The 57241-nt window shown below is 58.6% G+C and carries 56 protein-coding genes, 1 tRNA gene and 1 pseudogene (2 of these 58 only partly in view); 20 read left to right on the top strand and 38 right to left on the bottom strand.

Going from position 1 to position 57241, the window contains the following annotated elements:
- Window positions 1–335: the start of a site-specific integrase gene (locus tag EN808_RS13195; protein WP_245525065.1), read on the bottom strand. It extends 895 nt beyond the left edge of the window; only the first 335 of its 1230 coding nucleotides appear in the window; the start codon lies at window positions 333–335; its stop codon lies beyond the left edge, outside the window.
- 337 nt (window positions 336–672) lie between these two features.
- Between EN808_RS13195 and EN808_RS13190 the strand changes: the two genes are divergently transcribed.
- Window positions 673–906: a hypothetical protein gene (locus EN808_RS13190; RefSeq protein WP_127872417.1), complete on the top strand. Its 234-nt coding sequence runs from the start codon at window positions 673–675 to the stop codon at window positions 904–906.
- 99 nt (window positions 907–1005) lie between these two features.
- On the opposite strand, the gene EN808_RS13185 is transcribed toward EN808_RS13190, so the two are convergent.
- Entirely contained in the window at window positions 1006–1719 is a 714-nt protein-coding gene (locus EN808_RS13185; protein ID WP_135864829.1) for an SDR family NAD(P)-dependent oxidoreductase, read from the bottom strand.
- A 133-nt stretch (window positions 1720–1852) separates the two neighbouring features.
- Here EN808_RS13185 and EN808_RS13180 point away from each other — a divergent pair.
- A pseudogene (locus EN808_RS13180) lies at window positions 1853–2781 on the top strand (LysR family transcriptional regulator).
- A gap of 53 nt (window positions 2782–2834) precedes the next feature.
- Here EN808_RS13180 and EN808_RS13175 read toward each other — a convergent pair.
- Window positions 2835–3071 carry a hypothetical protein gene (locus EN808_RS13175; protein ID WP_127277298.1) on the bottom strand — a complete coding sequence of 79 codons (237 nt, stop codon included), beginning with the start codon at window positions 3069–3071 and terminating at the stop codon, window positions 2835–2837.
- A gap of 326 nt (window positions 3072–3397) precedes the next feature.
- Between EN808_RS13175 and EN808_RS13170 the strand changes: the two genes are divergently transcribed.
- The 6 genes from EN808_RS13170 (at window position 3398) to rimO (ending at window position 8794) form a co-directional block, all read left to right on the top strand.
- A complete protein-coding gene (locus EN808_RS13170) occupies window positions 3398–4264 on the top strand; it encodes a sterol desaturase family protein (RefSeq protein ID WP_127277296.1) in 867 nt (288 codons plus the stop codon).
- Between the two features lie 119 nt (window positions 4265–4383).
- Window positions 4384–5190 (top strand): alpha/beta hydrolase, encoded by an 807-nt coding sequence (locus tag EN808_RS13165; protein WP_127277294.1) that lies wholly within the window; start codon window positions 4384–4386, stop codon window positions 5188–5190.
- A gap of 101 nt (window positions 5191–5291) precedes the next feature.
- Complete coding sequence (locus tag EN808_RS13160; RefSeq protein WP_135915999.1) at window positions 5292–5990, top strand: DUF2161 family putative PD-(D/E)XK-type phosphodiesterase; 699 nt, start codon at window positions 5292–5294, stop codon at window positions 5988–5990.
- A 56-nt stretch (window positions 5991–6046) separates the two neighbouring features.
- Complete coding sequence (locus tag EN808_RS13155) at window positions 6047–6454, top strand: DUF930 domain-containing protein (RefSeq protein WP_167531434.1); 408 nt, start codon at window positions 6047–6049, stop codon at window positions 6452–6454.
- A gap of 181 nt (window positions 6455–6635) precedes the next feature.
- Window positions 6636–7322 carry a TerC family protein gene (locus tag EN808_RS13150; RefSeq protein WP_135880350.1) on the top strand — a complete coding sequence of 229 codons (687 nt, stop codon included), beginning with the start codon at window positions 6636–6638 and terminating at the stop codon, window positions 7320–7322.
- 158 nt (window positions 7323–7480) lie between these two features.
- Window positions 7481–8794, top strand: a complete 1314-nt coding sequence (gene rimO / locus EN808_RS13145; RefSeq protein ID WP_135915998.1) for a 30S ribosomal protein S12 methylthiotransferase RimO — start codon at window positions 7481–7483, stop codon at window positions 8792–8794.
- Between the two features lie 77 nt (window positions 8795–8871).
- Here rimO and EN808_RS13140 read toward each other — a convergent pair whose 3' ends face one another.
- The 8 genes from EN808_RS13140 to EN808_RS13105 all read right to left on the bottom strand — a co-directional run bounded on the left by EN808_RS13140 (window position 8872) and on the right by EN808_RS13105 (window position 17210).
- The gene (locus EN808_RS13140) at window positions 8872–9939 is read right to left on the bottom strand and encodes a BMP family ABC transporter substrate-binding protein (RefSeq protein ID WP_127277286.1); all 1068 of its coding nucleotides are present in this window, start codon (window positions 9937–9939) and stop codon (window positions 8872–8874) included.
- A 51-nt stretch (window positions 9940–9990) separates the two neighbouring features.
- The gene (locus EN808_RS13135; RefSeq protein ID WP_135880352.1) at window positions 9991–10911 is read right to left on the bottom strand and encodes an ABC transporter permease; all 921 of its coding nucleotides are present in this window, start codon (window positions 10909–10911) and stop codon (window positions 9991–9993) included.
- The gene (locus tag EN808_RS13130) at window positions 10911–12041 is read right to left on the bottom strand and encodes an ABC transporter permease (RefSeq protein WP_127872425.1); all 1131 of its coding nucleotides are present in this window, start codon (window positions 12039–12041) and stop codon (window positions 10911–10913) included. Before EN808_RS13130 ends, EN808_RS13135 begins: the two co-directional genes overlap by 1 nt.
- Window positions 12038–13615 (bottom strand): ABC transporter ATP-binding protein, encoded by a 1578-nt coding sequence (locus tag EN808_RS13125; protein WP_189524105.1) that lies wholly within the window; start codon window positions 13613–13615, stop codon window positions 12038–12040. The genes EN808_RS13130 and EN808_RS13125 overlap by 4 nt, the downstream gene beginning before the upstream one ends.
- A gap of 216 nt (window positions 13616–13831) precedes the next feature.
- Complete coding sequence (locus tag EN808_RS13120; RefSeq protein ID WP_135915996.1) at window positions 13832–14809, bottom strand: quinone oxidoreductase; 978 nt, start codon at window positions 14807–14809, stop codon at window positions 13832–13834.
- Between the two features lie 27 nt (window positions 14810–14836).
- Window positions 14837–15679 (bottom strand): phosphatidylcholine synthase, encoded by an 843-nt coding sequence (gene pcsA, locus EN808_RS13115; protein ID WP_127280773.1) that lies wholly within the window; start codon window positions 15677–15679, stop codon window positions 14837–14839.
- Window positions 15652–16266 (bottom strand): DUF1326 domain-containing protein, encoded by a 615-nt coding sequence (locus tag EN808_RS13110; protein ID WP_127872429.1) that lies wholly within the window; start codon window positions 16264–16266, stop codon window positions 15652–15654. Before EN808_RS13110 ends, pcsA begins: the two co-directional genes overlap by 28 nt.
- A gap of 14 nt (window positions 16267–16280) precedes the next feature.
- Window positions 16281–17210, bottom strand: a complete 930-nt coding sequence (locus tag EN808_RS13105) for a DUF2182 domain-containing protein (RefSeq protein WP_135915995.1) — start codon at window positions 17208–17210, stop codon at window positions 16281–16283.
- A 72-nt stretch (window positions 17211–17282) separates the two neighbouring features.
- Between EN808_RS13105 and EN808_RS13100 the strand changes: the two genes are divergently transcribed.
- The gene (locus EN808_RS13100) at window positions 17283–18497 is read left to right on the top strand and encodes a UbiH/UbiF family hydroxylase (protein ID WP_135915994.1); all 1215 of its coding nucleotides are present in this window, start codon (window positions 17283–17285) and stop codon (window positions 18495–18497) included.
- 148 nt (window positions 18498–18645) lie between these two features.
- On the top strand, window positions 18646–18969 hold the full coding sequence (gene hspQ / locus EN808_RS13095) for a heat shock protein HspQ (RefSeq protein WP_167531432.1): 324 nt from the start codon (window positions 18646–18648) through the stop codon (window positions 18967–18969).
- 85 nt (window positions 18970–19054) lie between these two features.
- Here hspQ and EN808_RS13090 read toward each other — a convergent pair whose 3' ends face one another.
- Window positions 19055–19684: an invasion associated locus B family protein gene (locus tag EN808_RS13090; protein ID WP_127278992.1), complete on the bottom strand. Its 630-nt coding sequence runs from the start codon at window positions 19682–19684 to the stop codon at window positions 19055–19057.
- Between the two features lie 232 nt (window positions 19685–19916).
- Between EN808_RS13090 and EN808_RS13085 the strand changes: the two genes are divergently transcribed.
- The 4 genes from EN808_RS13085 to mgtE all read left to right on the top strand — a co-directional run bounded on the left by EN808_RS13085 (window position 19917) and on the right by mgtE (window position 26453).
- A complete protein-coding gene (locus EN808_RS13085; RefSeq protein ID WP_127278993.1) occupies window positions 19917–21737 on the top strand; it encodes an extracellular solute-binding protein in 1821 nt (606 codons plus the stop codon).
- A gap of 16 nt (window positions 21738–21753) precedes the next feature.
- Window positions 21754–22434 (top strand): DsbA family protein, encoded by a 681-nt coding sequence (locus EN808_RS13080; RefSeq protein WP_135880360.1) that lies wholly within the window; start codon window positions 21754–21756, stop codon window positions 22432–22434.
- 491 nt (window positions 22435–22925) lie between these two features.
- Window positions 22926–24818: an ABC transporter ATP-binding protein/permease gene (locus tag EN808_RS13075; protein WP_167531431.1), complete on the top strand. Its 1893-nt coding sequence runs from the start codon at window positions 22926–22928 to the stop codon at window positions 24816–24818.
- Between the two features lie 270 nt (window positions 24819–25088).
- Complete coding sequence (gene mgtE / locus EN808_RS13070; RefSeq protein WP_135915993.1) at window positions 25089–26453, top strand: magnesium transporter; 1365 nt, start codon at window positions 25089–25091, stop codon at window positions 26451–26453.
- A gap of 56 nt (window positions 26454–26509) precedes the next feature.
- On the opposite strand, the gene gor is transcribed toward mgtE, so the two are convergent.
- The 3 genes from gor to rpiA form a co-directional block, all read right to left on the bottom strand.
- A complete protein-coding gene (gene gor, locus EN808_RS13065; RefSeq protein WP_135915992.1) occupies window positions 26510–27901 on the bottom strand; it encodes a glutathione-disulfide reductase in 1392 nt (463 codons plus the stop codon).
- 119 nt (window positions 27902–28020) lie between these two features.
- Window positions 28021–28647: a DUF2059 domain-containing protein gene (locus tag EN808_RS13060; protein WP_135864805.1), complete on the bottom strand. Its 627-nt coding sequence runs from the start codon at window positions 28645–28647 to the stop codon at window positions 28021–28023.
- Entirely contained in the window at window positions 28634–29365 is a 732-nt protein-coding gene (gene rpiA / locus EN808_RS13055; RefSeq protein WP_127280104.1) for a ribose-5-phosphate isomerase RpiA, read from the bottom strand. Before rpiA ends, EN808_RS13060 begins: the two co-directional genes overlap by 14 nt.
- 248 nt (window positions 29366–29613) lie before the next feature.
- On the opposite strand from rpiA, the gene EN808_RS13050 reads away from it, so the two are divergent.
- Window positions 29614–30297, top strand: a complete 684-nt coding sequence (locus EN808_RS13050) for a phosphoglycolate phosphatase (protein ID WP_127280103.1) — start codon at window positions 29614–29616, stop codon at window positions 30295–30297.
- 137 nt (window positions 30298–30434) lie between these two features.
- Window positions 30435–30509 (top strand) — tRNA-Val (locus tag EN808_RS13045).
- A 27-nt stretch (window positions 30510–30536) separates the two neighbouring features.
- On the opposite strand, the gene EN808_RS13040 is transcribed toward EN808_RS13045, so the two are convergent.
- The 3 genes from EN808_RS13040 to EN808_RS13025 form a co-directional block, all read right to left on the bottom strand.
- Window positions 30537–31724 carry a tyrosine-type recombinase/integrase gene (locus tag EN808_RS13040; protein ID WP_189524104.1) on the bottom strand — a complete coding sequence of 396 codons (1188 nt, stop codon included), beginning with the start codon at window positions 31722–31724 and terminating at the stop codon, window positions 30537–30539.
- A 219-nt stretch (window positions 31725–31943) separates the two neighbouring features.
- Window positions 31944–32276, bottom strand: coding sequence for a hypothetical protein (locus EN808_RS13030; protein ID WP_135915990.1), 333 nt, complete (start codon window positions 32274–32276; stop codon window positions 31944–31946).
- A complete protein-coding gene (locus EN808_RS13025; protein WP_135915989.1) occupies window positions 32269–32748 on the bottom strand; it encodes a hypothetical protein in 480 nt (159 codons plus the stop codon). Before EN808_RS13025 ends, EN808_RS13030 begins: the two co-directional genes overlap by 8 nt.
- 223 nt (window positions 32749–32971) lie before the next feature.
- Between EN808_RS13025 and EN808_RS13020 the strand changes: the two genes are divergently transcribed.
- Window positions 32972–33484, top strand: coding sequence for a hypothetical protein (locus tag EN808_RS13020; RefSeq protein ID WP_135915988.1), 513 nt, complete (start codon window positions 32972–32974; stop codon window positions 33482–33484).
- Between the two features lie 159 nt (window positions 33485–33643).
- Window positions 33644–35035, top strand: coding sequence for a MobA/MobL family protein (locus EN808_RS13015; protein WP_189524103.1), 1392 nt, complete (start codon window positions 33644–33646; stop codon window positions 35033–35035).
- On the opposite strand, the gene EN808_RS13010 is transcribed toward EN808_RS13015, so the two are convergent.
- Window positions 35032–36609, bottom strand: a complete 1578-nt coding sequence (locus EN808_RS13010; protein ID WP_189524102.1) for a type IV secretory system conjugative DNA transfer family protein — start codon at window positions 36607–36609, stop codon at window positions 35032–35034. The two genes, EN808_RS13015 and EN808_RS13010, sit on opposite strands and share 4 nt — an antisense overlap.
- Window positions 36610–36643: 34 nt before the next feature.
- On the opposite strand from EN808_RS13010, the gene EN808_RS13005 reads away from it, so the two are divergent.
- Window positions 36644–36910, top strand: a complete 267-nt coding sequence (locus EN808_RS13005) for a hypothetical protein (protein ID WP_135915985.1) — start codon at window positions 36644–36646, stop codon at window positions 36908–36910.
- Window positions 36911–37050: 140 nt separating this feature from the next.
- Window positions 37051–37929 (top strand): zincin-like metallopeptidase domain-containing protein, encoded by an 879-nt coding sequence (locus EN808_RS13000; protein WP_135915984.1) that lies wholly within the window; start codon window positions 37051–37053, stop codon window positions 37927–37929.
- 188 nt (window positions 37930–38117) lie between these two features.
- On the opposite strand, the gene EN808_RS12995 is transcribed toward EN808_RS13000, so the two are convergent.
- The 19 genes from EN808_RS12995 to EN808_RS12905 form a co-directional block, all read right to left on the bottom strand.
- Window positions 38118–38324 carry a hypothetical protein gene (locus EN808_RS12995; protein WP_135915983.1) on the bottom strand — a complete coding sequence of 69 codons (207 nt, stop codon included), beginning with the start codon at window positions 38322–38324 and terminating at the stop codon, window positions 38118–38120.
- Window positions 38325–38383: 59 nt separating this feature from the next.
- A complete protein-coding gene (locus EN808_RS12990; protein WP_135915982.1) occupies window positions 38384–38650 on the bottom strand; it encodes a hypothetical protein in 267 nt (88 codons plus the stop codon).
- Window positions 38651–39592, bottom strand: a complete 942-nt coding sequence (locus EN808_RS12985) for a hypothetical protein (protein WP_135915981.1) — start codon at window positions 39590–39592, stop codon at window positions 38651–38653.
- A gap of 77 nt (window positions 39593–39669) precedes the next feature.
- Window positions 39670–39873 carry a hypothetical protein gene (locus EN808_RS12980; RefSeq protein ID WP_135915980.1) on the bottom strand — a complete coding sequence of 68 codons (204 nt, stop codon included), beginning with the start codon at window positions 39871–39873 and terminating at the stop codon, window positions 39670–39672.
- A 177-nt stretch (window positions 39874–40050) separates the two neighbouring features.
- Window positions 40051–40470, bottom strand: a complete 420-nt coding sequence (locus EN808_RS12975; protein WP_135915979.1) for a DUF5675 family protein — start codon at window positions 40468–40470, stop codon at window positions 40051–40053.
- Window positions 40455–40646, bottom strand: coding sequence for a hypothetical protein (locus tag EN808_RS12970; RefSeq protein ID WP_135915978.1), 192 nt, complete (start codon window positions 40644–40646; stop codon window positions 40455–40457). The genes EN808_RS12975 and EN808_RS12970 overlap by 16 nt, the downstream gene beginning before the upstream one ends.
- Window positions 40646–43954, bottom strand: a complete 3309-nt coding sequence (locus EN808_RS12965) for a tail fiber domain-containing protein (protein WP_135915977.1) — start codon at window positions 43952–43954, stop codon at window positions 40646–40648. The genes EN808_RS12970 and EN808_RS12965 overlap by 1 nt, the downstream gene beginning before the upstream one ends.
- Window positions 43955–44180: 226 nt before the next feature.
- Window positions 44181–46412 (bottom strand): hypothetical protein, encoded by a 2232-nt coding sequence (locus EN808_RS12960; protein ID WP_135915976.1) that lies wholly within the window; start codon window positions 46410–46412, stop codon window positions 44181–44183.
- Entirely contained in the window at window positions 46412–47773 is a 1362-nt protein-coding gene (locus EN808_RS12955) for a hypothetical protein (protein ID WP_135915975.1), read from the bottom strand. Before EN808_RS12955 ends, EN808_RS12960 begins: the two co-directional genes overlap by 1 nt.
- Before the next feature lie 3 nt (window positions 47774–47776).
- A complete protein-coding gene (locus EN808_RS12950; RefSeq protein WP_135915974.1) occupies window positions 47777–48541 on the bottom strand; it encodes a hypothetical protein in 765 nt (254 codons plus the stop codon).
- 58 nt (window positions 48542–48599) lie between these two features.
- Window positions 48600–49034, bottom strand: a complete 435-nt coding sequence (locus tag EN808_RS12945; protein WP_135915973.1) for a GNAT family N-acetyltransferase — start codon at window positions 49032–49034, stop codon at window positions 48600–48602.
- Window positions 49034–49888 carry a tail fiber protein gene (locus EN808_RS12940; RefSeq protein WP_135915972.1) on the bottom strand — a complete coding sequence of 285 codons (855 nt, stop codon included), beginning with the start codon at window positions 49886–49888 and terminating at the stop codon, window positions 49034–49036. Before EN808_RS12940 ends, EN808_RS12945 begins: the two co-directional genes overlap by 1 nt.
- A 5-nt stretch (window positions 49889–49893) precedes the next feature.
- Complete coding sequence (locus tag EN808_RS12935) at window positions 49894–51729, bottom strand: hypothetical protein (RefSeq protein WP_135915971.1); 1836 nt, start codon at window positions 51727–51729, stop codon at window positions 49894–49896.
- Entirely contained in the window at window positions 51726–52349 is a 624-nt protein-coding gene (locus tag EN808_RS12930; RefSeq protein ID WP_135915970.1) for a hypothetical protein, read from the bottom strand. The genes EN808_RS12935 and EN808_RS12930 overlap by 4 nt, the downstream gene beginning before the upstream one ends.
- A 74-nt stretch (window positions 52350–52423) precedes the next feature.
- Window positions 52424–52777: a hypothetical protein gene (locus EN808_RS12925; protein ID WP_135915969.1), complete on the bottom strand. Its 354-nt coding sequence runs from the start codon at window positions 52775–52777 to the stop codon at window positions 52424–52426.
- A gap of 14 nt (window positions 52778–52791) precedes the next feature.
- On the bottom strand, window positions 52792–53889 hold the full coding sequence (locus tag EN808_RS12920; RefSeq protein WP_135915968.1) for a DUF4043 family protein: 1098 nt from the start codon (window positions 53887–53889) through the stop codon (window positions 52792–52794).
- A 20-nt stretch (window positions 53890–53909) separates the two neighbouring features.
- Window positions 53910–54734 carry a hypothetical protein gene (locus EN808_RS12915; protein WP_135915967.1) on the bottom strand — a complete coding sequence of 275 codons (825 nt, stop codon included), beginning with the start codon at window positions 54732–54734 and terminating at the stop codon, window positions 53910–53912.
- A gap of 4 nt (window positions 54735–54738) precedes the next feature.
- Complete coding sequence (locus tag EN808_RS12910; protein ID WP_135915966.1) at window positions 54739–56580, bottom strand: hypothetical protein; 1842 nt, start codon at window positions 56578–56580, stop codon at window positions 54739–54741.
- A 60-nt stretch (window positions 56581–56640) separates the two neighbouring features.
- A protein-coding gene (locus tag EN808_RS12905; RefSeq protein ID WP_189524101.1) for a terminase family protein crosses the window boundary here: on the bottom strand, window positions 56641–57241 show its end. It continues 668 nt past the right edge of the window; 601 of the gene's 1269 nt are visible here — the last part of the coding sequence; its start codon lies beyond the right edge, outside the window; its stop codon occupies window positions 56641–56643.

The raw sequence follows: 57241 nt of genomic DNA, 5'->3' as shown, positions 1-57241 counted from the left end.
CCGACCGCCGCTATCAAATCGTCGGCGCTCTTCCCGAAGGTCGGCTTTTCCGCTTTGACTTCTGTGTCGATCGGTTCGAGGCCACGGCGCAGACGGTCGCGGCAATTGGTGGCGGCGATGCGCGCGTCTTTCAGCGAGACGGAGGGATAGGAGCCTAAGCCGGCTTCCTTCCACTCACGACCTTTTCCAGAGCCTTTGAAGTGCACGAAGGTCCAGGACTTGGTGCCTCCCCTCTTCACCATCAGGTAAAGCCCGCCGCCGTCGCTGTAGCGGCCAGGTTTCATTTCCTTTGCCCGGATGGTCGTTTCAGCAAGAAGGTTGAGCGAGCGGACCAAATCAGCAACTCCGTTCCTAACTTCGGAGCATGATGTTAGCGGACTGGCACGGATAATGCCAAACAAAGAACCGCGAAAACCCTTATGATTCAACAGGTTTCTGGTGCGGCGGCAAACGTTAACGGACGTGGGTTTAAATGACACTCCCTCCGCCAGAACGACGGCAATGTACGCCTGTGACCCCTGCCCGGAAAATCGGTTTCGACCAGGTGACGTGGGGGAGCAAAATGCCCGAAATAACGTGGGACGCCGCCGCAAGATGGGCGGTTGAAGTAAGAAAGCCCCCAAAGCGGCCCGACTAACTGGAACGTTGTAGCAGGTAGGCGCGTTGTCGCGCATGCTCAAAAATATCGCCTTCGCCGCGCTTCTCATACAAGTCGCTGCCGTCTCGGCATTGACCACCCAAACGCTGCTTTTTTCATCAGCGTCCACGCAGGCATCGAGCGTTCCGCTGAATGAACCTGTCGCCACCGCGAAAGACTGCGCGAAGGCCACCCGGCCGGATTTTCCTGTTCACTGCGTAGAGTACGTCCAGGTCCGAAAGCTCATCGCCATGACGGCGGCTCAATAAGGGCCAGATGCAGAAGCCGCCAGCGGTCGCGGTACCACTTTATTTCGTGTGGCCGCGGACAAGCTGGCGCTCGTCGCCGCGCAGGCATCGCGATGGGATTTACCAGGGGACGGTGCGTCCGAGATAGTCGACATAGTGCAATCCCTGGCTTCCCTTCCTGGCAAGCAGAACGTTGACGAGGCTCGGCACGCTTTCCTCGATGCTCAGCCTTCCATCCGGCCCTCCCAGCTCCGTACGGACCCAGCCGGGCGCCATCAGCACCATGGCACGCGATGTTGCGGCATGGCGGGCGGCGAAGCTTCGCATGAACATGTTCAGCGCCGCCTTGCTGCCCCGGTAGACCTCACGTTGACCTGTCTCGTTGTTGGAGATGCTCCCCTGCCCGGACGACATCACGCCGATCAGGCCGGCAGCTGGAACAAATGGCGCCAGGCTCTCGAGAACACGCATCGGGCTGAGTGCATTTGTGATCATCACGCGCACGAACTCGTCGGTCGTCACATCGGCGATCGTCTCAGCGGGGTTGTTGCTCACGCCGGCATTGACGAACACCATGTCCAACACCCTGCCCGACAGCCGGTCGCGCAAGGCCGTGACCTGATCGGGTTCGCAGATGTCGACTGTCTCGATTTCGAGCCGGCCTTCGAACGCGTCCGCGAGGTCGTGCAGCTTGGTCCGGCCGCCTTCCCGGACCGTGCCGATGACGTTCCAGCCTTTCCCGAGGAACTCGGCCGCCATTGCATGGCCGAGGCCGCGCGACGCGCCGATGATGAGGACTGTACCTGACGGGGTGTTCAAAACGCTTGCGGGCATTGGGCGATCTCTTTCGTTGGTTGGTGACCGCAGATATGGGCAAGCGGAAGCCATGCGCCAGGCGCGCCAGATTCAAACTATGGTTGCATCCGACGCTATGTCTGGCAAAACACCTGCGATAAGGCTGTGTGCCATGGACAATGTGGACTTGAACCTTCTCGTAGCGCTCGACGTCTTGCTCGCCGAAGGCAGCGTGACGGGGGCGGCCCGCCGGCTCGGCTTGAGCACCTCGGCGATGAGCCGGACACTCGCACGACTTCGCGCTGCCACCGGCGACCCGCTGCTCGTGCGAGCCGGACGCGAACTTGTGCCCACGCCGCACGCTACGGAATTGCGCGATCGCGTCCATGAGTTACCCGGGATGTAAGATCAGTCCTGCGGCCGCAAAACATGCGCGTGGACCTGGCCGGGCTCGAATTGACGTTCACCATTCGCGCCAGCGAAGCGTTCCTGGAATTCCTTGCCGGCCCGGTCGTGAATGCGGTCACCCGTGCGGCGCCTCGTGTCCGCCTACGCTTCGCACCCAAGCCCGACAAGGACGCGCGCCCGCTTCGGGAAGGCCTCATCGATCTGGAGATCGGTTTGCTTGGAACGTCCGCGCCCGAGATACGCACCCAGTTCCTGTTCCACGACAAATATGTCGGCGTGGCCCGGGCTGGACATCCGCTTCTGACAGACGCCGGCGTTACGCCCGAACGCTATGCCGCCTGCAAGCATGTCGTGGCGTCACGGGAAGGCAATGTCGCCGAGCCGATCGATGGCGCCTTGCAGAAGCTCGGCCTTGGACGCACCGTCGTGGTTGTCGTGCCCGGCTACCCCGATGCGATACGGATTGTGCGACAGTCGGATCTGGTCGCGACCGTGCCGGGCTCGTGTTTCGGCAGCACAAGTGCAGGCGACCACGCCATCACGGCAGGTCTCGAGAGTTTCGAGCTCCCGCTTCCCATTCCTCAGTTCAAGATATCGGCGATGTGGCATCCTCGCATGGACGCCGACCCGGCCCATCGTTGGCTGCGCGATACCGTGATGTCGGCCTGCCGGGCGGCATATGCGCGGCGATGAAGGCGTGATCACGCAACGACGGCAAGCCCACGCCATGCCAAGCGGCGACCTGCTCAGTCCGACTGCTGTGTGCGCTCCGCGATGGCAAATGCCTGCAGGTTCCTGGCCTTGCCGATGTCCTGATCCGCGTTTGCGATGATCGAGAAGAAGGCTGCTCTGGCAATATCCTTCTTCGAGGCCTTGGGGTGGGCCTTCCGGGCGGCTTTGACAAGCTGCTTGGGAGACATGCCGGGCGTGACGATCCTCATGAGGGTGTCGCCGATCGCACTCATTTCACTCGCGTCCGTCATGGGCGTCCCTGTGCTGACCGTAATGCCATAATAGCAAGGACAACTCGCGACCGACAATATGGTTCTGGAAATGAAAAACCCCGCCGGCAGGGACCGGAGGGGTTAGTCCTGGGAGGACGCGCGTTGCGCTGCGTTCGACAAGCGCGCGCCGACCAGGTAGCGCCAGCTTGCGACACGGATGTGACACCCGGCGAGCGCGTTTGTCACATGACAAGCGAGGAACGATGCAAGCGGTCGGCATCAAGCCTTTGGAAAGGAGAAATGTGGTTCTGTTCGGGAGCTGAAGCGCCGGGTGCGCTGACCAAAGGCAAGGCGATAGCGGTCGAATGGATATCTTTGGCATCAAGGGGCTGTTGATCTGCGCGCTGATCTTCATTCCGTTCGAGCATCTGTTTGCCGAGCGACCGCAGAAGATCCTGCGCAAGGGCCTGGGTGTCGACCTGATCTACGTGCTGTTCAACGGCCTCGTGGTAAAGGCAGTAATAATTCTGATAGCGGCCAACGCACTCGAAGCCGCTGCGATGCTGATCCCGCGATCGGTAACGCTTGCGGTCGGCGGCCAGCCCATCTGGCTGCAGGTCGCCGAAATCATCGTGATTTCCGATATAGGCGTCTATTGGGCACACCGTGCGTTTCACGAAATCCCCGCGCTGTGGAAGTTCCATGCGGTTCATCACGGCATTGAGGAACTGGATTGGCTCGGCGCATTCCACTCTCATCCCGTCGACGCCATCGTCACGAAGGCAATTTCGCTGACACCGATCTTTTTTCTCGGATTCTCCGAAGCCTCGATCGCTGTCTTTTCCATCATCTACTTCTGGCACACGCTGCTTGTTCATTCGAACTTGCGGATTCCGTTCGGCCCCTTGAAGTGGCTCATCGCCAGCCCGCAGTTCCATCGCTGGCACCATGCCAACCAGCGCGAAGCCTACGACAAGAACTTCGCCGGACAGTTGCCCTTCCTCGACGTGGTGTTCGGCACGTACAATGCGACTGGCAACAAAGTGCCTGAGAAATATGGCGTCGACGATCCAGTCCCCTCCAGCTACTTCGGACAGATCGGCTATCCGCTGCGGCGCCGCAGGACACGATCGGATCGGGCAGTGCGTGACGGCGAAGCCCTCCACGAAAATCAGCCGGCGCGAAACAAGCAGGATCGAACGGCAACAGGTGCGGTCAATATCGGCCCTTAGGCAATGCAATCTCCCCTGTCGTGTCGCCTGATGGCAGCAGAAATTGCCTTGCGGGTTGGTCTCGGTGGGGGCCGGCGATAAACATAAGCCCTGCGCATTTGCCAAGAGGCTGTTTCGGCATGGACTATCGCGATGACGACCTCACCAAATTCGAAGCGCATGGTGCCGCTCCTTTGCCGGCCGCGGCGGACGAAGGCCATGTGGAGCATGAGGGTGCGAGAATCTGGTACGCCACCTTTGGGGCGGGGTTTCCCGTGATCTTGTTGCATGGCGGCCTTGGCCATAGCGGCAATTGGGGATTTCAGGTCCCATCATTGGTCGAGCGCGGCTATCAGGTCGTCACCATCGACAGCCGTGGCCATGGACGCAGCACCCGCGACGAACGGCCATGCAAATACGAGCTGATGGCCTCGGATGTCCTGGCCGTGATGGATCGCCTGCAATTGAACAAGGCCATCGCTGTAGGTTGGAGCGATGGCGCCTGCGTTGCGCTGATCCTTGGCATGAAGGCCGCCGATCGCATCGCCGGTGTGTTCTTCTTCGGCTGCAATATGGATCCCAGCGGCACGAAGGACTTCGAGGCCAGTCCGGTCATCGAGCGGTGTTTCAGCCGGCACAAAAAGGACTATGCCGAGCTGTCGGCCACGCCAGATCAATTCGATGCATTTGTCAAAGCTGTCGGCCTGATGATGAAGAGCGAACCCAATTATGGCGCCACCGAGCTGGGAGAGATCCGCGTGCCCGTTGCGGTCGTCCAAAGCGAGCACGACGAGTTTATCAAGGACGAGCACGCCACCTATCTGGCCAGCAGCATACCGGGATCGGAATTGGTGATGCTGCCCGAGGTCAGTCACTTCGCGCCCTTGCAGCGTCCCGACCAGTTCAACCGCGTGCTGTTGGCTTTCCTCGCAGAACTTCATTCCTGAGCCCTGCCTCGCCGCTTCCGGAATCCCCGCTCTGGCCCAGGCACGCGACACACCATTTCGCCTGCGAGGCTTTTCATGTCGAATCGGCTAGACCTTGCGGTATGAACGAGACCTCACTCTATGCGCCGGTGAAGCGTTTCCTGGAAAATCTCGACTTCGTCGTGAAAGGGGAAATCGGCGGCTGCGATATCGTCGCGTTGCGCGAGGGGGAGCCGCCGATTGTCGTCATCTGCGAGTTGAAGCTGCAGTTCAATCTCGAACTGGTTCTGCAGGGCGTCGACCGTGCGGCTGCTTGCGATGAAGTGTGGCTGGCGGCGCGCATGTCGGCGCGGGGCAAGGGGCGCGAAAGCGACGCCAGGTTCCGCAACCTTTGCCGCCGGCTCGGCTTCGGCCTGATTGGCGTAACCGCCCATGATCGGGTCGAACTGCTTCTCAGTCCGATCGCCGTGGCGCCACGCAAGAATGCGCGACGGCGTTCTCGCCTTGTCGACGAGCACCAGCGCCGCCGCGGCGATCCTGTCGCCGGCGGCGGATCGCGCACCCCGATCATGACCGCCTACCGGCAGAGCGCCCTCGCCTGCGCCGCCGCGCTTGCGGACGGCCCCAAGCGGCCGCGCGATCTGAAAGGCCTGACGCCGATCGCGCCGAAGATTCTGCTGCACAATGTCTATGGCTGGTTCGCAAGGGTCGAGCGTGGTCTTTACGATCTCACGGATGCCGGCCGCGCCTCGCTGGTTCGTTGGCCGCAGGTCCCGCATGATGAAGCCCGACACGAGATTTTGATTGCGCCGGGCCTCTGAATACCGGGGTTTGCCGAGCATGAACCGCCCCTGTTGGTTGATTTTTCAGACAAAACATGCTGCTTGTCCCGCCCATGAAGACACTATGCATGATGGCCATTGCGTCCCTGACGCTGGCTTTTCCGGCCAGTGCGATGGACAACGCCTTGCGCTCCGGACTGATGAAACTTGATCCGCAGACCCGCCTCGAGCAGCGTTGCGATGCCGAAGTCCTGGACCGGATCACCCATGATGATCGCAAGTTCAAGGCCGACCGCGTCGTCGCCTACGCCTTCGCGACGCCAGAGATGAGCGCCGACGCCATCCGGAGCCCCGGTGCGGCGTTCCGCAGCAAGGGACAGTGGTATCGGCTGAAGTTCAAATGCCAGACGGGGCCGGATCATATGGAAGTTCTCCAGCTCCGCTATCGGATCGGGGATGAGATCCCTGAAGCCGACTGGCCGAAGTACAATCTCTACGATTAGTTCTCGCGGGCTTGCCCGCATTGGCTTGCCGCCGGCGCATGTTGAGAATCTTCCGTAATTCCACCACCACGAAAATGGTTTTCCAGCGTTGTCCGGTGCTGCGGCTTGACGCCAGCAGACCATGCCTTTAGGCCCGTTCGGACGATCGACGACGAACACTCGACGAAGGGCTTCCAGGTCGATGGAAATATTTACCGCCGCCGGCTTTTCGGCTCTCCTTCAGGTCATCGCCATCGACCTTGCGCTCGCGGGCGACAATGCCATCGTCATCGGCCTCGCCGCTGCAGGCTTGCCGGCCAGCCAACGCCAGCGAGCCATTCTGGTCGGCATCGCGGCGGCCACCGTTCTTCGCATTTTCTTCGCCCTGATCACGCAATGGCTGCTGACCATTGGTCCCATGCTGCTTATCGGTGGCGGCCTGCTTTTGCTGTGGGTTTGCTGGAAGATGTGGCGCGAATTGCGGGTCACCCACGACGAGGAGCGCGACGCCACCGAAGCGCTGTCGAACGGCGACTTCAACAAGGATGGCGTCATTGGCGGCAAGGGGCCGAGCAAAACCTTCTCGCAGGCCGCCTGGCAGATCGTCATCGCCGACGTCTCTATGTCGCTCGACAATGTCCTGGCCGTGGCGGGCGCGGCCATGAACCATCCGACGGTGCTGATTGTCGGGCTGGCGCTGTCGATCGCTTTGATGGGCTTTGCTGCGTCGTTCGTCGCGCGCCTGCTGCACAAATACCGCTGGATTGCCTATATCGGCCTGGTCATCATCCTCTATGTCGCGGTCAAGATGCTGCTTGATGGGGCTGTGCAGCAATTCCCCGATCATTTCGCCTTCCTGTCACCCTGGTTCGGGTCAAGCGGGCACTGACGCCCAGGCGGAGCCGCAGGGCTCCGTTTGCCTGATTGAGGAAGCCGTGCTATTGCGCCGCCCGAATTGAGCTCCTGCTAGGAGCCATGCAAACCGTTATATGTCGAGACTGCGGGCCGGATCGATGTTTCCGGTTCGCGTCCATTGGAAAATTGCCCATGTCCGCCCCACGCGTCAGCTTCGTCAGTCTCGGCTGTCCCAAAGCCCTTGTCGATTCCGAGCGCATCATCACGCGTCTGCGGGCCGAGGGCTACGAGATCGCCCGCAAGCATGACGGCGCCGATCTCGTTGTCGTCAACACCTGTGGTTTCCTGGATTCCGCCCGCGACGAGTCACTCAACGCCATCGGCTCCGCGCTTTCGGAAAACGGCAGGGTCATCGTCACCGGCTGTCTGGGCGCCGAGCCGGACGTGATCCGCGAGAAGCACCCCAACGTGCTGGCGATCACCGGACCGCAGGCCTATGAGAGCGTGATGGCCGCCGTCCATGAGGCGGCCCCTCCCTCGCACGATCCCTACATCGACCTCCTGCCGCCGCAGGGCGTCAAGCTAACGCCGCGCCACTACGCCTATTTGAAGATCTCGGAAGGCTGCAACAACCGTTGCACCTTCTGCATCATTCCAGCCCTTCGCGGCGATCTCGTCTCGCGGCCGGCGGCCGATGTGCTGCGTGAAGCCGAAAAACTGGCCAAGGCCGGCGTCAAGGAACTGCTCGTCATCTCGCAGGATACCAGCGCCTACGGCATCGACATCAAATACCGGACGTCCATGTTCGGCGATCGCGAAGTGCGGGCGAAGTTCCTCGATCTCTCGGAGGAACTGGGCAAGCTCGGCATCTGGGTGCGCATGCATTATGTCTACCCCTACCCGCATGTCGCCGACGTCATCCCGCTGATGGCCGATGGAAAAATCCTCCCCTATCTGGATATCCCCTTCCAGCACGCCTCGCCGCAGGTGCTGAAGAACATGCGCCGGCCCGCCCACGGCGAGAAGACGCTCGAGCGCATTCGCGGCTGGCGCGATGTGTGCCCGGATCTCGCCATCCGCTCGACCTTCATCGTCGGCTTTCCCGGCGAAACGGACGATGATTTCGAGATGCTGCTCGATTGGCTGGATGAAGCGAAAATCGATCGCGCCGGCTGCTTCAAATACGAGCCGGTCAGAGGCGCCCGTTCCAACGATCTCGGCCTCGAGCAGGTACCGCAGGAGGTCAAGGAAGCGCGCTGGCATCGCTTCATGCAGCGCCAGCAGAAGATCTCGGCGACGCAGCTGGCCAGGAAGGTCGGCAAGCGTCTGCCGGTGCTGATCGACGAGGCGCACGGCACCTCTGCGAAGGGCCGCACCAAATATGACGCGCCCGAGATCGATGGTTCGGTCCACATCCAGTCGCGCCGCCCGATGCGTGCCGGCGACATCGTCACCGTCAAGATCGAGCGCGCCGATGCTTACGACCTCTACGGCTCGGCCGTCTGAGCCTCCCGTCAGCTTCTCCATCCAAATGAAAAGGGCGCCTCGCGGCGCCCTCTCCATATCGAAATATGTTCTGCCGTCTATTGCGGCAGCTTGTCGTCGACGCCCTTGACGTAGAAATTCATGCCGAGCAGCGTGCCGTCGTCGGCGACCTCGCCGTCCTTGAGCCACGCCGAGCCGTCCTGCTTGGCGATCGGTCCGGTGAAGGGGTTCCAGCCGCCGGCGATCTTCTTTTCGCTCGCTTCGGCCATCGCCTTCACGTCGTCGGGCATGTTGGTGTAGGGCGCGAGCTTGACCGCGCCGTCCTTGATGCCGAGCCAGACATTGTCCGGCTTCCAGCTGCCGTCGATGGCTGCCTGTACGCGGCTGATATAATACGGGCCCCATTCGTCGGTCAGCGACGTCAACTGCGCGTTCGGCGCGAACTTGATCATGTCGGACGACTGGCCGAAGCCGTGCAGCTTGCGCTCTTCGGCCACCTGCAGGGCAGCGGTCGAGTCGGTGTGCTGGACGATGATGTCGGCGCCCTGGTCGAACAGTGCCTTGGCGGCGTCGGCTTCCTTGCCCGGATCGAACCACGAGTTCACCCAGACGATCTTGGCCTTGAAGTTCGGGTTGATCGATTGTGCGCCGAGCATGAAGGAGTTGATGCCCATCACCACTTCCGGGATCGGGAAGGAGACGATGTAACCGGCGACGCCGGACTTCGATTCCTTGGCGGCGATCTGGCCGAGCACGTAGCGGCCTTCATAGAAGCGCGCATTGTAGATGCCGAGATTATCCCCGGTCTTGTAGCCGGTGGCGTGCTCGAACATCACCTTGGGAAACTTCTTGGCGACCTTCACTTCGGCGTCCATGAAACCGAACGAGGTGCCGAAGATGATCTTGCAGCCTTCGCGCGCCAGACGCTCGAAAGCACGGTCGGCGTCTGGGCCTTCGGAGACGTTCTCCAGATAGGCGGTCTCGACCTTGTCGCCGAGCGCCTTCTCGACCTCGAGGCGGCCCTGGTCGTGCTGGTAGGAATAGCCGAAATCGCCGATCGGGCCGGTGTAGACCCAGCACGCCTTCAACTTGTCGGCGGCCTGCGCGGACGCCGCCAGCGACATTGCGGCGGTCGTGGTCATCAGGGCAATAAGCAGTTTTTTCATTGTGTTACCTCTCTGAGTTAAGCCTTGGAGCTTCCCGTCTTGTTCTTGTTGTCAACGATCCGGAACGAATGGCTGCCCCAGGGATGCCGGCGTGTTCATCATCGTCAGACGCTTGTTGCGCGAGATTAGAACGAGAACCACGACGGTTGCCAGATAGGGCAGAGAAGAAAGCATCTGCGAGGGCACCGGAATGCCAAAAGCCTGTGCATGAAGCTGGCCGATCCACACCGCGCCGAAGATGTAGGCGCCGGCCAGCACCCGCCACGGCCGCCAGGATGCGAACACCACCAGTGCGAGCGCGATCCAGCCGCGGCCCGCGGACATGTTCTCGACCCACTGCGGCGTATAGACGAGCGACAGATGCCCGCCAGCAAGACCGGCGCAGGCGCCGCCGAAGATGACCGCGAGGTAGCGGTAGCGGATGACCTTGATGCCAAGCGCATGCGCTGACGTGTGGCTGTCGCCGATCGAGCGCAGCGTCAGCCCGGTACGCGTCTTGAACAGGAACCACATCACCGCGGCCGTCAGCGCGATCGAAATATAGAACACAGGGTCCTGGCCAAACAGCAGTTTGCCCACGATCGGAAGCGAACTGAGGCCGGGAATATCAAGGTTGGGGAGCCGGACTCCAGGCTGGCCGACGAAGCGCGTTCCGATCATGCCGGAGAGGCCGAGGCCGAGCAGCGTCAGTGACAATCCGGTCGCCACCTGGTTGGTGGCCAGCGACAGCGTCATGACGGCGAACAGCAGCGAGAAAAGCGCTCCCATGATGATTGCCGCCAGGAGGCCGATCCAGGGCGAGCCGGTCAGGTAGCCGGCCCCGAAGCCGCCGACGGCACCCATGATCATCATGCCTTCGACGCCGAGATTGAGCACGCCGGAACGTTCGACCACCAGTTCGCCGATCGCAGCGATCAAGAGCGGCGTCGCCGCCGTGGCAATGGTCAGGAGGATGTTGACGGTAATGTCCATCAGCGGGCTTCCTTCAACTTTGGCGCGGCCTCGAGCTTAGCGGGGACTTCCTGTTTGGTCAGCGCCAGGCCGATCAATCGGATGCGGTAATGAATGAGCGTGTCGCAGCCGAGCACGAAGAACAGCAACATGCCCTGGAACACCCTCGCCACCTTGTCGGAAATGCCGAGCGCGCTTTGCACCGCCTCGCCGCCGAGATAGGTCAGCGCCAGCACCAGGCCTGCGGCGACGATGCCGAGCGGATTGAGGCGACCGAGGAAGGCCACGATGATAGCGGTGAAGCCATAGCCGGGCGAAATCACGGGCTGCAATTGCCCGATGGCGCCTGAGACTTCCGAGATGCCGGCAAGGCCGGCCAGTGCTCCCGACAGCAGGAAGGCAAAGAACACCATGCGGTTGAGGCCAAAGCCGGCGAAACGCCCTGCCCTCGGGCTGGAGCCCAGCACGCGGACCTCGAAACCCTTGAGCATGCGGCCCATCAGGATCCAGATCAGCACCGCGGCAACCAGCGCGAAGATGAAGCCCCAATTGGCGCGCCCGGCATCGGGCATCAGTTCCGGCAGCACCGCCGAGTCGCCGAACTGGATCGTTTGTGGAAAGCCGTGTCCCTGCGGATCGCGCCACGGCCCGCGCACCAGCCAGTCGAGGAAGAGTTGCGCGACATAGACCAGCATCAGGCTGGTGAGGATTTCGTTGGTGGAGAACCGGGTCTTCAGCAAGGCCGGGATCGCAGCATAGGCCGCACCGCCGACCATGCCGAGTAGAAGCATCAGCGGCAGCACCAGCGGGCCTTCGAATTGCGGAAACAGCACCGGAATGATGGAGCCGAAGATGGCACCGAAAATGAATTGGCCTTCGGCGCCGATGTTCCAGATGTTGGCCTTGTAGCAGACCGACAGGCCGACCGCGATCAGGATCAGGGGGGCTGCCTTGATCGCCAGCTCGTGCAATTGCCAGACCTGGCTGATCGGCTCGATGAAGTAGATATGGAACGCGTTGAGCGGGTTGACGCCGAGCAGCGCGAACATAATGGCGCCGGCAATGATGGTCAGCGCGAAGGCGATGAACGGCGACAGCATCGAAAACAGCGCCGAGCGCTGCGGGCGTTTGACGAGTTCGAGGCGCATCATGCCGTCTCCAGCGTATGTTCGGCGTGGCCGGGTTCGGCGCCGCCCATCAGCAAGCCGACCTTCTCGAAAGTCGCTTCGGCTATCGGCATCGGCTTCGAGAGCTCGCCATTGTGCATGACCGCGATCGCGTCCGATATCTCGAACAGCTCGTCCAGATCCTGGCTGATCACCAGTACGGCCGATCCGCTGCGAGAGAGCTCGATCAAGGCCTGGCGGATGTGCGCCGCGGCTCCGGCGTCGACGCCCCATGTCGGCTGGTTCACCACCATCACGCTTGGGCGGCGGTCGAGCTCGCGGCCGACGATGAATTTCTGCAGATTGCCGCCCGAAAGTGCCGCCGCTTCGGGATCCGGCGCGCTCTTGCGCACATCCATCGCTTCGATGATGCGTTGCGATGCGGCGTAGACGGCGCCGCTCTTGACCATGCCGCCGGTGCCGACAAAAGCCTTGCCGTCGGTGGCATGGCGCGACAGCAGCAGGTTTTCCGAGAGTTTCATGCGCGGTGCCGCTCCATGGCCAAGGCGCTCTTCCGGCACGAACGCCGCTCCCAGCAGGCGCCGCCCGGTGATGGTGAGGCCGCCGGCGTCCTTGTCGCGGATGCGCACCGAGGCGGCATCCTGCTGCAAAACCTCGCCGGAGACGGATTCGAAGAACTCGCCCTGGCCATTGCCGGCGACGCCGGCAATGCCGATCACCTCGCCGGCGCGGACATTGAGGCTGATGTTCTTGAGCGGAATGGAAAACGGCGTTGCCGGCTTGCGGCTGAGGCCGCGGATTTCGAGCAGCGGCTGCGCGGTCTCGATCCCCTCGACCGGCGCCCGCACCACGGCCTGCACCTCGCTGCCAACCATCATGCGGGCGAGCGATGAGGCGGTCTCCTCGCGCGGGTTGCAGTGGCCGACCACCTTGCCGTGCCGCAGCACGGTGGCGCGGTCGCAGATGCGTTTGACCTCTTCGAGCCGGTGCGAAATGTAGAGGATCGATTTGCCTTCCGCGCGTAGCCGCTCCAGCGTCTCGAACAGCTTGTCGGCTTCCTGTGGCGTCAGCACCGATGTCGGCTCGTCCAGGATGATGAGTTGCGGCGTCTGGAGCAGGCAACGGATGATCTCAATGCGCTGGCGCTCGCCGACCGAAAGGTCGCCGACCAGCGATTCCGGATCGAGCGGCAGGCCATAGCTGTAGGAAAGCGCCCTCGCCTTGGCCGCGATGCTGCTGATCGGCGAGCCGTCATCCAGCGACAGCGCGATGTTCTCGGCGGCCGTCAACGCCTCGAACAGCGAAAAATGCTGGAACACCATACCGATGCCGAGCTTCTTGGCAGCCCCCGGGCTGGTGATCCGCACCGCCTGGCCGTTCCAGAAAATCTCGCCGGAATTGGGCTCGAGCGAGCCGAACAGCATCTTGACCAGCGTCGACTTGCCGGCGCCGTTCTCGCCGAGCAAAGCGTGGATCTCACCTTTGGCGATGTTGAGGTCGATATGGTCGCACGCCGTCAGCGTGCCGAATATCTTGGTCAGGCCACGAACCTCGAGCAGGTTCGCTCCATCATGATTTGCACTCACAGTGCCTCCCATCCGGATTGCCGGACATGTTCTGTGTTCCCGCAAGCATCGTATGCGCGGCCGGCTCTCGTGCGAAAGCAGCACCCGACTTGAAAGAGCTTCAAGAATTTCAGCGGAAACTCAAGGGCAAAGATCAGCCTGCCTCGCACAAGCATGTGGCTGGCCGACTTTTCGTGCAAACCAAGCCCGCGGCTGCGGCGGGACGCTGAAAACCAAGGCAGACTATCGTCAGGGAACCAGGATGGTCGTGCCTGTCGTTCTGCGTCCCTCAAGATCCTGATGCGCCTTGCCCGCGTCTTTCAGCGCATAGCGCTGATTGATCTTGATCGCGACGGCACCACTGAGCACGACCTCGAACAATGCGGCGGCGGAGGCATCGAGGTCCTCGCGTTTTGCATTGTAGACGAACAGTGTCGGCCGCGTTGCGAACAGCGAGCCCTTCTGCGCCAGCAGCGACATCGAGAACGGCGGGATGGGTCCCGAGGACTGGCCGAAGCTGACGAACATGCCGAGCGGCTTCAGGCAGTCGAGCGAGGCCGGGAATGTGTCGTTACCCACGGAATCGTAGACGACGTCGCATTTCCTGCCGCCGGTGATGGCGGCGACGCCGGCGACGAAATCCTGCTCCTTGTAGTTGATGACATGGTCGAAGCCGTGTGCCTTGGCCAGTTCGATCTTGTCGGCGGAGCTGGCGGTGCCGATGACCGTTGCGCCGAGGTGTTTTGCCCATTGGCCTAGAATGAGCCCGACGCCACCGGCCGCGGCATGAAACAGGATCGTGTCGCCTGCCTTGACCTTGAAGGTCCGGCGCAGGAGATATTCCGCGGTCATGCCCTTCAGCATCATGGCGGCGGCCTGTTCGTCGCTGATGCCGTCCGGCACCTTGACGACCTTTCTGGCATCGATGACGCGCTCTTGCGCATAAGCACCCGTCGTCACGGCGTAGGCAATCCGGTCGCCCGGCTTCAACCAGTCGACGCCCTGGCCGACTTCCAGCACCACGCCGGCGGCTTCGCTGCCGGGAATGAGCGGAAATCCGCCGGGCGGCGGATAGAGGCCCGAGCGATGATAGACATCGATGAAGTTGAGACCGATCGCGGTATGCCTGATCAGGATCTGCCCCGAACCGGGCTGGCCGGGATCGGTGTCCTCGTAAGTCAGGACTTCGGGGCCGCCATTGGCGTGGATTCGGATGGCTTTGGACATGGACAGGATTCCTTGAAGAGCGGCTGATCAGGCCTTTTTGGCGCCGAGTTTTGGAAAGAACTGCATAATGCCGCCAATGCAGGCCAGGTAGAGCCCCGTGATGGTAATACCGATCTTGGTAAAAGTGCTGACCTGCTCACCCAGCACGCCGATCTCGTCGTAGAAGGCGGCGAGCGCCGCCTGCGCAAGCGCAAGCGCGCCGAAGGCGCACCACAACAGCGTCATGCCGAGATTGATCGGCCGCAGCCGCTTCACCCGCACCGGATGGATGAAGTTTATCGGCACAAAAGTCAGAATGCCGGCCACCACCACCACGGCGAACGAAACCCATTGTCCCGGCTCGATGACGAACAGCGTGAACACCACCATGTTCCAGACCACCGGGAATCCCTTGAAGAAATTCTCCTTCGTCTTCATGCCGGTGTCGGCGTAGTAGATCGCGCTTGAGACCACGATGATCGCCGCCGACAGGAACGACAGGCCTTCGCCCATGAAACCGCGCTGATAGAGCGCGAAGGCCGGGATCAGCACGTAGGTCACATAGTCGATAATGTTGTCGAGGAGTTCGCCCGACCAGGTCGGCAGGATTTCCTTGACCTCCAGCTTTCGGGCGATCGGCCCATCGATGCCGTCAACGAACAGCGCCAGCCCCAGCCACCAGAACATGGCCGTCCAGCGCTCCTCGCTCGCCGCCACCAGCGACAGGAAAGCCAGGAACGAACCGGAAGCGGTCAGCAAATGCACCGAAAACGCGCGCGCCTGCGGCCAGGTGACCTTCTTCTTCGGTCGCGGAATCCGTTCCGTGATCTTCTCGGCGATCTTGCGGGCCTTTGTGTTCTTCCTCACGGGCCCCGCCAATCCAGCTTGCATATCTCGGCCGAGCGGCCGGCGAAATTCCAGTTGCGGCCAAAGGCCCGCATCTTGCTCTTGTCGGACCTGGCCACGATGATCTCCGGCGCGATCCAGTATTCGGAATTCGTGATCACCGTATCCTTCTCGCGGTCCTTGCCCCCGATTGGCGTGACCGCCCCGTCGATGATCTTCGGTATCTGGAAAATACGCGTCTTGTCGCGCGTCTCGTAGGTGATCGGCACCTGTTCGATGCCCAGGAATTTGCCGACCAGGATCGAGAGCAGCGACGTGGTCCCGCCGGCTTTGCCAGTGAAGATCTTGGTCAAGGCCTTGACCGCGTAGACCGAGGCCCTGACGTCGATGAACAGGCCCGCGGTCCAGTTGCCACGGCTCATGTAACCGGGGATTTCCATGATCAGCCCAAGATTGAGCCCGGAGAGGTCGACCTCGCCGAAATGGCCGGCGTCGATACGAAAACCCGCCCAGGTCTGGCAGTAGCCCTCAGTCGGAGGATGGCTGCCAAGCGACAGCACGCAAGGGCAAAAAACCGTGCAATTGCAGGAGAGTACGAGCTCTCCTTTCATTGCCCAGCTCTGATCTGCCATCGAATTTCCCCCACTCATAGCGAGACTACTAGCAGCGCGGCTGCCCAGACAAGCAGTATCGCACCAGCCAGCCGGGTTGGAAGACTGCCCGTCGTCTGTTTTTCAATCAGGGTGAACACGCCGATCAGCGCCATCCAGAAGACGTTCATCACGCCGACTGCGAACATTACCAGCATCAATGCCCAGCAGCAGCCGAGGCACCAGATGCCTTGCGCGACGCCGAGCCGGAAGACGCGGACGGTTCTCGCGCTCCAGTTCGAAAACAGGATCGAGAACGGATTCCGGCATTTCTTCAGGCAGGCCTCCTTGAGGCCGCTGAACTGGTAGAGGCCGGCAACCAGCAAGGCGAGCCCACCGGCAGCGCCAAGCAGCGGATCGAATATCCCTCCGGAGGCGGCGAATGCGTGGACGGCAAGTGTCAGTGCCGCAAACAGCATCGAGGCGGCAAGCCAGACGCTGAGGTAGCCGGCAACCAGCACCAGCGGATGGACGACTGGCTCCCCCTTGATCCGCGCCGTATCGGCGATCTCGCAATAGGTGCGGATCATTGGCGCCGCGGATGGCAGCATCGCGCCGATCGCCATGAGAAACCACATGAGGATGAGCGCTAGGGTACGCGGGCCGATGCTAGCGTCCAGCGGCGCAGGTGAAAGGCAGAGTACGAAGAACCGTTCGAGCGCGGCCGGTAACGGCAGTTGCGGCAAGTTACGCAACAAAGTGTCGCCTGGCGCGCCGATCTGGGCCTCGGCGCCGCGAATCGCCATCGCGGCAAGCAGCAGCCAGGCCAGTGCGATGCTTGCACCGACGACGACGTTGACCGTCCAGCGCGGCTTGCGCGCGACGTTTGCCGTGGCGCGGCCGGCGCGGTCGAGGTGGCTGAAATCGTCCTGTTGGCCGGTCATGACACTCGAATGGGCCGAATCGCCGCGTTGATCAAGCCGCATGATCTGCCCTATATGCGTCTCTCGACTGGGCAGGCCTGATGGCCGCCTCGCACAGCAAGCCGGAAGCCGATCTTGGAGCATCAGGAAACAGCGCGGATACTGATCGCAGGCACCGGGCCGGCGGGATTGATCGCCGCGCTTGCCTTCGCTGATGCCGGCTTTCCGGTGACGATTGCCGGGCCTGAGGTTTCGGCTCTCGACGGTCGCACCACGGCGCTCATGACGCCTGCCCTGAAAGTACTCGAACGGCTGGGCGTGCTCCAGGACATCGAGCCCAAGGCCGCACCCCTGAAGGTGATGCGTATTGTCGATGCGACCGGGAGGCTGATCCGCAGTCCCGTCGTCACGTTCCGCGCCAGCGAGATCGACGAGGAACGGTTCGGCCTGAACCTGCCCAACGGCATCCTTGGACCCGCGCTTGCCGGCAAGGTGGCCGCGCATTCCGGGATCGAATGGCGCAGATCGATGGTGAAGGCCTGGCATCTCGGCGCCGCCAAAGCTCACGCCGCGCTGGTTGACGGCAGCGAGATCGATGCGTCGCTTGCGGTCGCTGCCGATGGCCGCCTGTCGCCGGCCCGCGAGGCCGCCGGCATCTCGACGGCGGCGCGCGCCTACCCTCAGGCGGCGCTCGTCCTCAATTTCGGCCACAGCCACGAACATGGCTTCACCTCGACGGAGTTCCATACCGAGACTGGCCCCTTCACGCAGGTTCCGCTGCCGGGCAATCGCTCCAGCCTTGTCTGGGTGGTCAAGCCTGAGACCGCGAAGGAGCTTGCCGCGTTGGACGACGCAACGCTCTCGCTGCGGGTCGAACGGCAGATGCAGTCGATGCTAGGCCGGGTAACCGTGGAGCCGGGCCGCCAGATCTATCCGTTGTCGACGGTGACCCCCCTGCGTTTCGCGGCGCAGCGGGTGGCGCTTGTCGGCGAAGCGGCGCACGTGTTCCCGCCGATCGGCGCGCAAGGCCTCAACCTGGGTATCAGGGATATCGACGATCTGGTTGGAATCGCGCGGGAAAATCGTGAGGATCCGGGGGCTGCCGCTACCCTTGCTGTATACGATCTCAAGCGCCGGCCCGATATTCTGGCGCGCAGCAGCGCGGTCAATCTGCTCAACATATCGCTGCTTTCGGACATGTTGCCCGCACAGGTGGCGCGCGGCGCCGGTCTCGGCATGCTCGGCGGCTTTGCACCGCTGCGCGCTTTCTTCATGCGCGAAGGGCTTCGTCCCGGCAGCGGCTTTGCGGCGCTTGCAGGTGGCCTTCGGAAGCCGACGCGGCAGCGGTAGCGATTCTGCGGATTTTGCCGCGGTATCGCGACGTTCACCAAAAACCTTTGCTGCACATTCCGCGTATTTTGAAGGCGCTCAGACGCTTGGGATTGAATTGATGCGGAGTCTGCGCCAAATAAAGTCAAGGAATTCAGTGGTGAGTGCGATGAAAACGGCCAAATTCGCGATCGGACAGGTGGTTCGCCACCGGCTGTTCCCGTTCCGAGGCATCATTTTCGACGTCGATCCGCAATTCGCCAACACCGACGAATGGTACGAAGCCATCCCCGCCGACGTACGGCCGCGCAAGGACCAGCCGTTCTACCACCTGCTCGCCGAGAATTCGGAAACCGAATACATCGCCTATGTGTCCGAGCAGAATCTGCTCGAGGATCAGTCGGGAGAACCCGTCCGCCATCCGCAGATCAAGGAAATGTTCGACAAGAAGCCGGACGGGCGCTACGCGCCGAAACGGCAGTCCAAGCACTGACTTCCGGCATGCCGGGTACAGCCAGAAATGAAAAAAGCGGGGCATGACCCCGCTTTTTTTGACACGATAATGAGTCGACGCCGGATCAGTTGGCGGTCTTCGCCTTATCCTGCTCTTCCTTGAGCTTCTTGGCGAAGTCCTGGTTGTTCTTGGCGACGAAATCCTGGAGCTTCTTCTGCCGGTCCTCGATGTCCGACTGCTGCAGCGGGGGGCCGTCATAGGCGCCGCTGAAGCCCTGCAGCGCGATCTTAATCGGGTTGGCCTGGTTCTGGAAATTGATCGAGGTCAGCGTGATCCCCTGACCCTTCTTGAACGAGGCGACGAGCTGGTCGGTCAGCGGCACTTCCGCCACGCAACGATCCGGGAAGCAGATGACATAGTCGAGCTTCTGCGCCTTGCCGGTGTCGATCTGCAAGCCGATGCCGGGAGGCACGAGGCGACCGGTCGGGACCGTCACCTGGAACACCTTGCGGTTCACCTTGCCCTTGAGCTCGATCAGGCTGACGCCGGTGACAAGCTGGCCATTGCCAGCGGTGACGATGTTCTGGACGTTGCAGATGTCGACGTCTTCCTGCTTGGTGCAGGCCTTGAACCAGCCCTGCGGTATCTGCTGCTGCTGCTGGGCGGAAGCAGAGGGAAGTCCTGCGCCGAGAAAGCCAACCACGCCTGCGGCCATGACCGACAGGCGGTACGCGTTGCTGTTCAGGCTCGTCATGTCGTGCACTTCCTCTCAATGATCCCGGGACCGGCTTTTTCGTGCCGTGTGGTCCAGCTACCTGTTGCCAAAATGAGGCAACAGAATGACTTCGGACGGCGTGTTACACTGCAAGCGGCGTCGAATCCAGCCCGCTCACTTGTAATTCTTGACGACGCCATTGGCCGCCACGCAGTTGCCCCATGCTAGGGTGCGGATCGAATCATCAAGCCGACCTGTTAAGGAGACGGTCATGGGCCGCGTTCTTGTTTGGCTGGTCACCGCACTATCGTTTTTCACCCTGTCGTCGCCACCGGCGTTGTCGGAGCCGAAATACGCGATTGCGATGCAGGGCGAACCGGCCCTGCCGCCGGACTACACCCATTTCAGCTACGTCAATCCCAACGCGCCGAAGGGTGGCAGCATCACCTATTGCGTCGTCGGCAGCTTCGACAATCTCAACCCCTTCATCCTCAAAAGCCTGCGCACGACGGCGCGCGGCATGATGGACACGATCTTCGGCAATCTGGTGTTCGAGCCGCTGCTGCAGCGCAGTGCCGATGAGGCTTTTACTCTCTACGGACTTCTGGCTGACACCGCCGACATGGATGCCGAGCGCAGAAGCATCGAGTTCCACCTCAACCCGAATGCCAAATGGTCGGATGGTCAGCCGGTAACGCCGGAAGACGTGCTGTTCACTTACGATGCCTATACGCAGAAGGGCCGGCCACCCTACAGCGACCGCATGGCCAGGATCGCCAAGCTCGAAAAGACCGGCGACCATAGCGTGCGCTTCACCTTCAACGACAAGGCCGATCGTGAGTTTCCCCTGATCATCGCGCTGACGCCGATCATCCCCAAGCACGCTTTCGACATCGATACTTTCGACAAGACGACACTGAAGCCGTTGATCGGCAGCGGTCCCTACAGGATCGCACAGGTGACGCCCGGCCAGCGCATCGTCTTCAAGCGCAACCCCGACTACTGGGGCAAGGACGTTCCCGCCAAGCGCGGTTTCGACAACTACGACCAGATCACCATCGAGTATTTTCTCAACGCCAACGCCAAGCTCGAAGCCTTCAAGAAGGGGCTTTGCGCCATCGACGACGACGGCGACCCGGTGAAACGCGAGCGCGATCTCGACTTTCCCGCCTTCCATAGAGGCGACGTGATCTCTGAAACCTTCGACACCGGCATCCCGCCCGTCGTGACCGGGTTCCTGTTCAACACGAGACTGCCGAAATTTTCCAACCCGGTGGTTCGGCGCGCACTCGGCATGCTCTATGATTTCGAATGGGCCAACAAGAATCTGTTCGGCGGCAAGTACACCCGCACGATGAGCTATTGGCAGAATTCCGAGCTTTCAGCGCTCGGCCATCCGGCTGACGACAGGGAAAAGGCGCTTCTGGCCCCCTACCCCGGCCGCGTGCCGGCCGACGTCATGGACGGCACCTGGAAACCGCCGGTGACGGACGGTTCTGGCCAGGACCGCAAGGTGCTGAAGACCGCTTTCGATCTTCTGAAAAGCATCGGCTACCACGTGAATAATGGCACGATGCTCGATCCCGACGGCAAACCTTTCGGCTTCGAGATACTGACCGCATCGCAGGACGAAGAGCGCCTGGCCGGCATCTATCAGCGTACACTGGAGAAGATCGGCATCAACGTCAGCATACGCAGCCTGGACGGCGACCAGATCCAGTCGCGCAAGCAGCGTTTCGATTTCGAGGTGCTGATCGGCTCCAGCGGTTTCAACAACTCGTTGTCCCCCGGCATCGAGCAGATCGGGCGCTGGTCGTCCGCAGCGGCCAGGACCGAAGGATCGTTCAATCTCGCCGGCGTCGCCGATCCGGCGATCGATGCGGCCATCGACGCAATGCTGCGAGCCCGTTCGAAGGAGGATTATGTCGCCGCTGTCCGCGTGCTCGACCGGCTGCTGATCTCCGGCAATTACCTGGTGCCGATGCAGTACAACACGCAACAGTGGCTTGCTTACTGGAATTATCTGGAACATCCGCGAAAGACGCCCATATTCGGTTATCAGCTGCCGACCTGGTGGCGCAAACCGAACTGAAGATCCGGAGATAGAGATGAGCGAAGCGAACGCCATAACCGTCGATGTGGTGTCGGACGTCGTCTGCCCGTGGTGCTTCATCGGTCAGAAGCGGCTGGACAAGGCGGTGGCGGCTGCCGGTGATGTCGAAGTGCACATACGCTGGCGGCCGTTCCAGCTCGATCCGACCATTCCGCCGCAAGGCAAGGACCGCCACGAATACATGCTGGCCAAGTTCGGCAGCGACGAGCGCATTCGCGAAATTCACGCCCGCATCGAACCGCTTGGCGAAGCCGAGGGCATTTCCTTTGCCTTCGATGCCATCAAGGTGGCGCCGAACACGCTCGATGCGCATCGGCTGATCCGCTGGGCCGGGGCCGCCGGCGAGGACGTCCAGAACCGGCTGGTGCGCCGCCTGTTCCAGTTGAATTTCGAGGAAGGCGCCAACATCGGCGACCACACCGTGCTGGTCGAAGCTGCCCGCGAGGCCGGCATGGATGCATCTGTTGTTGAAACGCTGTTGCCGAGCGATGCCGATGTCGAAGCGGTTCGCACGGAAATCGCCACCGCGTCGCGCATGGGCATCACAGGCGTGCCGTGCTTCCTGCTCGAGGGCAAATATGCGGTGATGGGCGCGCAGGACGCGGACACGTTGGCTGATGCGATCCGTCAGGTAGCGGCCGCCAAGGCGCGTGGCGAGTTGGAAAAGGCCGGCTGAGCCAGCCATCCCCGCGCCGATAGCAAGAGCAGGCGTTGCGTGAGCAAACTGAGGTCCGCACGCCATGAATCGGACATCAAGGACGGCCTGTTTCGGGAATTCTGGTCAGTTCCCGATAAGAAATTCGGCCGGCCCAAAGGACTTTTGAGTCACAAAACCGTGTGCGGAGCTTCCCTAGGGGAAGGTTTCTCGCGGCCATCTGCCTAGAGCCTAATAGATTGAAATAAATAGAGATTTTATGGGTTTTGTCAGGCATTCGGGTGGCGATCCAGCCATCGATATGTTGCCTCAGGGCAACGACTGCGGACGCAATCTCGCATCCCCACTTTAAAAATTAATGGAAAATGATCAATTGGTGTTACCATCCGTAACAAAACAAAAAAGGTTTGGGCGGGATCGTGATTCGGATCGGCAGACGATCGCAAGAGTCAGTACCGGATGGACTACAAGGCGATGCCTCAGGGCGGTCGCATCTGACGCCGGTATCCTCGATGCGCAATTTTTGGGGCCTCGTGCGAGCCTACTGGGTCTCGGACCGCTGGAAGGAAGCCTGGACGCTGACGCTGGTGATCGCGTTGCTCACCGCGCTGTCCAGCAAGGCCAGCGTGTGGTTCGCCATGGCTTCGGGCGAATTGGTGAATTCGATCGCCTTCCTGCACGATGCCGCCAACACTCGCCCGCTGGAGACAATCCTGACCAACGCCGGGGTGCTGGTGCTGCTGGTCCTGCTCAAGGATGCCGGCTTCACCGGTATACGCAATCTCGTCTCGGCAACCTTGCACCGCAAATGGCGTGGCTGGCTGAACGACCAATTCAACCAGGCCTTGCTCGACGGCAACCATACCCATTTCCATGCTCAACATGGTTCCGCGGACGGCGGCATCGTTGCGCCCGACAACGTTGACCAGCGCATCCAGGAATCGATCAAGGACATGACCGGCGGTGCGATCGGCCTCGCCATGGGCGTGCTGGGGCTGGCGACCTCGCTCTACTTTATCGGCCAGAACCTGTTGCAGTCGTCAGTTGAGGTCAAAGGTCTGGAGTTCCTTGGCAGCTATGGCAGCGCCGTTCTCGCCCTTCTTGCCGTTGCCACTTACGTGCCCCTAAACACCTGGATCGCCGTCAAGCTCGGCAGCCTGCTGGAACGTCTCAATATTCGCATGCAGAAGGCCGAGGGGAGCTATCGTAGCGAACTTACGACATTTCTGCGCCGCAGCTTCCATGTCGCCGCCTCACATGGCGAAGGCGTGCAGAAAGCGATGCACGACCGGCTCTATGTCGACATTGATCGTACCTGGGGACGGCTGAATGTCGTCAACACCAGCTATATGTCGTTCGAACTAATCTACAATTTCATCGGCGCCCGCATGGTAGCCTATGCTCCGGGCCTGGTGCCGTTCATCCACAGTCGCCTGGACTATAAAGGCTATATCACCGGCTCCGAAATGGTTGCCCAGCTCATCAGCCAGTGTTCGTGGTTCATCCATGTCATGCCCGCCATCGCCACGCTTCGCGCCAACAGCCAGCGTGTGACTGAGCTCGCCAACGCGATCGAGAATGTCCAGCACCCGCAGGAATTCTACAGCCAGAGCGGCCGTTCCGACTTCCACTACGCCAACCAGAATCCGGTTTTCGGCCTGACCATCCAGAAGCTGGAGTTGGCGCACCAGGGCGAGGACGCGACGCCATTCCTCAGTTCCGCCAACTTGCGCTTCCGGCGCGGCGAATGGACCTTCCTGAAAGGCGAATCCGGTTGCGGCAAGACCTCGCTGATCAAGGCGATCAACGGCTTATGGCCCTACGGCCGCGGCACCATCGTCTTCCCCGAGGGCGTGAAGAGTTTTTATGCCGCCCAGGAGGTCAAGCTGCCGCAGGTGTCGCTGAAACAGCTGGTCTGCCTGCCCGGCTCCGAGCGCGACCATGGCGATGCCCAGGTTGCGTCCGCGCTGCACAAGGCTGGCCTTGGCGATTTCATCGAACACATGGCCAATGAAAGCCGCGAGGGTAAAAGCTGGGATCAGGTTCTGTCGGGCGGCCAGAAGCAGAAGCTTGTGGTGGCTCGTATCATACTGCAGCAACCGGGGCTGCTGTTCCTCGACGAAGCGACCGGTGCTCTCGATCCTGACGGCAAGATTGCCTTCCACCAGGCCATCAAGGACAACTGCCCCGATGTGACGGTGATCAGTGTCATGCACGAAGCCGTGGCGCCGAGATCGGCTGCGGGGACCGAGTTCTACCACTCGATGGTCTTGATTGCCGACGGTGTCGCCACCAAGAAGCCGCTCGCCCCGAGCCTGCCCGTCGAACTCACCACGATCCTGGTCCAACCAAGGCCGGTCGAGGACAAATGGACGCGGTTCTCGCGCCGGCTGAAGCAGAAATAACGACGACGTAACGGGAACTTCCGCGTCAACCCGCGCGCCGTGATCACAGTCTCGCGATCAGGGCCGTTCGGGACTGTTTTCCCTCCTCACCGCGATTGACTCGGCAAGGCTCGCTCCTATGTTGCGCCGGCTTGCAGACAGTCAAAAGCGAACCCGCAAGCAGAAAGGTCACCGCGCCATGCCTGGCGATAGTCACAGTCGAACGCAACCGCCGTCCGCCTAGACGTGACCTGAATGGTTCACGTCCTGCCGGACGGCAAGGAGTGAACCATGAACGATTTTTTCCCCGTAGCGGACGATGAGGCCGTCGCCATCGCCCGCATCCTTGCCAACGACCACGTCGCCGACGTTGTCGAGGCGCTCAATCATGAAACGCGCGAAACCGCGACGGAGCTGCTTTGCGCCGTGCCCTTCGAACGGCTGGTCGAGATTTTCGACCAGCCTGAGCTCGAAAGCGCGCCCGAATTGGCGGAGGCCCTGCCGCGCCCCAAGGCGAGCAAGCTGCTCACCGCCATGTCCGTCGACCGCGCGGCCGACATTCTGCGCGAACTCGACGAGCCGGCACGCTCCGAACTGCTCGGCGCATTGGCCCCGCCACTGCGCGCGACCCTGCTTTCCATTCTGGGCTATCCCGAAGGCAGCGCCGCCTCGATCATGACGACGGAGTTCGTCAGCGTTCCCTCCGACTGGACCGTGGGGCGCACGCTCGATTACATCCGCAAGGTCGAGCGGACGCGCGAGACTATCTACGCAATCTACATCGTCGATCCGCAAACACACCTCCTGGTGCGGTCGACGGGCTTGCGGCGGCTCATCACCGGTGAGCCGGGCGACTCGATCCTGTCGGTTGCGCCCGACCGCATGCCGGTGACGGTCAGCCCGCTGACCGATCGCGAAAACCTGGCGCAGACGATCTCCAAATACGATCTGCTCGCCGTCCCGGTCGTCGACCACGGCAAGATCCTCGGCATCGTCACCATCGACGACATCATCGACACGATGATCGAGGAGACCACGGAGGACGTGCATCGGTTCGGCGGCATGGAGGCTCTGGACGAGCCGTATATGAAGATGAGCTTCCTCGCCATGATCAAGAAGCGTGGCGGCTGGCTTTGCGCGCTGTTCATCAGCGAGATGCTGACGGCCAATGCGATGCAAAGCTACGAGGGCGAGCTGGAGAAAGCGATCGTGTTGACGCTGTTCATCCCGCTGATCATGAGCTCCGGCGGCAATTCCGGCTCACAGGCTACCTCGTTGGTCATCCGGGCGCTGGCGTTGCGCGAGATCGGCCTTCGTGACTGGTGGCGGGTGGTGTTGCGCGAATTGCCCACCGGTCTCGTGCTCGGCGCCATGCTCGGCGTGGTCGGCGTCTGCCGGATCGCGCTCTGGCAATATATGGGCTTCTACGACTATGGCCCGCACTGGCCGCTGATTGCCGCAACGGTTGGTGCTGCACTGGTCGGCATCGTCACGTTCGGCTCGCTCTCGGGGTCGATGCTGCCTTTCGCCCTGAAACGGATCGGTTTCGACCCAGCCAGTGCGTCAGCGCCGTTCGTCGCCACGCTGGTCGATGTCACCGGACTGGTGATCTATTTCTCGGTGGCGCTCGTCATCCTGCGCGGCACGTTGCTATAGCGGTTTGACTGCCGCCGCCGGCCAGGGCTGGCGGCGGCGCGCCGGTAGGCGAGGCGTCAGATGCGCTCGCCGTCCTTCACCCGATAGGTCGGCTTGTACATGGTGACGAGCTCTTCTGCCGCGGTCGGATGCACGGCCATGGTGCGATCGAAATCGTCCTTGGTCAGCCCCGCCTTCAGTGGGATCCCGAGCAGCTGCGCCATTTCGCCGGCATCCGGCCCCAGTATGTGGGCGCCGAGAACCTTGCGCGAAGCGCCGTCGACGACCAGCTTGATCAGCATCTTTTCGTCACGGCCCGACAGCGTGTGCCGCATCGGCCGGAAGCTGGCGCGGTAGATTTCGATATCGGCGAAGCGCTTGACGGCTTCGTCCTCCGACAAGCCGACCGTGCCGATTTCCGGCTGCGAGAAGACGGCGGTCGCGATCGTGTCGTGATCGGGCGCGGTCGGATTGTTCTTGAACGCCGTTTCGACGAAGCACATGGCTTCGTGAATCGCCACCGGCGTCAGCTGGACGCGGTTGGTGACATCGCCGATCGCCCAGATATTGTCGATGTTGGTGCGGGAAAACCGGTCGACCTTGATCGCACCCGTCGCGGCGGTCATCTCGATGCCTACGCCTTCCAGGCCCATATTCTCGCTGTTGGGGATGCGGCCGATGGCCAGCATCACCTGGTCGACCGTTAGCACCTGCCCGCTCGTGAGCTGCGCGTCGAGCCGCCCGTCCGGCCGCTTGCTGACCGATTCGGAGACGGCATGGCAAAGGATTTTTATTCCCTTCTTTTCCATCGTCTCATGCAGCGTGCGCCGCAGGTCCATGTCGAAACGGCCAAGGATTTCCTTACCGCGATAGACCAGCGTGGTCTCTACGCCGAGGCCGTGAAAGATGTTGGCGAACTCGACCGCGATATAGCCGCCGCCCTCTATCATGATCGCCTTCGGCAGCTCCTTGAGATCGAAAGCCTCGTTGGAAAAGATACAGTGTTCGTGGCCGGGCAGTGCCGGATGGGCAGCCGGACGGCCGCCGGTGGCGATCAGGATCTGATCGGCGGTGACGGTGCGGTCCTCGCCCAGGAGATGGATCACGTGCGGGTCGACGATCATCGCCCGCGAATGAAAGGTCTCGCCACCCGAGCCCTCGACATTCCTCTTGTAGATCGCTTCCAGGCGGCTGATCTCGCGGTCCTTGTTGGCGACCAGCGTTTGCCAGTCGAAGCTGGCTTCCGGCACCATCCAGCCATAGCCGGCGGCGTCGGCAAAATGCTCGGGAAACTGCGAGGCATAGACATAGAGTTTCTTCGGCACGCAGCCCCTGATGACGCAGGTGCCACCGAAACGGTATTCTTCGGCGATACCGACGCGTTTGCCGAGTGCTGCCGCGACCCGCGCCGCCCTCACCCCGCCGGAGCCGCCGCCGATGACGAAGAGGTCGTAGTCGTAACCGGCCATGAAGCGGCTCCTTGAACGTCGAAAATGTGAGTGACAGGTAGGCCGCAAACCATCAAAAGAAAAGCCCGGACAGGCCGGGCTTTACAGATGGCCGCAAGGGCCGCGTTTGAAATGCAGGATCAGTTCTGCGTGCCGTCGGCGGGAGCCGATCCGTCCGCGGGGGCGGCGCCATCCGCCGGGGCCGCATTGTCTGCCGGAGCGGCGCCATCGGCGGGCGCGGGCGTAGGCGCAGCCACCGCCTTCGCTTTTGCCGCCGCCGCCAGAGTTTCGCCGACCTGCTGGGCAAGATCGCGGGCTACGCCGTTCTGCCAGATGTCGGCGGCCTTGACGAGGTCACGCGTCACGGTCGGGCCGCTGTCGAGCAGCTTCTTGCCGGACTCGGAACTGTAGAAGGCCGCGATGTCGGTGAGCTCCTTTTCGGAAAACACCTTCGCATAGGCAAGAGCCGCTTCCTTCTCGAGGTCCGCGCGGCGCGAGGCCAGCGCCAGCGCCTTCTCGTTTATCGTCTTGCCGATCAGCTCCTGCATGTCAGGGTTCTTCTGGATGAGCTGCGATTCGAGCGCCGCGGCGGCCTGCGGCAGGATGTTGTCGAACGGGTCGGTCGCGTGGATCGCGGCGACCGCGGCGCGTGCGGCCTTCAGATGCGATTCCGTGACGTCCTGCGCGAAGACAGGCGAGGAGAACGCGAAGACAGCCGAAGCCGCCACGAGAACTGAAAGACGGCGAACCCGGTTATGCAACATCATGATCGGTAGAACTCCCTGGTTTTCGGGCGGCATGGACGGTTTGGATACCGTCGCCGCCGGCGATGATGGCCGCTGACGCCAGCCCGATGAAAAGACCATGCTCGACCACGCCAGGAATGGCGTGGAGAGCATTCGAAAGCGCTCTTGTATCCGGAATGCGGCCAAAAGATGCATCGAGGATAAAATGGCCGCCGTCTGTAACAAAAGGCTGGCCTCCCGTCATCCTCAATGTCACCGGACCGGAAAGGCCGAGATTTCCGGCCACCACGGCCACGGCGATCTCGGTGGAGCGCAGGCCGAACTGATTGACTTCGATGGGAAGAGGAAACCGGCCGAGCGTCTCGACCATCTTCGAACGGTCGGCGATGACGATCATGCGCTGCGAAGCCGCGGCCACGATCTTCTCACGCAGCAGCGCACCGCCGCCGCCCTTGATCAAGGTCAGCTCACCGTCGACCTCGTCGGCGCCGTCGACGGTGAGATCGAGCTCGGGTGTTTCCTCCAGCGTCGACAGCGGCACACCGAGTTCGCGGCACAGCGCGGCGGTGCGTTCCGAGGTCGGCACGCCGATAATGGTCATGCCTGAGGCAACCTTGTCGGCGAGCAGCCGCACGAATTCCTCGGCAGTGGTGCCGGTGCCGATGCCGAGCCGCATGCCGTCGGTAACATGGGCAAGAGCCGCCCGCGCGGCCTCGACCTTCAATTGCCTCGCATCCATGCTGCTTGCTGCCCCGAAACCTGATGCACGTCGCCCAACAGTGACCTCGGTTTGGGAACGACATGCATGAAACAAAACCCAAGGCGTGTCGCATGGGTCCGTTTCGATGCGACGCGCTTTGGCGTTTGGGCTCCTAGCATTTTTGCTGGCCGGGTCAAAGCCCTTGGCGGCTGCGCCACCAGTTTGCTTGCCTTAAAGCGTCGCAGCCGCTATCGCCTGCCGATGCGCAAACCTGCTCAGGATGGATCATGAGTCGCCCGATCATCGTGTTCGACCTCGACGGAACGCTGATTGACACGGCGCCGGACTTGCTCGACAGCCTCAACCACAGCCTGGCGGCCAGCGAACTGGCGGCCGTCGACGAAGCCGGCTTCAAACGCTTCGTCGGCCATGGCGGCCGGGTGATGATCGAACGGGCGCATGCCGCGCAGCAACGATCCCTCAAGGTTGAGGAGCACGACCGGCTGCTGAAACTGTTCCTTGATCACTACACCGACAACATTCCGGGCAAATCCCGCCCCTACCCCGGCGTGATCGAGGCGATTGCCCGCTTTGAGAAGGCCGGCTATCTGCTGGCCATCTGCACCAATAAATACGAAGCCAATTCGCTGGCGCTGATCGAGGCGCTCGGCCTGACCAGGCATTTCGCGGCAATTGCCGGACAGGATACGTTCGCGTTTCGCAAACCCGATCCGCGCCACCTGATCGAAACCATCAAACTGGCCGGTGGCGATCCGCACCGCGCCTTGATGGTCGGCGATTCGCAAACCGATATCGACACTGCCAAGGCCGCCGGCATTCCTGTCGTCGCCGTCGATTTCGGCTACACCGATCGTCATGTGCGCGAGTTCGAGCCCTCGGCGGTGATATCGCATTTTGATGCATTGACGCTCGATCTGGCACAAGGGCTGATCGGCGCCGCCGCACACTGAGCGCCGGGGACGAAATCTCTCCGGAACGGGCCAGCCGGGACCGCAAATCCGATCTGTGTGAGAACACCAGACACTGCCTTGACTTAACCGGCCGGCCTCCCTTATATCGCGGCTCGCTTGGCCTTCGGGCAACGAGCGGGCGATTAGCTCAGCGGGAGAGCACACCCTTCACACGGGTGGGGTCGCAGGTTCAATCCCTGCATCGCCCACCATCTAACCACCTGAAATCGTTAGATGGTTCACTCAGCGGCAATACTGGCAATTTCGGTCACTGGCGCGCAATTGGCGCGCACACCGCGAAATCCATCAGGAATCGCCTCATACCAACCCACACGCTGCACAGGTTTACCGGCGCGCATGGCGGTGCCGGTAGCCCACACAGGAAGCTCACCGGCCACGGCTTCAACTAGCTTGTTGAGAGCATCGGCGGCACCGTTCAGATACGCCGGGTCAAAGGCTGTATAGGTTTCCGTGGTGCCGGGCCTACGGTGTCCGAGCTGGGTAGAGGTATCCCATTCGCTCACACCATGGCGCCGCATCCAGCGTGCAGCAGTGTGCCGCAGACTGTAGGGCTGCACCCTACCGTCTAGCTTCGCTTCTGTCCTAGCAGCTCGCCAAGCCGTTTTAACGCTGTCTACCGCCGCCGACTTGGTGACGATTAGAGGGCCCTCAAAACCCATCCTAGCGAGCGCTGGGATAAGCCTTACGATAGGCCGGTACTTTTTGGTTTGCTCCCGCCCAGCGGGGTTTAAATCAATCAGCCCGTCAGCCTCAAATACTTGCTTATCTGTGAGGTCTAAAATTGCCTCTGGTCGAGCGGCGGTTCCCAACATCCATAGAATGAATACCCGAAGATGCAGCGGCGATGCCGCGTACAACAGTTTTAGCTCCGCTACCTCCAAGGCGCGGCCTTTCGGCTCGCCCTTGTTGGCTTTGACAGTCAGGATATATGGCACCTGCTTTAGCTCCCCGCGCTTGAAGGCGCGATTGAGCGCGGCCTTTCCCGTAGTCAGCACACGCAGGACAGAGCTTTCCTTTAAGCCCTTCTTGCGGAGAAAGGCGTGGAACGCCTCTTGCTGCTTAATGTCGGCCACATCCTGCACCGTGGAAGTCTGCCAATGGTCGAGCCAGTAATTGAGCGCCACCTTGGAATGCGACGAGGAGCGCACATTGCTACCATGCTCCTCGTGATAGGTACGCAGAATATCCGCGAGGAACACCGCCGCAGGCTCTTCAAGCTTCGGCGTATTCTCACGGATAAAGAACTCGGTTAGCGCTTGCTTGGCTTGTTCAAAGTCTGCCGTGCCAAGTGAAGCGCGTTTTGTGCGTCGGCCTTCAATCCAACATCTATACCAGGCTGGGGAACCGTCTCGCTGGTCGAGCCAGTAAGGCCCAAGCTGGAATTGCTTTGTTCCGTACTTTCCCACGTCGCCCCCTTTATGAGGATATCGACTATATGCAGGCCGAAATAGCGCACTTTACGTTTTCCGAGATTTACGAACGGCACGCGACCTTCGTGCCGCCAGTCCTTAAGGGTGCTTAAGTTGATAGACAGAATATGAGCGGCTTCCTCCTCTCCATACTGGCGAAAGAGCCGGATATCGTATTCCGCTGCTACACCTTCCCGCATACGGTCTAACTCCGGGTCAGCCACAGGAACCACCCCACCGGAACAAAATGGCACCAAATTGTGGCAAACCTTTGACAAGGATAAGGGCGCCAGCGGCTGTCAGCGCCATCTTATAGCGCTTGGTCACGATGCCGAAAAACAACAGCCCGATTGCCAGCAGGGAGATTATGCCCTCAAAGGCATCATAGACCGGCCACACGATAGGCATAAGCCAGCAATAGAGGAACGGGCGCCAGCCGACATACACCGACAGGTAGTTTAGGACGAACAGCGAAACGAATAGACCAGCGGCTACCTCTAGGCTGGTGAATTTGGGCTTGTTGTTCTTGAGGTCAGGGAAATTAGCCATCGGCTTTATGCTCGTAGCTTTTCTGCGGCATAAACCGGATTTCGCAGAGATAGAAGGTATCCCCGTCAAATAGGTATTCGTGGTTATAGATGTAAAGGCACGGCTCTAGCGCGTGCTGCATAAAGTGCTGGTCAAGCGTCAGCCACTCCGGCCAATTCTTTAAACCCATTGCCGTGCTTTGCCGCACCCAGCAAGCTTCCGGTTCCCACTTCGCGCGATTGAGTGCCGGATTGAGTACCTTCTCCCTCACAAAAGCGTCCAGCGGGGTATCGTCAGGGATGACCCGGTATTGCTCAATCATCCGGTCATTTTGGAGCCCCACGGCATAGGCGTGGGGGAGCTTCAACACGATTTCCTGCAAAGCCTCCTTGCCATATCGGCCCGGAACTGCATCAGATAGGCCCATGACATAACTGCAATAGGCGCTGAAATACGTGGATTCCCTGCTTAAAGCCGTCGCCGTAGTATTCATGTTTTCATTCCGCCTGGCGTTCAAGCTGGGTTATCACGCCATCGCTGCCCTCTTGCGCTTCCTGCCACAGGCCAAGCCGCAAGCCCCGGTTGCGCAGGTTAGCGACTCAGGCGCTTTGGTCAAGGCACTAGTTGCTCCCCAGCCAGTAGCCAGCGCCCCAGGGCGCCTATCACCCTACGGACGGCGGACTATCACCGAACGACCAACGGGCGACCCAGAGATTATGTTTGCTTACGCCACCGCGCGCCGTTCCGGCTTGGTCGGACGCGACAACCATGTGGGCAAAGCCCAACTGCTTGCGCTGCCCGCGCGCATGGCGGTGCAGTGGCGGCGGTTCCAACCCTTGCGCGTTGCCGACCCGCGTTTCTGCATCGCCGCTGTTGGCAAGCGAACCTATCTCGCCATCGACTCTAGCGAGATGTCCCCCGAGGGGCTGGACGAGGTTTATCAAACCGAAGTCAAGAGCTGGCGCCCCTCGCCAGACCAGACACCCCCGGCAACATGGGTAGACCACCCGGCCATGATTTACCCCCAGGTCGTCATCTACGAACATCTAGCGCGACAGCTCCGATTACCGCTCCCCACCTGGTCGGAGTTGCCTACACCCATCCAAACCAGCGCCCCGGTCATCCTTCCGCCTGACAACCAGTATTGGGCGATTACCCTGAGAGCGCGTACCCGGTTCGAGCCACCAGCGGGAATGTTGCTTGCGCGACAACAGACCGTTGCAGAGTAGCTACCAGCGAAATCCATCCCTTGCGCATCGTTATCCCCCGTTCCTGAATAGTGGGTCACAAAACCTGAGCGGGTAGCATTAGCGCAGGGATAGCGCAGTTAGACAATTCCCTGGGGAATTGTCGGTTCAGTGCCTCCCGCTGCGCTAAGATGGGGTCAAGTGAGAGAGGCTTATTTCCGGCTAGAGCATTCCACCTTCAACCGAAAGGATTGGGGGTACGGTCGTGTGGCCGCAGCGGCTCATTACGCCGCCAACCAGAACAAGCGGGGCTGGTCTATCGGCCTCAACGTGCCGGAGTTCCACACCTCACAGCAGGCCCGCGATTACTTCCTCGCCTTGGAACAGAAGAACACCCGCGTCAACGCGAACCTCGGCCACACCATCATCCTGTCACTCCCGAACGAGCTAACGCCAGAAGATGCCAAATCTCTTGTTTCGCGCTTCCTGTGGAAGGTGTCGATGAAGGGGCAGATTCGGGTACGGGCTTGGGAGCATCTTGATAAGCCCAACAACCCACACGCTCACGTCATCATTGACGACCACCACTACCAGACCGGCAAGCAGGTCGCCTATCTCAGCGCTAGCCGCTCCAATCGCGCCAAGCAGGGTTTAGAGCCTAACGCTACTGAATGGCTTCGTGTCCAGTGGGAAGAAGCGGGTAACGAGCTGTTTCAGGAGCGCGGATACCAGCTCTATTTCGACCGCCGCAACTACCTCGAAAAAGGGACGCCGGAGCCCGGCCAACACCGAGGCTTTGCCAACGACAACGAGTTATCCCACCCACCGTTATCCACCGATAAGCTCGTTGACGTTCCACATGGAACATTACAGCCTGCCGACCCCGAAACCCCAGCAGAGGACGCCCTAGAGCTTGAGGGCGATGAAGATATGGCAGGCAGCGTACGGTTTAGCGGCTCAGCAGACCCTAAGAATATCCTCACCCTTCTAGAGCAGCTAGATTACGCGACCCGCAAAATGACCGACCGTGAAACTGTCCGCGATGACATTAGGAAGACAGAATATGAGCTAAAGCGCGCGCAGAAGTATCTCGCTGAGGCGGAAACCCGATTAGGCGACGCCACGCGGGCAGAATACAACGCCGAAGTACGCAAAGACCGATTAACCAAAGACGGGAAGCCGGTAGGCTTTGGCGTAAAGGTGTTGGGTTTCCGTTTGCGCTCCTCTAAGCGCAAGCAATCAGATAACGCTATTGAGCGCCACGCAGATGCCGTAAAAACCACCGAACGTGAGGCCCTTCTGGTTAAAGAGCATCGAGAGGCCGTGCAGCGCGTCGAGGCTCACCAGAAGTCACTAGACGACCAGTTATTCGTGCTAGACCGGCAGCTCAACCGCATCGGCTCCGATAAAGAGCTAGATGAAGCTGTGGAGGTTATGCGCCAGGGTATTCGTGACAGCTTTGCCGAGCTGCCCCGCGAGAAGCTTGACGAAGCCCTAGAGGCAGGCCGGATTACAGAGGAAGAATACGAATACCTCATGCGTGAGGGCGCTTATGAACGGTCATACGATGTCGGTAACAGCCGCGAGCGCTAGGGGTAATACGGCTCCCCGTTCCTAAACCCGTAGGGCTTATAGAACTGCACGTTTAGGTCACGCACAATTGCCGCCCCCATGGTATCTGGCATCCCGCGCAGCTCATCCGGGTTTGCCAGATTACGAGACGCCGCAGAGCCGCCCGTACTGGCGCCCCGGTCGGACTCGTTATAGTTCGGGTTGTCGATGGTGGTTTTGCCAAGTTGCTCACTAAATTCGCGGTAGGTTCCCAGCTCACCGGAGCCGCCGAACACGAACCGGATACAGCCGCCCATTAAGCTCGCCGCAGCGGCCCTGCCAAACAGCTCTCGCACATCTTCCAGGCTTGGGTACATCAGCCATTGCAGCCAGCCAGCCTTACGTAGCTGCACGTTGGCATCCACAATCGCCCGGCAATTCCCCAGCATCAGCCCTTCATCAATCGCGGCAACCATCCGGCGCCGGAACTTAAAATTGCGGTCACGGCGTTTTCCTTCATCCCACATTTTCTGCCGGGTCATGACGGCATTAGTAATCGCAACCCGTGCCACGGCGCCTTCGCTATTCCGGTCACTGCGCAAGCCAACGATGATAAACACAGCCGATGGCTTATCAGCCGTCCACAATTCCCTAAACGTCCACGACCGCGCCACTGAATGCTCGCTGGTAATCCGTCGCACCCCATCTAGGAGCCACACGCGTACCTTACGGGTTACGGTCGTCGTGAAACTGCCGCGCTCCTTATCGCTCGCTTCTAGGAACGCATTAAGCCCCGCGCGCAGCGTCGGATTATACAGGTGGGCAAATCGCTTAAAGACCTTGGTGCGTTCCTTCGCATCGGTAAGAGCTTGCGCCATTTTAAACATTGGCGTGCGCTCACCATCCACCTTCATGAATCCGAAGAGTATGGCGTACACCAGACCCCGGCTGCTTTCCGTCCAGTGTTCATCCCTGCCACCGCTGTCATCCTCCACCGCCCCCTCGCAGAACCCCATCAGGGTTTGGTCAAACATCGGGTCGCTGGGGTCGAGGATACTGCACACGTCAAGCGGATCGCTGCTATCTGCGTTTCGGAAGTCGGCTACCTTCACGTCATAGCCATTCGCCCGCATCAAATCGACCGTCACCGCGCTAACGTCCCCAGCAGGGTCGAGGCAGAGAATATCCGGCTTATCCGCGCCTGTTACCTGGTCGCGCAGCATGGCGATGGTGGATTGGGTTTTACCCATACCTTTTGCCGCAATGCCGATAACGGAGCTTTCCGGGTGTGCATACAGCCGCAGCAGCTTGTCAACCGCAACCCCCTTTTTAGAAAATAGACCATAAAGCAATCCGCCCCGTTTGAAGGCCATCGCCTTCGTGAGCATAGCGTAATCAGCCCACTTAGCGTCTCCGTGAATGTTTAGAGGTTCGGCCTTGCGCCGGAAAATCAAGTGCCACGTTCCGCGCACTAATTCATCGCTAAGCCTCGTTAAAACGAGGATGATTACCCAGAAGGGCCAGAAAAGCACTTTTAGCAAGTTCATAGCGGTAGTATTATGCCCCTGTTCCAGCCTTATCTTTAATCTTTTCGCCAAGCCGAGGGTAACACCCATGGCTGGACACCCTTGCGCTTTTGCGGAGGCAATCATGTCGCAGGACAAAAAGCAACCGACCCATGACGTGTTCGTGGTGTCTGGTGAAGGTAAAGACGCCTACTGGACTAAGGTAGGCGCTGCCTGGGAGAACCGTGACGGGTTGGGGTATAACCTCCAACTCTCGGCGCTCCCGCTCGACGGCAAGCTCACCATGCGCTTCATCAAGGAAAAGGACGACAAGGAGAAGGACAAGCCCGACCCGCGAGACGACCCGCGCTACGGACGTTCCGACTACCGCAATAACAGCCAGGGCCGATAAACGAGCGAACGGCCCGTCAAGTCCGGCCTACGGCCCCTTCGGCTTCGGGACTGGACTGGCCTTAATCGCCCGTTTTCCCCGCTGTGAACGGCCAAGCCCTCCAAAGAAGGGCTTGGCCTTCTTTTTCACGGAGAAGCGCTATGAAAGTTGCCGACCTTTACCAGAAAGTGACTGACCGCATCATGGAGGAACTTGAGCAAGGTGCTCCACCATGGTCTAGGCCATGGAAGGATACCCGCGCCAAGGGCCTTGGCCTGATGCCGAGCAACCTGATTACCGGGCGCCTGTATTCCGGCTCTAACGTGTTGCTGCTATGGATGGAGGCCGCCGCTCGTGGTTGGCCTTATCTGCAATTCTGCACCTTCAAGCAAGCTTCCGAGGCTGGCGCCAACGTCCGCAAGGGCGAGACGGCTACCCCGGTAATCTTCACCAAGCATGTTGCGGGAGAAACCGAGGACGGCGAGGAAATCTCCCGAACTGTCGCGCGGTGCTTCTATGTGTTCAACGTCGCCCAGCTTGAGAGCCTACCAGCCGAGTATCTGGTATCTCAACCTGCGGAGGAAAGCACCCTCACTCATAAGGTGGCGGCAGCTTATCGTGAGCAGTGCGGTGTGCCGATTTATCATATCGGCAACAAAGCCTGTTACTACCCAGGCCGCGATAGCATCGAAATGCCCCCTGCGGCGTCCTTCTCAACAGAGGACGATTATTGGGGCACCCTCTGCCACGAGATAACCCACGCCAGCGGCCATCCAAAGCGGCTGGACAGGGAGTTCGGTAAACGGTTCGGAGACGGCAGATATGCCTTCGAGGAGCTGGTAGCCGAGCTGGGGAGTGCCTTCACCTGTGCCATGCTGAATATCCCGCCTACATTCAGGAGCGCGGCGTATATCAGCCATTGGCTAGGAATCTTGAAGCAGGACAAGTCGGCCATCTTCTCGGCGGCCAGTCATGCCAGCAAGGCGGCTAGCTATATGTGGGATATGGCCTTTCCGCCAGTTGCGGAAGCGGCTGAATAACGAACCAATGAACCCCGGCTAGTCCGAGGTTTTTGGTATCTGGCGCCAGATATTCACACAGAACGCCACTAAGCCAATAAGGACAACCAGCACTATCAGCCACGCACCGATAGTCGCCAGGATATAAACCGCAGAGGAAAGCACAGCTAATATGAAGATGATACCGAAGGCTATGGCGAGTGCCACCATTAGTGCACCGCCCGCTGGTCAGCAACCCAATAGCAGCCTTCCATACCTTCAATATCCGAGACAGCCTCTAACACCTCATCGGCTATGCCATCTGCCATGCGCGCGGCGATACGCTCTGTGCGCTTACCTAGAGATTTATAAAGCAGGAGCATCAACACGCGTTCCTCAGTTTCATCGGTATCAGGGAAGGTCACTACATCACCCACCGCAAGCTCTCCTCATCGCCTTATAGGTTTCTGCCACGGCGCGGCGTGTTTCCGAAGCATCACTTGGTACTGTCGTCGGCTGGTTTGCCCTCCACGCTACGCACGGCGCCGACAGATTGTAGGTAACGCAGCACGTCAGCGTCGGACATAGAATCAACAGAGTTAGCAGCGGCAATGGCTTCATCCACATCGTTTAAAGCCTTTTTCGCGTCTCTCCCCTCCTGGTACTTCACACCAACGCCGAAACCGACCGCAGTGGACATGTAGGGCTTTAAAGCTTCCCATAGCGCGGTTAGGAGTGAAACGAAGGCTTGCCATGCGTTCATTCAATCACGCTCCAACTTACCCGTCCATTGCATTGTCACCGGGTCGCGGCGGAAAGGTATACGGTGAACCACCCCACGATGAATAACGATGCAGCCGAGTTTAAGCTTAGGCGCTTTGACGTAATCAGCGGCTTTGGAGCGCGGGTTCATCAGGCAGCCGGTATAGGCCGCCCACACGTCATCATCACCGACGCGGGCTTGTGCCACCACTCCATGCTCAGAGTGAATATGGCCATGCACGACACACATATGTTTGCCGTAGTTGTCAGGGATGGCTTTGACTAGGTGGGAGTTGGTCAGCTTGGGCCACTTGTCGCCGTGGCGGAATAGGACATGGCCAAGGTGGTACTCCTCGCACCAGCGCCAGGTATTCGGGGCGGCTATCAGTTGCTCCCATTGCACCATCATTTCCGGCAAGATGCGCGCTACCTTGCGGGCGCCCTGCATCCGACCGTGGACGTGATTAGAGGTTAGGGCTGTGGCTTTGGGGAACAACCGGAACAACTGCGCCATGAACTCTTGCGCTTTTTCCAGCTCCCGGCTTGGCTCATCAATCTCCGGGTATTTGTCGTAGCGGGAGAGCCAGCCCATATCAATTTCGTCACCGATACCAACAACCTCATCCACCTGATACGCTTGAGCGACCATGCTTAGGAACGGTAGCGCTTGTTGGATGTGGAACGGCGCTTGGATGTCGGGAATGACCAGGATTGTCTCAGGCAACTTCGGCTTGATGATGCGCCCGTAATCGTCACTCTCCTCGATACGAGGCGCAGCTTCCAGCTTGGCGCCTGTGATGTGGTAGCCCTTCTGAATATGGCTTTTGACGGTAGAGTAAGGGCGGCCCATCGCAGCCGCTATCTCTGTCTGTTTAATGCCCTGGTCAAGCCAGTCGCGGATTCTCTCATTATCAGCCGCCGAGAAGGCGGAAGGTATTGGCATTCATTCTTCTTTCCTTATGCAAAAGGGCCAGCCATGGGTGCCAGCCCTTTCAGTTGGGGTAATCCAAACATATTGACCTATTTTACCGTGGTCGGGCTTCCTGCATCGGGGTAAACCAGCTTAGCCTCAATCTTCGCTTGCGCATCCTTTACCGGCTGCATAATCGCGCTTCCGCCAGGTACAACATTAAGTACACCTATCGTGCCACCGATGCCGAATACAGCGGCGAGGAGCCACTTATTGGCTTTAATGAAGTCGAACGCAGCTTTAATGGTTTCCATGAATCGCTTTCTTTCCTAACAGAGGAATTAGGTCACGGTTCCGGCAAAGGCGCAAATGAAAAAGGGCGGCTCCCCCGAACCGCCCTCATCGTGCCTAGGGAAAGGAGTAAAGCCTAGGACAGCGGGAGAGATACCAACACCAAACACCCCGCACAACCATCATTGCCTTAAAGACATCTAGGCAGCAAGCGAAATATCGTCAGCCGTCTTAATGGTGAGTGTGAAGGGATTGGCACCAATAAGCTCCCTAAGTTCTTCCATTGCGGTGACGCTACTTGTCAGCACACCGTTGTAAACGCCCATGCCGACCAGCACACAGCCTTCCGTATCAGTATCACGGTTGCCCGCGTGTACGAGGATAGCCGAGCGTCCCGGAACATTCGTAATCTCCCACGTCCGCTTCATCCTTACCGGGCTGTTAGCCTCCCAGCCGTGCGGGATGCAGCGATAGGCGCCATCAGGAATGCAACTGACGCCATGTTGGTTATCACACCATCTGTCCTCTAAGGTGTAGAGCAACAGGCTGCCTGCTTTGAGGACGCCCAGCATAGCACATCCGTTGTCGGCGTATCGCAGAAGGGTTACTTGCGGCGCCATTCGCGGACTTTTAGGGCTATGTTGATGCCGAGGTAAAACGCCGTCATTACCGAGATAATGTTATTCCAAGTGATGACATAAGCCGCCATGCCAATCATAGTGTTGCCGGACACTTTAGCTAGCCAGGTTGGTGTTACGAGGCCAACGGTATCGGAAATCATCTGGTCGCGGGGCATTAGTTAATCTTCCATATTCTCACGCTCGCATACCGCTCAGTCCCAATACTCATAGGGTTGCCAAGGTCAGTGGTGCCGTTGGTCTGGGTGCGGTTGTACTGGAGAGCAAAGGCTTTTGAGCCGGATATAGTGACGATGCCGCTAACGGTGGGATACACACAAGGGAAGTTTGCGCCGTTCGCGTTGATGCTGTGTGCTACTTCGGCGCTATCGGTCACGTTATAAAGGCGCTCCTGCACGAGGAAGCCGCCACTGGCGTTGTAGAACTGCATCGAGTTTGTCTCGAAATAGTAGGTTCCGGCGCCGAGCGTCACCTGGTTGCTGGACAGGGAGGCGATGGAGCTATTGTTGCGAACGAGGGTGTTTAGGGTTCGGGTCGTCCAAGCGTTGATGGTAGCTGTACCGCCTACCGTACCGCTCACACGTTGGTCTTCAATAATCACATCCGGCGCCGGGCTGGGCGGAGATGTCCACGAACCATCCCCGCGCCAGTAGGTTGCCGAGCTGGCATTTGTGCCGGTGTTGAGGTTGGTGACTGGCAGGTTTCCAGTTACGCCGTTGGAGAGGTCAATTTGCGCCCATGCAGGGTTATTGTTTGTTCCGGTGTTCGACAGGTAGCGGCTGTTGGAGGTGTTTTTGGCAAGTTTGCTCAGCGTGTTGGTCGCAGAGGCATAGAGCATATCGCCTTGTGAATAGGTTGACTGGTTAGTGCCGCCGTTCGCTTCGGCTAGCACGCCCGCAAAACTACTTGCCGGAACATTTGTGAGCGCTGCGCCATCGCCCACAAAGTGAGTTGCGCTTACCGTACCACTTACCTCTAGGTTGGTGGTCGCGCTGGCGACATTGACACCGATGAGCGGATTGGAGTTGCTGATAGAGCCGGTGATTACACCGCCAATGTTGAGGTAGTTGTTGGTGGTTGAGGTGGGAGCTGTGATGCTAACACCGATTATGAGGTTCCCGCTCCCGGTAGTTAGCGTTTTACCAGCAGATTTTCCAACAATAATATTGGATGAACCGGTAGCAGCCGAGTTCCACGCACTTGACCCCATAATAGTGTTGTTATCGCCCGTATTACTTCCGCCAATGTTGGCTCCGAAAAAGCTATTATCTGACTGAGTGGCGCCACAGCAGTTTAGCCCATTGCTCGTTTTTCCGCCAAACATGGAGTTGTTGCTGCCGCCGTTTATTCCTGCTCCTGTTCCACTCCCAACCAGCGTATTGTTGGTTGCGCCCCCGGTCATTAGCGCTCCTGCGGTGTTGCCAATTGCGATATTATCAGGACCTGTAATCGCAGCGTGAGCCACTCCGACGTAGCCACCTAAGGAATGTGGTCCAATAGCAATATTCCTGACCGCGACAGTCAAAGACCCACCAGCATTCGTTCCAATAAGCGTGTTAGAACTGCCTGTGGTGAGTGCAAGACCGGCATTAACACCATAGACGGTGTTTGCTACTCCGGTGCCCGCCGAGGCGTTATAACCAATAGAAGTTGAGCCGCTAATATTGCTAGCAGCCGTAAAGGTCGTGGTGCTGATGGACGAGCCACCACCGCCACCGAACACGGGAGTTTGGCCGTTGATGGTCGAAACGCTGATATTGCCCGTCACGCTTACCGTAGTGAGGCCGGTCATGGTTTGGATGCTGTTTTGGGTGGCGGTGGTGAGCGTGCCTCCAAGGTTTGTTCCGGTGAAGGTGGTCGCGGTCACGCTGCCGGTGGAGTTGCTGACATTAACCACGCCAGCCGGAACGGTGGTCAGGCTCGTCCATGCGACACTGCCGACACAGCCCGCGCACGACCCCGTAGTGATGGCGCCAAAGGTGCCAGTGCTGCCGGAGACGCTTTGGGCGTAAAGATTGGTGCTAGACGTGGTGCCGTTCACCGTTAGGCCTGTCAGTGTGCCTATGCTGGTAATGTTCGGCTGGGCCGCCGTTGTCAGGGTGCCTCCTAGATTGGTGCCCGTGAACGTAGTGGCTGTCACGCTCCCTGTGGTATTACTGACGTTTTGAACGCCCACGGGGATGTTTTGAATCGCGTACCAGCTCGGGGATGAGTTAGTGACTACTCCGGTCAGTAAACTGCCGTCGCCTACGAACTTTACCGCACTCACATTCCCTGTTACGCTCACACCGCCGCTAGCGCTGACATTAGCCATCGAAGAGAGGCCAGTGACCGTCAGGGTGCCGAAGGTGGCCGCCGTGGCGCTGGTATAGCGGGAATAAGCATAGGTAGCGCTCACAGTGCCGTTGCGGGTGGCGTCCACCAAGCTAGCACTTACATTCGTGGCGCTAACCAGGCTGAGGCTTACCACGGTGCCGTTGCTGACGTTTTGAACCTGTGTGGGTATGCCGGTGATGTTCGACCAGGCCGGGCTACTAGCTGGTAGGTTGCTGAGGAGCGAGCCATCGCCAATGAACTTAGCAGCCGAGGCATTACCTGTGACGCTCACACCACTCGTCACGCTGACGTTTTGGCTGGTGAGAAGGCCGCCCACGTATGCTTGCGTGGCCGATACCGCCCGGAAGTAACCAGCAGAGGCAGAGATAGTAGCGCCGGGCTTGGTAGCGCTAACCACTACCGATGTGCCAGACAGTTCAATAGAAGGCGCTGTGAGGGCGTGCGCGGGCGAGCAGAATAACGCCAGCAGTAGAAGCACCACGATGAGCCATAGGGCGCGGATATGCCGCTGTTGTTCCTGCACGGCGCCAATCAGTGGAGCCACAAGGCGCGCATAGCTCAGAGATAAGGTATTATCGACTTGTACAGCTTCCGGATAAACCCCCATCACCTCTTGCGCAATAAGGCCGATTTCGCGGCTTTTACTCACCATCGAGAAGAACTCCACGGGCCGCATATCCATAACCTTGCGGAGCGGGCTTTTAAGCGGCTTCACGGCACATTTGAATTGGCCGTCAGAAAGCTCGGTGATGGAGTCGGCTACAATCGTACCGCCCGTGATGTTTACCGCGCTAGCCGCTTGCTCTGCCATTGAGCCGAGTGAGTGCCATTCGGTGTCATAGTTGGTATTGGATGCTTTACGCAGGACTTGGCCCGTTGTGCCAGCGGTTGGAACACCTACACCATCAGTGCCAGGGTCGCCTTGGTCCCCTTTATCCCCTTTGACACCAGGAATACCTTGGACGCCACCATAAGCCAGGCTATTCCACGCCGTTGTGCCGTCACCAATCTTAAACTGGCGCGTATCTGTTTCCAGGCCCATCTCGCCTTGCAGTAAGACGGGATTAGCGGCTGTCCATTGTGCGGCAGTGCCGTTTGCTTCAACTAGACGGGCAGCAACTACGCTCATACCAAATCAGCCGGACTTAGTTGGCCGAGGACCGAAACGTAGGCGTTCAGCTCATCAGGCTTTTGCCCACCTAGCGCTAAAGTGCCTGTTACGGTAGGTGTGGCGCCGATAAGCTCGTTTAGCTTATTGCGGAGACGCCCACCCTCAAAAGTTTCATTAGCTGGACGTGAGAGAGTTTCAACCATGCGGGTATAGTGCCGCATAAATCCGTTTTACGGCAAAGACTTTATTGGTTGGCCATTTTGGTTTGCGCCCAGGCAAGAACTTGCTCAGCTCTTTTACCCGCTAGTACCTTCTTGTTCGCCAAAATCGCCTCACGGTCGAGAATCTTTGCGACTGGCGTTCCGACTTTGGCGTTGAGGAGTTTAACGGCGCCAGTGGGACCGAGGAAATGAGAGAGGTAAACCGTTGTATCGTTCACCGGCATACCATTAGCTTGCAGTTTGGCACTATAATCCTGCACATCGCCATTGAGCACTTGCTTGACCACTTTCGGGTCATCGCGCAGCTTTAGGACTTGTGCTTTAGTGCGCCCGACCAACAACTCAGGAGCATGTTTCTCAACTGATGCGAGCCAAGTAGACGGGATATATTGGCCGACACCGGCCGCGCGAGAGTTGGGATTACGCGCATTGGCCTTACCACCGCTCTCTGTCTGAATGAGTTTGTCGATGAACGTAGGCGATACTGCTTGTGCCTGGTCGGCCGTAGGTTGCAGCTCAGGTTGCTCTTGCAGAGGCGGCGCATTGTCGTTCGCAACCTGACTAGCCTCATAGTTGCGCCGACCGCCTTCGATGTTACCGGCGAGCGTACCAGCCGCGGCCGAGCCGGAACCTACTAAACCGAAGGATTTTAAGGATGATGCGCCGGATTGACCAGACGGACGCACCTTCATCATCTCTATAGCTTTAGGAAGGTCGATTTGCTGGCTTGGAGCAAGCTTCTCCGTAGCTCCGGTAATCTTGTTGACCACCGTGGCTTTTGGTCCGAGGAAGTTACTAATCACCCGCACGAGGTTCGATGCAATGTTGCCGTCAGCGCTCTTTTTCAGGTTTGTAGCCAATTCCGTAAGCCCTTGCTGCTGAGCTGGACTTAGTTTGCTCCATAGGCTCTTGTTCTGGCTTCTGAGAGCGAAGATGTTGTCAGCCACGCCGTTCTTACTGATAACGGGCACACCGGCTTTGTTGTAGGTCACAACACCATCCGACAGGAGATGGTAGCCGATGCCTTGCTGCATGGCGCCCTTGGCTTCCTCAGCTTGGTCGCCAGCGGCTTTCATCACCTGGTTAAATACGTCAGCGCCTTGGGAGGTGTCACGCATAAGTACACGCCCAACCGTTTCAGGGGTGGCACTATCCGCAATCGCCTTTGCCACAGCTTCCTGGTCCACAAACTTCGCAAAACGGTTGGTGGTAGCGCCTATTGCTTTCGGGAGAGATGCTACATTCAGGTTCTCCTTTAAGACGCTATCCAACACACCTACGGAGTCGCGCAGTCCCGCGTCCTTCGCAGAGGCGCGAGATAACGCCTTACGCCATCCTAACACCGTTGGAGCAGGAATACGTTGGTCGCCGGACACAAACTTGTTAATCCCGGTAAGGATGCGGTCAACCGTAGCTGCACTATCGTTATTCGTTAAGGTCGATTGAGTCTCTAAAAGCTTGTCTTGCAGGCTGCGGATAGCCTTATTGTTCAACTCCTGCCCAACAACCTCCTGCCTAACTTTATTCCAAGCCAAGTCCTCAGCTTGGCTTGCAATATCATGCTGGCCTTGCAGGATTTGGCGCACATCGGCGGCATGACTGGCTACGTCGCCACTACCCAACACGTCACCGGCAACAGATTGCGCGGCCGGTTCCTTTAGTTTCTGGATTACCTTGCTGGCACCAGCGCTGATAACTCCGGTGGCTGCACCTAATCCAGCACCTACCGCCGTATTGACGGTGCGGTTATCCTCTTTACCCAATCCTTGGATAAAACCTTGCTCACCACCGGCAACCGCACCAGCTAAAACCTTTTCACCAAAAGAACTAGCCACCTTAGCGCCAGTGGCGGCCGTGCCATCACCAGGCAGGACGTAGTTAAGCGGGTTTGCGGCGGTTTCTGTCAGCATTCCAACACTCTTGCCAACCAATCCGTCTTTATAGTGTGAGCGCGCCTCGTCAATCTGTGCTGCGGCGTGCGCCTTGGTGTTTGTAAGGTCGGGTTTGATGGGAGATTCCACGCGCGGTAGGCCGAACATCGGCGTGGGGTCAATAAGGTCCGCTATGGTCTGGATACCACCAATCACACCGGCTTTTATGCCGTTGCCAATCGTACCAGCGAGCGTCTTTTGCTCCTGTGGTTTGTCGAGTGTTATTGACGATGGGTCAACTTGGACAAAACCACTGCCTGACCTATCCGATGGCTCTTGCCCATCGAGTTTGATACTGTTCGGGTCAACTTCGGTATAACCCATTATTGCCCCATGAAAGTTTTGCCATCAGGGGTGCGATAAACTGGTTTGCCACCGCTTGTACCAATCTGTTGAGAACCTTGTGGGAGACTATCAACCATAGAACCTTGTTGCGGCTGCTCCGGCTGAGAGGCTTTCAGAATTGGGCTGCCTTGCTCGTATTTGGAATAGTCGAGCGGAGGTTGGTTATAGTTGGCCCGTAGGTTGTCGATGTTGAGCTTACGTTGTTCCGCAGCCCGTTCGTTAATACCCTGTATCTCTTGAAGGCGCTGTTTAACCACCGCTGTATCGTTCAGATTGGCAAACAACTCGTTCCACGCACGCGTGGCATCACCCTCAGTCTGCACGCCTTTGTTGAGGCGTAAACTATCGTTCCGCATCTTCTCTAAGGTCGCACGGAAGCTGGCATAATTCCGACTTCCCGGTGTGCTATTGCCAGTCGCGTTATCGAGGCGGTTTACCAAGTTTTTAACAGGTCCAAGATGGATATTACCTGCATCAATCGCCTTAATTACACTGCCTACGTCAGCGCTAATGTTATTGGCCGTCGCGAGTTGGTCTAACTCCTCGTTTTGCTGTTTGATGGCGCTAGGGGCAAGAGGTTTAGCCGGGGTTATGCCGTCCGCGCTCGCTTCGTTCTTTTTGGCTGTTGCAAGCTTCGATACGGTATCCGCTTCCTTATTCGCTACGTCTGCCGTCTTGAGTTGTGCGTCGAGCTGAGTGATAGCCTTGGCATCGGCATAGGGCTTACCGTATTGCTGGCTAAGCTGGGAATAAGTGAAGCCTTGCGGAGCTACCATCTTATCGCCGTTCGGCAATTGGAACACCGGATGCAGCGTCGGGTCACTACCGGAATCATCCCGTGCGAACCCTTGGAAGGTAGAACCTTGGGGAGCGTTGGCCCAGCGCCGCATAATATCTTGCGAAGCCGGGAGAGCCTTCACAGTGGCAGCCAGGTTCGAAGAATCGCCAGTACTCTTCCAGTCCTCAATACCCACCGTGAGCTGAGGGCCTGCGCCGATGGCTTCCTTATTCGCCGCGTCGAGAGTGCCAAGGTATTCCTTGAGTTGGTCGGCATAGTCACTACGCGCTTGTGCGGCTTGGAGCTGTTGTAAGAGCTGTGCTGTTTGCTGGTCGCGCTTACCAGCGGCTGAGCTTTGCTTCTTTAGCGCCACGCCAGTCAACAATCCCTTAGCCAACCCAGCGCCGAGGCTGTTAGAGGGAAGGCTAGCAGCAACACCGCTCAAACCCTGGGCCTGCACATCCTCTTGCGTTGGTTGGTTTATAAGACTGGTTTGCGTGGCCAGGTTGTTATTGCCGCCAGAAAGGAGCTGTAAGAGGCCGAGTGAGCTAGTATCTGCCATTTCCTAATTCCACATAATCCCGTTGCGTCCGGCTATTGCGTTTGCGCCAGCCAGCGAGCTTGACCAACCTGCACCCAACCCACTTGCAGCAAAGCCGCCAAGGCCACCCGTGGCATAAGTCAGGCCGAGGCCCGCGAGTGTGCCTAACGTACCAAGGCCAGAGGCTTTATTCGCCTGTTGCTGGTTATAGAGCTGGACTTGAGTGTTATAGAGGTTGGAGTTGAACGCATTGGCGTTTGAGGCGGCTTGCAGGGCCGATTGGTTGCCGAGGCCGAGCGTTTGTAGCCCTTGCGAAATCAAAGTGTCCTGCCTACCGCTAGCGAGGCCGTAGGCCTGCAACTGGTTCGCCATCTCCTGCTGCCGGTATTGGTTGGTCAGGTTGACCTTATCAGCGTCGGCGCCTTGCAAGGCGCCCGCAAGGTTCTTGGTATTCAAAGCACGCTGTTCATTAGAGGCGGTGCTGTCACTCACGCCGTATCGAGCAGCCACCTTTTCAGTCTGTGCGGCGGCCCCCTTATAATTCTGGTTAATCCCCCGCACTTCCTGGTCATAAATCGTGTTTACGGCAGCCTTAACCTCCGGCATCGAGTCCAAAAGAGGGTCATTGACGAGCGCAGTGTACTTATCGAGTGCGCCTTGCGCTATTTGCTTGAGGTTGTCGGAAATCTGTTGCTGTTCCGGCGTCAAATTCTGGTCGATTACGACCGTTTTGGTGCCATCAGGAGCGGTAACAATGGTTTGCTTGGTTCCGGTGACGTTATCGACCACGTTATAAGGGTCTTGAACGGTAGGAGGCGCCGGAGCGGATTGCTTTGACCCAAATAAACTACCCACGCGCAAACTTTCTCTTAAAGTTTTGCCGTGTCAGAACCGATATAACCTTGCCCGTGGCGTCAGTATGCGTCAGAACAAAGCCAGCCGCCAAACATATTTTGCCGAGGCGAGCGTTTAAGCTCTCCGCGATAATGTTTTGCTTGTTGAGGTCAGTAAAGGCATACTCGCATAGCGCCTTGACCAGACCCGGCCTTGCCCACTTGCCGTGATAGTCAGGGCGCACCGCTATATCCAACAGCACGGAATCATCGACCGGCGTAAAAGCCACCCAGCCAATAAGCTTTCGTGTATCCACCATTACCAGATTATGTGCCATCCGTAGCTTGGCGATGGCAAGCGCATCATCCGGTACGGAAAACACATCAAAACCGCGCAGGAAATCGGCCAGGTGCGGTAGGTCAGATAACCGGGCTTCCCTGACGTACACTATGCTTTAATAATCATGTTCAGCATCATGGCAGGCGGCATGTTCTGGCTACTGCCGCTACCATAGTTGTCGTTCGCCACCGTAATGCCAGTGATAGAAGATTTAGTGACGAGACGGCTACCCGATGTTCCAGTATCACGCGTTACAGCCGCACCGCTTGGGTTGTTGGATGCAGCGCCATAAGTGGCGTTTGCGTCATGGGTATGCCCGGGGTCAGTGACGGTAGCGTTGTGACTGTGAGTCTGGGTGAACTGACTACCGCCCGATGCGCCTAGTGTTGCACCATCGACACCGCTTCCAGCCGATGTAACGCGGCTAGATGCAGTGCCACCCATATTGTCCAAACCAAACACAGCGCGACCCTTAAGGTCTGGCAGCGTGAAGGTAGTCGAGCCGTCGCCAGCCCCATAAGTCGTTCCGATGACTGCAAACAGCGCTGAGTAGGTTGAGCGGCTTACTGCTTGCCCAGCGCATAAGAGCCACCCGCTAGGTGCACTGCTTCCGGCAAACGGTATAACCGCGCCAGAGGGTATGGCCGTAAAGAGGTTGAGGATACCTTGGACGGTATCGCGTTTGAGATTGTCGCTATCGCTGGCATCGGCAAATACCACGCTGTCACCAGCAGTAATCGTGGTTTGAGTAACGTCCGCTACCGGGTCAAGTAAAACCTCAGTCGCAACAACTCGCTCCTCCAGGTTGTTTACCGCATCACCTAACGCATTAATGTCGCCATCAATCTTGACACTGCTAATAGCAACCGCAGGAACAGCGGTGCTGTCATCATGGTATTTCGTCTTGTTTGCGGTAAAGGTCGTCGGCGTATAACCAGAGGCCGGGCGTTCAAAGAAAGGCACTCATTCTATCTTCCTATTGGTTTAATCCCTAAAATGCTAATCGGCCCCACTGTGCTGCTATTCTGCACAATCAATCCGAAGCTGTCACAAAGAAACTTATCGCGGACAATAAGGCGCTTGGCGGCGCTATCCCAACTATCGGCATCCCATATAGCTTCATCCCAGAAGGAGCTGGATTCAGTCAGTTCCACCACAATTGGTGCGGAGCGCCGCGAGTCATCCTCATCGACCGTATGGTAAATGGTCAGGTCAGTTTGGCTTACGTCATCCATCAGGATTTCATATCCCACGTTTGCCCAGCGGCCTTTGCCTTTAAGCCACGGCAGGTGCCACCTAATAAGGATTTCAACACCATCGTCGGCATAATCAAGCCCGGCATCGGTATCTGTACCGTTCGCATAGGCGTAGAGCTGTCCACCAATGGCAATAAGCAGTCTGCCATCACTTGTGCCCAAAAAGTCCGCAGCACTCTTGAATAGACCAGAAAACTCGGTCCAACCTTTGCTTTCCTCGCTGAGGGAATACACCATGACATTGTGGTTCGAGCCGAGGTAGAAACCATAAAACCCATCCCTTTCATACAGGAATGCGCGTGCCGTGCGGAACGTCGCGTCTGAGGTTAGAAGGTCCGCGACGTATTCAGTAACGGTAGGGTCTACATTGCTGCCAATGTCGGCAGAGACTTCCAGGCCATCCGTTTGAATGACGCGTTGCAATGACCGGGCACCATATTGGGTGAAGAACAAAAGGTCAGAGGGATACTCAATCACCAGCTCGCCATTGATGCAGCCTACCGGCAGCGTCTTAGCCCATATAAACTCACCCAGCGTGGTCGGGTCGGTTCCCTGATAGATTAGGATATTATGGCGGGCGATGAACACCATGGCGCCATCGATACTCTTAATGCGCACCAACTCATCAAAACGCTTCACCTTGTTCGCCAGGTTGATATAGCCGATGCTCTGCGTCTCAGCTTTGAACCAGGCGTTTTCATTGTTGGTCGCGTCGGTATAAAATACCTTCATTGCGTCATCACGCGCCCGGAAGGTTTTTGCTTTCGTTTCGCCACGCGATAGCGCCCAAAGCCTATCAAGCTCCACGAAAATGTCAGAGAAGGGCGGAGGTGAGGCTAGATATTCAACTTGGGTAATTGTCTCGGTCGGGTTCGGGAACGGCGTTCCGCTCACGGTGATGGTGAGGGTGGTTGTTCCCGTCACGTTGCTAATGGATGCCGTTACTACGCCGGAACTAGCAAAGGTCAGACGAACAGTGCCTCCAATGGCATAGTCCGAACGTCCGGCCGCTGGCACAATGGTAAAGGCGCTCGTGCTGGTTTGTGAGGGGTTGGTCGCCAGGCCAATCGACGCATCGGAGCTATCGTAGTCGGTTACATACTCCTGCAATACGGTCACTGTGCTGCCGTCATACGCCATCGGCGTATTGATGCCGTCCACGATGACGAGCTTATTATTGAAGGACACCCAGCGCGGTAGGCCATTGCTGCTTAGGCCAGTTTTCAGGCTTGTCCAGGCGCCTGAGGTTTCATTGAAGCTACGAATCGAACCGTCATCACAATACGCCAGATATTGGCTTGCTCCGGCGCCGGTGCGATACTCCATGAGTTTGACGATGTTGGCACCAGTAATAACATTACCCTTCTTGCCCAGGCCATAGCGCTTAGCCCCACTCCCTGCTTTGAGACCGTTTGGCAGCATATTCTCAGTGGCGCGGGCATATTGAGCGGCAGGGAGAAGCGCGGGCGACACAGCAGTATTGGTAAGCGCGCGCGGGAACATCGCCACAATGTTCCCATCGTAAAGACCAAAGCGCGGGTTACTCATGAGGCAAGAACCGCCTTCGTTTGTTTGGACGGACCAGGCTGGTTTTGCGTCAGCCAGGTCGTGAAGTCAGCCAGGGCAATCTCATATTTGCTTTGCGCAATCTGCACTTCGGGACCAGCGGCCTTATCCCGCTCATCATAGGCCAAATAGAACAACGTTCCCCATATCAGCAGGTCGTGAAACTCAGCCGGAATAAGGATGGCATTTTCGGCATCGTTTACCCCGAGGGTGCCGGAGGACTTTATGAAGCGGACCTTTACCGTGGTGCTATTGACGGGGTACGTCGCTATCGCCTTCGCACCTGTGAAGTAATACCACGAAGGGCTGCCGACATCAGAAAGATTGGGGTGGCAATCTTCCAGGTTCGGTAGTGTAGTTGGGGACAGGAGCCTATTGCCGTTGCCACTATCCTTGACCGATTCCACCTTAAACGGAATATCGCTCATCACCCCGGCGCCATCCGTAATGGTAACAGTGTTTTGGCTGAGCAGAAGTGTTGGGTAGATAGCTGCTGTGCGCCGGTATGCTTCCTTATAGACCAGGTTCATGTACCGCAGCAGGCGGTCATCATCAGAACCATCGCCTACGCCGACAAGCGCAAGCTCTTTAACCGTGGTCAATAGGTCTGCGACACTCGACATCCCCTGTGGCTTTCATTGAAATTTAGTGGGGGCTTTAACCCGCCCCCTAGGGTTTAGCGCTCGTAGTTGACGATGCAGTTGATACGGTCGCCTACTGCGAGGGTACCGCTGGCTTGGCCAGAGGCAGTCCCAATAGTCAGGTCGGTTCCGACCACATCAATGTCACGCGGAACCATGTTACCGTTGCTGTCTCGTACAGTGCAGGTAAACGCATCGAGCGTTTTCACCGAGCTGGGCAGAGCCACTTTCGGGTTGGTGGTGCTGACGATGGTAGCAGAGACGTACCCGATAGCCGGAGGCGTATAAATCGAGTTCATCTTGCTAGTCGCAGTGACGTTGCTGGACGCGGCAAAGGCACTGGCGCCCATTAAGGTCATAACGCTTGCGAGTTTAAAGACGTGTTTCATTCTCATCCCTCCCATTAAGCGTCAGCCACAGCGGCGGTGTAGACGTGGACAATCGCGTTGTCCTCCGCCGTGCCACTGATGCTGTTGACCAGTTTTTTAGCGCCACCCACGAACGTCATGCCGTAAGCAACGTCGCCAGCGTGGTCCGTGATTTCACGGGTCACAAGCGCCTTGCTCTTGGGGTCACTATACGCGTTCCAGGTGCCAGCGGGTTTGGCTACGTTACCGTAGGCCATCACCGCAGCCTCAGCGCCCAACAACAGGTTGTGAGCGATTTGGATGGTAGACGCTTCCACCATCTGGCTATCGAACATTTCGTAGATGAGAATACCTTGGTATTCGCCTACGAAGGTCGCGCCGTTGATGATGTCGAACGCCGGGTTATCGCGGTATTGCACCAGGTTGTTGAACAAGGTGTCGTTGCGCAGGTCGCGGATAGCCAAGGTATGACCGAGGAACACGAACTTTTCCTCAGCAACACGGCCGTCAGCCAGCTTTACGTTGGTCGGTTTGATACGACCAGCCGCGCGGCTGTCTTGCGTTTGAGCTTTGCGCTTAGCCAAGGACAACAGGGACAAAGTAAGCTTGTCGTCGGTATTGTCGATATTGGTCTTAGCGGTCGCTTCCGTGGCGTTGTAGTTGCCTTCCAGCTTGCCATACAGGTAGCGGTTTTGCGTCCGGCCAGTAGAGGTGTCCACCAGTTGGTCCATAATCATCTTTTGGACCTTGGCTTCCATCCACTCTTGCAGCATCGGGCCAGCGATTTGCTTTTCCATGTCGATAACAATGCGCTGGTCAGACATCGCAAAGTTTTCGACAGATACAGCGTAGCGCTGACGGTCGATGGTGACGCTATCGGTTGCCAGCGTAATCGGCGTGGCATCGAGAGCGGTATCACCGGAGACGCCATCCGTGCCGGAGGCGTTGTTGCGGAAGTGTACCTTAAAGGTGTCGCCAGCCTTATTGGGTACGTTTTCGATTTTGATAGAGGAACCACCGTTCACATCCATCAAGGGCGCGAACATGTTGTTGCGCAGGTGCCCGAAGAATAGGTCTTTGACCCACTGGGTTTGCGCAGCAGCATGACTCGGCCCAAAGGTTGAGGTTGCCATTCATGGCAGCTTTCCTTGGGTTAATAGCCGAACATTGCATCTAGTTTGTCCTTGGGTTGGGGTTTAGCCGCACCCGTCGAACCGCTTAGAGGCAGTGCTTTCCGAGTGACCGTTTCCGATTGTTCCTGAGTAGTCTGAGATTCACCCTTAAGGGCTTTAATCTCATCTTCCAGCTCTTTAATACGCTTGGCTTGTGCTCGTGTGCTGGTGGACCCTTCCCCAAGCTCGTCAAACAGCTCTTTGCCGATTTTCACGACAAAGGCCGGTAGCTTCGCTTTAGGTGTAGCCAGATACTCTTGAAGCAGCTCCGGGTCATTAAACGCGTGTGCTCCAAAGGCTTTGACATACTTTTGGGTATCCTCGCCCATCAGCTCATCCAAAGTGTCCTTAAATCCCTGCTTAATATACAGGTCATCAAAGGCCAGGTTTTGGACTTCCACCGGGTTTTCAGCCACGTCAGGACTTTCGACACGCGCCTTCAAGTCAGCGGCGGCAAGGTTTACCTTTTTAGCCGCTTCCTCGTAGTCGATGCCGTATTCATCCATCAGCGCCTTAATGGCGGTTGCGACAACCTTCTTGTCAGCCTTAAAGCCGTTCATGCGGTCGTTATTCCGCTTGAGGTCAGCTTCCAGCTTGGCAATCCGTTTGTCTTTTTCGTCAGGTTCAGGCTTGGTTGCTTGCGGCTGTTGTTCAGCCGGTTGCTCCTCGCCTGCATCGGTAGTGGTTTGCGTTTCCGCTTCGGTAAGACCCTTCAATTCCTCCATCGGCGCCGTAAAGGCTACATCGCTGGATTCCTGGTTCTGTTCTTCCGCAGCTTGCGTTGCTTGCACGTTTTCGTCGGTCATAGACTCATCCATTCATGATTTGAGGCTGAGCAGCGGGATTAGCCCCGCCACCTATCGGAACTGGCTGAGCGCCATTCCCAATCTTTTGTTGCTGGGCTTGCATTTGCTCTAGCTGTGAGAGCTTTTGCTGGATACCCTGTTCAATCTCTTGGCGAAGTGTCGAGGACTTCGGCACCTGGAATAGGTCAAGCCAACCAGGCGTAAGGCGTTCGAGCGGCACACCGAATTGGATGAGTTGAATAAGTCCGTCACGCGCTATGTCGTTCATCGTGTCCACGTCAGGGACTTGCTCAATCACCACATCGTATTGACCTTGGCGGAGGTCTACGCCCTTGCCATCGGTCGAGAACCGAAGCTCTTGATAGGCGCTATCGTCATCAAGGACGTTGTTGACCACCGTTTGAGTTAGTACGGAGCGCATAAGGCCGAGTAACTTTTCTGCTACCTGCCGCTGACCTTCCGAGAAGCCATCGGACGAGAAGATTTGCGTTGAGAGCGAGGCCGATTGGCGCTTTTGAATGGCGATGCCAGATTGCGCGTTGGTTTCAATCCCCAACATCTCGTCATAGATACCAAGCGCCGCTTCAATCTCGCCTTTATGGATGGCGAGCGACTGGTAGTGTTGGGCAATTTCCTGCCCGTGCGTATCAATCTTAAGCTCTTTATTGGGGTTCTTAACGATGAGCGAGTTAGGCTTATTCACCTCTGCCGCGAGCTGCGCCGTATCGTCCACAGCACCCTTGTCATAGATGACCTGGCGGGCTGCCATAAGCCAGTTGATTTTAGCTTGCTTGAGGTTATAGAGCCGTTGCGGGTCAACAGCCTTGCCCACCAATCCATAAGGCGCCCCATCGCGCATCGAGCGTGCGTACACAAACGGCGTATTGAGGAATAAGCCGCGTTGCGGGTCAATCTGGTAAGGGCTATCAAACAGCTCTAGGTCGAGTGAGCCGGTGAAGTAACAGAACTTAACCTTATACCCATCTACCGTCTGAATCAGCTTCTTGCTGGTCGCGGCCTTTTCAGCCTCCGCCTTGTCGAAGGTCGTGATAACCAAGTTATCTTTAGTGGGAGCGACGTAATACTTGGCCGGTTCGCGGAATTGGAACTCGACTATCGCAACCTCTCGGTCCTTCTCGTTCCAATAGCTTCCGACCGAATAGAACTTGTAGGCATCGCAACCGCTTGGCTGACCGCTAACCCGAGCTGTCACAAAGCTATAAGCAGGCTCGCCCAAACCACCACCAGCATTCCCGTATTTTTCTAGCTCATCAGCCTTGTCGGGGAAGCGCTGCTTAGCTTCGTCCATAGGCATCCAGCGGATGCGTGCGGAAAAGCCTTGGTTGGTGAGCAGCGGGGTATGGTCACGGGTGTCGTGGACCATATCAAACGGGCTTTCGGTGCTTTCAAATATCTGGTTGTCGTGGACATCGAAACAATGCCAGCCGAGGCCACCGATGCGGGCATGGTGTTTAGCCTCGCTCAGGCGACGGCTTGTGCGGTTTTTCTCTTGGACGAACAGGCCAAGCCCACTAATAGCCTCAGCCTGCTTGACCTCCGTAGGATTGCCACTGCGGCTCTTATACTTAAACCGGGTACGGGTAGCCGCTTCTTTACCGGCAAGAGCGTCAAGGCGTTGCCCGATGTGGTTGACTGTCACGGGTTTAAGCCCGGCATCTTGCAATGTCGTGATGTCCTCCGGCCGCCATTGGCGCCCTTCGTAGAAGTCAACAGCTTCAATAAGATTGGAGATGTATTCCTGAAAGGACTCAGACCACAAAGCCGCCTCAAACGTATCGCGGCAATCCTGGAACTTATCTTTTTGGGTTTGGGCTTTATCCGCCAACCTAACGTGCTTTCATTGGCCTCAGCTTAAACCGAGTAACCAAATTGGCGCAAAAGGTTTTTACATGGACAGGATTGAGCGATAGGACGATGCCTGCTTAATCGTAGCTGCTTTCGTGCAAGCGAGCGTTAAACCGCTCACCACGGCATAGCGCAGCGCATCCATGCAGTGGTCGTTGACCTTTTTGACCTTGCCCTTCTCGTCGCGCGCATACATGCGGCGTTCGGACAGCAGCCGGTCACAGGTGCGGAATATCTTCAAGCGCCCTGTCAGCATCCGCTCATAGACTTGCTGGATGCCCATTTCCACGGCGTTGTCTGCCTTCGATAAGTTTAAACCGTGAGACTGATAGGCGGTCAACAGGGCTTCGCCGTCTTTCTGGTTAGCTGATTGGCCAGCGGGGTCACAGGCACCAGGTATCCACACCCCGCGTGCTTGGATGTTGTTGGTGTGGGTTTGAGGCGGCAACTCAGATTGTGCGTATTCGGCATAGGCGTACACAACGTCCTGCTGCCTATCGAGCGCGAGCCACACAACAGCGGTTGGGTTTGTCCACCCAAAGTCCATGCCGAAGCAGCGCGGCCAGTAATCAGGAATCTCAAACGGGTCGCAGACAATCCGGCTTTCCTCAATCGGATAAATGAGGCCGGAGCCTATAGAT

The organism is Mesorhizobium sp. M8A.F.Ca.ET.165.01.1.1, from assembly GCF_004792065.1.
Taxonomy (GTDB): Bacteria; Pseudomonadota; Alphaproteobacteria; order Rhizobiales; family Rhizobiaceae; genus Mesorhizobium.
The sequence above is the reverse complement of the archived record's forward strand: the minus strand, read 5'-3'. Positions and strand labels throughout refer to the sequence as shown.

Excerpts from the sequence above, each read along its gene's own strand:
- EN808_RS12955 (WP_135915975.1), bottom strand. The coding sequence starts at position 47,773 with ATGGCAGATACTAGCTCACTCGGCCTCTTACAGCTCCTTTCTGGCGGC.
- hspQ (WP_167531432.1), top strand. The coding sequence starts at position 18,646 with ATGAAAACGGCCAAATTCGCGATCGGACAGGTGGTTCGCCACCGGCTG.
- pcsA (WP_127280773.1), bottom strand. The coding sequence starts at position 15,679 with ATGCAAGCTGGATTGGCGGGGCCCGTGAGGAAGAACACAAAGGCCCGC.
- EN808_RS13010 (WP_189524102.1), bottom strand. The coding sequence starts at position 36,609 with ATGGGTGTTACCCTCGGCTTGGCGAAAAGATTAAAGATAAGGCTGGAA.
- EN808_RS13090 (WP_127278992.1), bottom strand. The coding sequence starts at position 19,684 with ATGACGAGCCTGAACAGCAACGCGTACCGCCTGTCGGTCATGGCCGCA.
- EN808_RS12920 (WP_135915968.1), bottom strand. The coding sequence starts at position 53,889 with ATGGCAACCTCAACCTTTGGGCCGAGTCATGCTGCTGCGCAAACCCAG.
- rpiA (WP_127280104.1), bottom strand. The coding sequence starts at position 29,365 with ATGGATGCGAGGCAATTGAAGGTCGAGGCCGCGCGGGCGGCTCTTGCC.
- EN808_RS13175 (WP_127277298.1), bottom strand. The coding sequence starts at position 3,071 with ATGACGGACGCGAGTGAAATGAGTGCGATCGGCGACACCCTCATGAGG.
- EN808_RS13085 (WP_127278993.1), top strand. The coding sequence starts at position 19,917 with ATGGGCCGCGTTCTTGTTTGGCTGGTCACCGCACTATCGTTTTTCACC.
- EN808_RS13170 (WP_127277296.1), top strand. The coding sequence starts at position 3,398 with ATGGATATCTTTGGCATCAAGGGGCTGTTGATCTGCGCGCTGATCTTC.
- EN808_RS13190 (WP_127872417.1), top strand. The coding sequence starts at position 673 with ATGCTCAAAAATATCGCCTTCGCCGCGCTTCTCATACAAGTCGCTGCC.
- EN808_RS12985 (WP_135915981.1), bottom strand. The coding sequence starts at position 39,592 with ATGCCAATACCTTCCGCCTTCTCGGCGGCTGATAATGAGAGAATCCGC.
- EN808_RS13050 (WP_127280103.1), top strand. The coding sequence starts at position 29,614 with ATGAGTCGCCCGATCATCGTGTTCGACCTCGACGGAACGCTGATTGAC.
- EN808_RS13140 (WP_127277286.1), bottom strand. The coding sequence starts at position 9,939 with ATGAAAAAACTGCTTATTGCCCTGATGACCACGACCGCCGCAATGTCG.
- EN808_RS12980 (WP_135915980.1), bottom strand. The coding sequence starts at position 39,873 with ATGGAAACCATTAAAGCTGCGTTCGACTTCATTAAAGCCAATAAGTGG.
- EN808_RS13130 (WP_127872425.1), bottom strand. The coding sequence starts at position 12,041 with ATGATGCGCCTCGAACTCGTCAAACGCCCGCAGCGCTCGGCGCTGTTT.
- EN808_RS12915 (WP_135915967.1), bottom strand. The coding sequence starts at position 54,734 with ATGACCGACGAAAACGTGCAAGCAACGCAAGCTGCGGAAGAACAGAAC.
- EN808_RS13185 (WP_135864829.1), bottom strand. The coding sequence starts at position 1,719 with ATGCCCGCAAGCGTTTTGAACACCCCGTCAGGTACAGTCCTCATCATC.
- EN808_RS12965 (WP_135915977.1), bottom strand. The coding sequence starts at position 43,954 with ATGAGCGTAGTTGCTGCCCGTCTAGTTGAAGCAAACGGCACTGCCGCA.
- EN808_RS13080 (WP_135880360.1), top strand. The coding sequence starts at position 21,754 with ATGAGCGAAGCGAACGCCATAACCGTCGATGTGGTGTCGGACGTCGTC.
- EN808_RS13020 (WP_135915988.1), top strand. The coding sequence starts at position 32,972 with ATGTTTGCTTACGCCACCGCGCGCCGTTCCGGCTTGGTCGGACGCGAC.
- rimO (WP_135915998.1), top strand. The coding sequence starts at position 7,481 with ATGTCCGCCCCACGCGTCAGCTTCGTCAGTCTCGGCTGTCCCAAAGCC.
- EN808_RS13025 (WP_135915989.1), bottom strand. The coding sequence starts at position 32,748 with ATGAATACTACGGCGACGGCTTTAAGCAGGGAATCCACGTATTTCAGC.
- EN808_RS13125 (WP_189524105.1), bottom strand. The coding sequence starts at position 13,615 with ATGGGAGGCACTGTGAGTGCAAATCATGATGGAGCGAACCTGCTCGAG.
- EN808_RS13005 (WP_135915985.1), top strand. The coding sequence starts at position 36,644 with ATGTCGCAGGACAAAAAGCAACCGACCCATGACGTGTTCGTGGTGTCT.
- EN808_RS12925 (WP_135915969.1), bottom strand. The coding sequence starts at position 52,777 with ATGAAACACGTCTTTAAACTCGCAAGCGTTATGACCTTAATGGGCGCC.
- gor (WP_135915992.1), bottom strand. The coding sequence starts at position 27,901 with ATGGCCGGTTACGACTACGACCTCTTCGTCATCGGCGGCGGCTCCGGC.
- EN808_RS13030 (WP_135915990.1), bottom strand. The coding sequence starts at position 32,276 with ATGGCTAATTTCCCTGACCTCAAGAACAACAAGCCCAAATTCACCAGC.
- EN808_RS12990 (WP_135915982.1), bottom strand. The coding sequence starts at position 38,650 with ATGAACGCATGGCAAGCCTTCGTTTCACTCCTAACCGCGCTATGGGAA.
- EN808_RS13150 (WP_135880350.1), top strand. The coding sequence starts at position 6,636 with ATGGAAATATTTACCGCCGCCGGCTTTTCGGCTCTCCTTCAGGTCATC.
- EN808_RS12970 (WP_135915978.1), bottom strand. The coding sequence starts at position 40,646 with ATGCCCCGCGACCAGATGATTTCCGATACCGTTGGCCTCGTAACACCA.
- EN808_RS13060 (WP_135864805.1), bottom strand. The coding sequence starts at position 28,647 with ATGATGTTGCATAACCGGGTTCGCCGTCTTTCAGTTCTCGTGGCGGCT.
- EN808_RS13165 (WP_127277294.1), top strand. The coding sequence starts at position 4,384 with ATGGACTATCGCGATGACGACCTCACCAAATTCGAAGCGCATGGTGCC.
- EN808_RS13160 (WP_135915999.1), top strand. The coding sequence starts at position 5,292 with ATGAACGAGACCTCACTCTATGCGCCGGTGAAGCGTTTCCTGGAAAAT.
- EN808_RS13155 (WP_167531434.1), top strand. The coding sequence starts at position 6,047 with ATGCTGCTTGTCCCGCCCATGAAGACACTATGCATGATGGCCATTGCG.
- EN808_RS13135 (WP_135880352.1), bottom strand. The coding sequence starts at position 10,911 with ATGGACATTACCGTCAACATCCTCCTGACCATTGCCACGGCGGCGACG.
- EN808_RS12935 (WP_135915971.1), bottom strand. The coding sequence starts at position 51,729 with ATGAGTAACCCGCGCTTTGGTCTTTACGATGGGAACATTGTGGCGATG.
- EN808_RS13110 (WP_127872429.1), bottom strand. The coding sequence starts at position 16,266 with ATGGCAGATCAGAGCTGGGCAATGAAAGGAGAGCTCGTACTCTCCTGC.
- mgtE (WP_135915993.1), top strand. The coding sequence starts at position 25,089 with ATGAACGATTTTTTCCCCGTAGCGGACGATGAGGCCGTCGCCATCGCC.
- EN808_RS13105 (WP_135915995.1), bottom strand. The coding sequence starts at position 17,210 with ATGCGGCTTGATCAACGCGGCGATTCGGCCCATTCGAGTGTCATGACC.
- EN808_RS12960 (WP_135915976.1), bottom strand. The coding sequence starts at position 46,412 with ATGGGTTATACCGAAGTTGACCCGAACAGTATCAAACTCGATGGGCAA.
- EN808_RS13075 (WP_167531431.1), top strand. The coding sequence starts at position 22,926 with ATGCGCAATTTTTGGGGCCTCGTGCGAGCCTACTGGGTCTCGGACCGC.
- EN808_RS13000 (WP_135915984.1), top strand. The coding sequence starts at position 37,051 with ATGAAAGTTGCCGACCTTTACCAGAAAGTGACTGACCGCATCATGGAG.
- EN808_RS13120 (WP_135915996.1), bottom strand. The coding sequence starts at position 14,809 with ATGTCCAAAGCCATCCGAATCCACGCCAATGGCGGCCCCGAAGTCCTG.
- EN808_RS12975 (WP_135915979.1), bottom strand. The coding sequence starts at position 40,470 with ATGGCGCCGCAAGTAACCCTTCTGCGATACGCCGACAACGGATGTGCT.